This is a genomic window from Ornithinimicrobium jinqii (assembly GCF_045032595.1).
GTDB lineage: Bacteria > Actinomycetota > Actinomycetes > Actinomycetales > Dermatophilaceae > Ornithinicoccus.
The window spans coordinates 57,079-112,830 of the sequence record NZ_JBJFZS010000009.1 but is presented as its reverse complement, the minus strand read 5'-3'; the positions used below and the strand labels follow the sequence as shown (position 1 = coordinate 112,830).

Genomic DNA, 55,752 nt, shown 5'->3' with positions numbered 1-55,752 from the left:
CCCCCGACACGGCCGTCGCCACCTCGGCGGGCTCGCCGTCCACGGTGACCTCGGCGTGCCGTGCCCAGCCGGCGCCCTCGGCGACCTGCAGGGTGGCACCCGGGGGGATGTCGTCCACGACGCCCTCCGAGACACCGTGGGGACCGTCGACCACGAGCCGGGACAGGGTGACCCCGTCGGCGTCGACGACCCGGACGCGCGCGGGCCGGTCGTCGACCAGGCGCCACAGCACCTCGTCCTGCGGGCTGCTCACCCGTGTGAGCCCGGGGAGGGCGTCGATCTGCCCGACGAGCGGGTGGGAGTCGTCCGTCCCGACCAGCACGTAGCCGACCCCGAGGGCCAGGAGTCCCTCGACCGCCGCCGTCGGGCTGCCGCTGCCGGCCATCGCCTCGACCGTGCGCACGACCTGTCCGGCGTCCGGCGCACCCACGGCCAGGTCCCGGGCACGGTCGCGCAGGACGCGGGCCGGCTCGGGCTCGGGCCCGAGCAGGTCCGCCGTCACCTGCGCCGGTGCGGTGGCACCACCGTCCTCGCCGACGGCACCGGGGACCAGCACCAGGGTGCGCAGCGCCGACGGTCCGCGCGACTGCTCCGCCGCCACCGCCGGCAGCGGGTCCTCCGACGGACGCAGGGATCCGTCGACCGGCCCGACGATCCCGGCCCACACCACCGAGGCCAGCCCCGCCCCGACGACGAGCACCGTGACGGCGCCCGCCGCGCCCCTCCGCCACGGGGGGGCGACCGTGGCCCCGCCGTCGGCGTCGGAGCCGCGGGGGGCTCGTCGACCGGCGAGCAGTGCGTCCAGGAGCATCCCGGCGGCCAGCAGCATCCCGGCGGCGCACAGCGAGAGGAGCGTCCCCGCCCACACGGTGACCATCTGGCCCTGCTCGACGTGACCGGTGGGCAGCACGCCCAGCGCGACACGGGGAGCGACGAGCGCGAGGGTGAGGGTGAGGACCGAGCCCGTCACCAGCACCGCGGCCCGGCGCCCGGGCCGCCCCCGGAGCGCGAGCGCCCCCAGGGCCGCAACCCACAACGGCACGGCGAGCCACAGCCCGACCGCGTCCGTCCCGGAGACGGCCACCGGGGCGCCCGCGTGCAGGAGGAGGGTCTGCCAGCCTGGGGCGACCGTCGGGAAGACGGCGGTCCCGACCGTCCCGCCGGCGCCGCCGAGCACCCGCACGGGGTCGGCCCAGGCGGCCGGCAGCCAGGGCAGGAGCAGGAGCCACGGCAGCGCCGCCAGCACCGCCCCTCGCCACCGGACCCCCCGCCCGGCGACCAGGAGCAGCAGCCCACCCACGGTGCCGGGCACCAGGACGAGCGGCACCCACTGCGCCGACACGGCGACCCCCAGTGCCGTCGCGAAGGTTGCGGCGGTGCGCCGGGTCCCACCGCCGCGCGAGGCCGCGACGGCATACCCCGCGAGCAGCAGGGGTGCCAGCACGTGGACGACGACCGGCCCGACCCGGCCGTCGGCGACGGCCGCCGTGAGCGGCGTCAGCCCGGTCCAGCCCAGCGCGAGCCCGGCCCGCAGCCACCGGCGTCGGGTGCTGCGCCGCAGTGCCAGGTATGCCGTGAGCGCGGCGGCGGGTGCGGCGAGGAAGAGCATCCAGGCGATCGTCACGCCGGCGGCGGCGTCGTCGGCGCCCGGCAGGGCCTCGACGGCGCGGGTCAGGCCGGAGAGCGGGACCAGCCAGGGCTCCGCGGGCTGCTCGTGCCCGAGGCCCCCGCCCCGCCAGCCGTCGAGCGCTGACCGCCACAGCCCGTCGGCGCCCGCGGTCAGGGGTCCCAGCTCACCCCCGACCACGCCGTGACGACCGGGCGCGAGCGAGGTGAGCAGGCCCCGCCACTGCCACGCCGTGACGACCGAGGAGAGCAGGAGGGCGGTCGCCAGCGGCCAGCTCCACCGTCTGCGGCGCGAGCGTTCCTGCCCCCCGTCGGAGAACTCGTCGGAGACCGGTCCGGTCTCCGCACCGCCCCGCCGTCCGCCGGTAGCCGCCACGTGCGCCGCCCGGGACCGGGGGTCCAGGGCGTCGCCGATCGTGTCGAGCGTGCTGCGCCAGCCCGCCCCGGCCGGCACGAACAGCCCGCGCAGGTCGCCCGGGCGCACGGTCCGGCGTCGCCGGAAGCGCCACCGCGCGCGCCAGCCACGCGCCGGGCTGAGGACGGCGCGGACGTCGGCCCACTCGTCGGCGGCGTCGTGAGGCCGCTTGACCAGCAGCAGGAGGACGGCCGCGAGCGCGCTGGTGACGAGCACGCCGAGCGCGCGCAAGGGGGACGACCACGCGGACCCGCGGGCCAGGGCGAGCTGCCGCTGCCGCACGCGCGTGCGGCGCGGGTCCACCACGCCCAGCCCCGCCTCGCCCTGGCGCACGACCGCGTCCGGGGCCACGACGACGCGGTGGCCGGTCAGGTGGGTGCGCCAGCCCAGGTCCAGGCCCTCGACCCCGTCGGAGCCGAACGCCGGGTCGAGCCCGCCGACCTCCTCCAGGACGTCGCTGCGGACCAGCGCACCGGCCAGCGGGACGCCGAGCACGTCCTGACGCAGATCGAGCTGGCCCTGGTCGACGAGCGCGACGTGACGACCGTCGGCGGCCCGGCCACCGGTGGTGACGTGCTGCCCGACCCCGACGAGGAGGCGCGGATCGTCCCCGCGGACCAGCTTGGGGCCCACGACGCCGACGCGGCTGTTGCGCCGCACCGCCGACGCCAGCGCCTCGAGCGCGGTCGGCTCGGGCAGGGAGTCGGCGTGCAGCAGCCACAACCAGTGGGCGGCGTTGACCGGGAGCGCCCGCCGCGCGTCCTCCAGGACCTGCCAGGTGGCCGGGGACCCCGCAGGTCCGTCGTGCGGGCGCACCTCCGGGGCGGGGCGAACGAGGACGGGCACCCTGGCACGGGTGAGGGGGGGGTGCTCCCGCAGGCCCGCGAGGTCGTCGTCGGGGTCGAGGCCGGCGACGAGCACGCGCTGCGGCAGGCGGGTCTGGGCGGCGAGGGCGTCGAGGACGAGGTGGAGGGGCGGGCGGACCCCCGCGCGGTCGGCGGCGAGGACGACGACCGTCACGTCGTCGACCAGCGTCCGCGCGGCGCCACCGGCGCGGACGCCCGGTCCGGGCTCCGTGGAGATCATGCGGTCGGGGGCGCGGTCGGCAGGGACGGGGCCCGCCCGCTCAGACAGCGCGCTTCTTCAGCTTGCGGCGCTCGCGCTCGGAGAGGCCTCCCCAGATCCCGAAGCGCTCGTCGTTGGACAGGGCGTACTCCAGGCACTCCGAGCGCACCTCGCAGCCCACGCACACCTTCTTGGCATCGCGCGTGGAGCCGCCCTTCTCGGGGAAGAAGGCCTCCGGATCCGTCTGCGCGCACAGGGCACGCTCCTGCCAGGAGGCCTCCTCGACCTCGTCCACGCTGTTCAGCAACGACATGAGTTCTCGCTCGTGCATGGCTCCTCCTCGACCTTTCGCCTACACGTCCTGCCGCAGATCCGGAGCCGGGCTGCCACCCGACGTGACGATCACGACACCTGAATTACACGCGTGTCATCCCGCTTCGTCAACCCCAGATCTGCTAAAAGCCTCTGACCTCCCACAATGGGGGCATGCAGATCACCGCACTGTCCGGCGGCGTCGGCGGCGCCCGCTTCCTGCGGGGGCTTCTCCGCGCTCTCGACACCCACCGCGGGTCCCCCACCGACGACGAGGTCACCGTCACGGTGATCGGCAACACGGGGGACGACATCACGCTCTTCGGGCTGCGGGTGTGCCCCGACCTCGACTCGGTCCTCTACACCCTCGGCGGCGGCGTGGACGAGGACCAGGGCTGGGGACGGGACGGCGACACCCGCGCGGTGATGGAGGAGCTCGCCGCCCTCGGGGTCCAGCCGCAGTGGTTCGGCCTCGGGGACCGCGACCTGGGCACCCACGTCGCCCGCAGTCTCTGGCTGGGGCAGGGCGCGACCCTCTCGGAGGTGACCGCGCGGCTGGCCGCCCGGTGGGGCCTTCCCGAGCAGGGCGTGCGGCTGCTCCCGGTCACCGACGCCCCCATCGAGACACACGTGGTCGTCGACGACGGCGACGGCGACGGCGAGCGGGCCGTGCACTTCCAGGAGTGGTGGGTCCGGCTCGGGGCCGCCGTCGAGGCCCGCCGCTTCACGGTCGCCGGGCTGCAGTCTGCCGTCCCCGCCCCCGGTGTCCTCGAGGCGATCCGGGCCGCGGACGTCGTCCTCCTGCCGCCCAGCAACCCGGTGGTCTCGATCGGCATCGTCCTGGGCGTGCCCGGTGTGCGGGACGCCCTGCGCGGCACCCGGGCCCCCGTGGTGGGCGTGAGCCCCCTCATCGGCGGCCGCCCGGTGCGGGGCCACGCCGACGCCTGCCTGGCGCCGCTGGGTGTCGAGGTCTCCGCGGCGGGCGTCGCGGGCCTCTACGCCGACTTCCTCGACGGCTGGTTGGTGGACGAGGCGGACGTCGGCGCCGCCTACCCCTCGAGCACCACGGTCCGGGGCCTCGACCTGCTCATGCGCGACGTCGACGGCGCCGCGCGGATCGCCCGCGCAGCGCTCGACCTGGGCCTGGAGCTCGCCGGGGACCGCCCGTGAGCGACGCGGATCCTGGTGTACTGCAGCTGATCCCCCTGACCGGTGTCCCGGAGGTCCGCGAGGGCGCCGACCTGGCCGCCCTCCTGACCGCAGCCCTCGTGCCGCACGGCGGGCTGGCCGACGGTGACGTCCTCGTCGTCTCGAGCAAGGTCGTGTCCAAGGCGCTGGGGCTGCGCGAGGCCCCGGGCGCCGCCGACCCCGGCACGACCGGCGACCGGGAGGACGCCGTGCTCCGCCACAGCGTCCGCGTCGTCGCCGAGCGGCGCACGCCGCGCGGCACCACCCGCATCGTCGAGGCCGTCGCCGGACCCGTGATGGCGGCCGCCGGCATCGACGCCTCGAACACCGGCCCCGACGGCGGGATCCTGCTCCTGCCGCCCGACCCCGACCTCGCCGCGCTCCACCTGCACACCGCCCTGACGGCCCTGCTCCCGCACCGGCCGCGCTTCGGCGTGCTGCTGAGCGACACCGCCGGACGGCCGTGGCGGGACGGGCAGACGGACCTTGCGCTGGGCGCCCACGGCGTCCGCGTGCTCGACGACCTGCGCGGCGGCACCGACGCCGACGGCCGCCACCTGGCCGTCACCGCGCGCGCCGTCGGTGACGAGCTCGCCGCGGCCGCGGACCTCGTCAAGGGCAAGCAGGACGCCGTGCCCGCCGCGCTGGTGCGCGGCAGGGCCGACCTGGTCCTCGAGGGTGGGCCCGGCGCACGGGCGCTCGTGCGGACAGGTCCGGGAGACTGGTTCGCGCTCGGTCACCGTGAGGCGGTCCGGGCAGCGCTCGGCGCGGCGCCCGCGACGGCCGCGGCCGTCGACGTCGGTGTCCCGTCGGTCGTCCCCGAGGACGCCTCGGAGCGGGGGCGGCGCGCGGTCCGGCTGGCCCTCCTGGGCCACCCCGGCGCGGAGGTGGCAGGCAGCCCCACCCGGGGGTATGCCGTCTCCGCGGCCGACCCGGTCCTGGCCGGTCGGGTGGCGGCCCGGCTGGAGGTCGCCCTCCACGGGGAGGACCTCGTCGCCGACGTCGCGGTGGACCGGCCGAGCGCGGTGGACCGACCGACAGCCCGGGGCTGAGCGCTACCGTCCGCGGACGGGCAGGTGGGAGCGCGGCGCCATCCGCGGCCCGCGGCGGGGCCGCACCGCGCCCGAGAGCTCGAGCAGCCGCTGCACCCGGTAGCGCTGCCCCGCGTAGGGCCGCAGCAGCTCGACCAGCCCCTGGTCGTCGACCGGCCGACCGGTCAGCGCCCAGCCGATGTTGGCGGCCACGTGGTAGTCGCCGAAGCTGACCGCGTCGGCGTCGCCCAGCGCCCGGTGCGCCGTCTCGGCGGCCGTCCACACGCCGACCCCCGGGACGCTGACCAGCCTGCGGCGGGCGGCGGCGAGGTCGAGGTCCGGCAGGTCCGCGAGCCGGTCGGCCAGCCGCGCCACGCGCACGACCGTGTCCGAGCGCTGCGGGCCGACCCCTGCCCGCAGCCACTCCCAGGACGGGACCTGGCGCAGCGCCCCGGCGGTCGGCGGGACCCGCAGCCCGATGGCCGCCCCGGGGCCGGGTGCAGGCTCGCCGAAGCGGCGCACGACCCGCCGCCACCCGGAGAACGCCTCCTGGCCGGTGACCTTCTGCTCGAGAACCGCAGGCACGAGCGCCTCGAGGACCAGCCCGGTCCGGGGCACCCGCCAGCCGGGGAACCTCCGGGCTGCCAGCGCGACCCCGGGGTGGTGCGCCACGAACCCGGCTGCTCCGGTGTCCTGCTCGCCCAGCATCGTCGGCAGGTGCTCCAGCACCCAGGCCGCGCCCGGGCCCCATGCCTCTGCCAGCACGAGGCCGTCGGCGCGGTGGGTGACGGTCCGCAGGGTCGTGGGGCCGTCGGGCGTACCGATCCCGCGCCACAGCGCGCCGCCGGTCACCTGCCAGGCCGGGTCGCCGTGCCCGCGGCGCAGCGGTCCCCAGACGGCGGGCACGTCGACGGCCCACGAGGGGCGCCAGACCCGTCGGAGCGGGCGGCGGAGCGGGGCGGGGCGGCCGAGCACGGGGGTGGGTCCGGCGTCGGTGGCTGTCACGGCGCACAACTGTGCCTCGTGGGCGGCCGCCGCGCAACACGTGGGCCCGGGGTGGCCGGCAGGGGTTAGCGTTGTCCCGTGCAGTTCCCAGCCCAGGTGCTCCTCGACGCCACCCGACGCGACGCCACCCGTCCCGCCCTGACCTTCTACGACGACACCCCGGAGGGCCACGGCGAGCGCATCGAGATCTCGCGCCGGGTCCTGCGGACCTGGGTGGCCAAGGCCGCCAACGCCCTCCAGGAGGGCCTGGACGTCGCGCCCGGCTCCGTGGTCCTGGTGCAGCTGCCGAGCCCGCACTGGCGGCTCGCCTACTGGGCCCTCGCCGTGTGGTCCGTCGGCGCCACCCTGACGGTCGACACCCAGGAGGGTGCCGACGTGCTCGTCACCACCGATCCCGACAGCGACCTCGCCGAGGACTGCGACGAGGTCGTGGCCGTGGCCCTGGCCGGCCTGGCCCGCGGCTTCGGCGACGAGCTGCGCTCCGGGGTGATGGACGAGGCCGCGGAGCTGTCCAGCTACGCCGACGAGTTCATCCCCTGGGACGACGTCGAGCCGGACGACACGGCCCTGGTGCACGGGGGGGAGCGCGTCGCCTACGCCGACCTGCTCGGCGACGTCGGCACGGTGCCGGACGGCGCGCGCACGCTGATCACCACCACCGACCCGGGGCTGCTGGTCCGCCAGGTGCTCCAGGTGCTGGCGGCCGACGGGTCGGCGGTGCTGGTGCGCGGGTCCGCCCCCGGCCCCCACGACGCCCGGCTCGACTCCGAGGGCGTGGTCCACCGCTGCCCCGAGCAGCTCCGCGCCTGACCTGCAGCACCACCTCGGCCACCACCTGCAGCAGCCCGGGCCCGCCCCGGTACCCTCACCGGCATGGACAAAGTAGTCGCTTCAGCAGCCGAGGCAGTCGCGGGTCTCACCGACGGCATGACCGTGGCGGTCGGCGGGTTCGGGCTCTCCGGCATCCCCACGGTGCTCATCACCGAGGTGCTCGCCCAGGGCATCACCGACCTGCAGGTCGTCTCCAACAACTGCGGCGTCGACGGCGCGGGCCTGGGCCTGCTGCTGGCCGAGCGTCGGATCCGCCGCGTCATCGCCTCCTACGTGGGCGAGAACCGCGAGTTCGCCCGCCAGTACCTCGCGGGCGAGCTGGAGGTCGAGCTGACCCCCCAGGGCACGCTGGCCGAGAAGATGCGTGCCGCCGGTGCCGGCATCCCGGCGTTCTTCACGCCCACGGGGGTGGGGTCCCAGGTGTCCGAGGGGGGTATGCCGTGGCTCTACGACGCGGAGGGGAACGTGATCAAGCAGTCCCAGCCCAAGGAGAAGCGGGAGTTCACCGTCCGCGGCCAGACGCGCGAGTACGTCCTCGAGGACTCGATCTTCGCTGACTTCGCCCTGGTGCGGGCCGCCAAGGGCGACCGGCACGGCAACCTGGTCTTCAACCGCTCGGCCCGCAACTTCAACCCCCTGTGCGCGATGGCGGCCGGGGTCGCGGTGGCCGAGGTCGAGGAGCTGGTCGAGCCCGGCGACCTGGACCCGGACGAGATCCACCTGCCCGGCATCTACGTCCAGCGGGTGCTCGCCCTCACCCCCGAGCAGGCCGCCGACAAGGACATCGAGAAGCACACCACCCGACCCCGCCCGGTCGACCCGTCCACCCAGCAGACCGAGGAGGCCTGAGATGGCACTGTCCCGCGAGGAGATGGCGGCCCGTGCCGCCCGCGAGCTCAAGGACGGCGACTACGTCAACCTGGGCATCGGCATGCCGACGCTCGTCCCGAACTACGTGCCCGACGACGTCGAGCTGGTGCTGCAGTCCGAGAACGGCATCCTCGGCGTCGGCCCCTACCCCTACGAGGGCGAGGAGCACCCGGACCTGATCAACGCCGGCAAGGAGACCGTCACGCTGCGCCCCGGAGCGTCGATCTTCGACTCCGCCACCAGCTTCGGGATGATCCGCGGTGGCAAGGTCGACGCCGCCATCCTCGGCGCGATGCAGGTCTCCGAGGCGGGTGACATCGCCAACTGGATGATCCCGGGCAAGATGGTCAAGGGGATGGGCGGGGCGATGGACCTCGTCATGGGTGCCAAGAAGGTCATCGTCCTGATGGACCACGTCGCCAAGGACGGCACCCACAAGATCGTCCGCGAGTGCGACCTGCCGATCACCGGGCTGAAGGTGGTGCAGCGCATCATCACCGACCTCGCTGTCATCGACGTCACGCCCGACGGTCTGGTCCTGCGCGAGCTGGCCCCCGGCGTCACGGTCGAGGAGGTCACCGAGAAGACCGGGGCGGAGCTGACGGTCGCCCTCGACGAGCCCACCCCCGAGCCGAGCTCCCCGCTGGGGGGCTGAGGCTCAGCGCGGACGACCCGTCGACCGTGGGGCGCTGGTTCCGAGGAGGAACCCGGCGCCCCACGTCATGTGCATGACGGCCATCACCGCCGGTGTCCGGAGCAGCACGGCCGCGCGCTCGTCGCGGGCGGCCCACGCCCCACCGGCGGTGACAGCCACGGCATACCCGAGCGGCAGCGCCCACAGGGGGCGCCACACCAGGCCGGCCACCGTGCCGGCCGCCACCAGCGCCACCGCGACCGGCGGGGCGAGGTAGCGCCGGTTGAGGGTGCCGGGGTGGCGGCGGACCACCTCACGCCGCCACTGCCCGGTCGTGAAGAACTGCCGGGTGAGCTCGCCCCAGGTCTCGCGCGGGCGGTAGGTCACGGTGAGCTCCGGGGTGAACCAGACGGTCCCGCCCGCCTCGCGGATGCGGTGGTTGAGCTCCCAGTCCTGGGCGCGCACGAACGCGGGGTCGTAGCCGCCGACGCGCCGCAGCCACTCCCGGCGGAAGACCCCGAGGTAGACGGTGTCGGCGGGACCCGGTCTGCCGCCCACGTGGAAGCGCGCGGACCCGATGCCCAGGGGCGAGCGCATCGCGACGGCGACCGCCTGCTGCAGGTCGCCGGTGCCCTCGGCGAGCATGATGCCGCCCACGTTCGCGGCGCCGGTCTCCTCCAGGATCTCCACCGCGCGCCGCACGTAGCCCACGCTCAGCGCGCCGTGCCCGTCCATGCGCACCACGACGTCGTGGCTCGTGGCGCCGATGGCGGCGTTGAGACCGTCCGGCGTGCGGCCGGACGGGTTGTCGACGACGACCACGCGCGGGTCCGCCGCAGCGAGCTCGTCGGCCACCTCGCGCGTGCGGTCCCGGCTCGGGGCGACCGCGACGACCACCTCCAGCCCACCCGGGTAGTCCTGGGCGAGCACCGAGCCCACCGCCTCGGGCAGGTGGTGCTCCTCGTTGAGGACAGGCATGACGACCGACACCGGCGGGTATGCCGTGGGCGCGCTGGGAGTGCTCACCCCGGTGAGGGTACCCGCGGGTCGGTGCCGAATCGCCGGGGGCGCTGCCGTCCAGCGGACGGACAGGTGCCTGACCTACTCTTGGTCCCCGTGCCGAACCCTGAGGACGACTGGACGCGCCCGATGCCCCGGACCCCGCGCCCACGGCGCGACCCCGAGGATCGGCACGAGGGTGACCGGCGCCAGGACGACCGGCGCCAGGACGACTGGTCCGAGGACGACTGGCGCCAGGACGAGACAGAGCGCATCCCTGCCCCGCGCAGCAGCGACCGGGGAGACCGGGGTGCACCACCGCCTCGACCGCCTCGTCGGCGACGCCCCGCCTACGGCTTCCGGCGGTTCCTGGCCCTCGTCGCCTTCCTCCTCATCGCCTACGTCGTCGCCATGGTGGTCGTCGTCGCGATGGTGTGGGGCAGCATCGACCAGGTCGACGCCGCCCCGGACGTCCCCGACCGTCCCGGCGGGTCGGCCGGCGAGACCTACCTGCTGGTGGGCACCGACAGTCGCGAGGGCCTGACCGCGGAGCAGCGGGGCGACTTCGGCACCGGCTCCACCGAGGGCTCCCGGACCGACACCGTCATGATGCTGCACGTCCCGACGATGGGCGATCCGACGCTGGTCAGCCTTCCGCGCGACAGCTACCTGCCGATCCGTGACCAGGGCACCAACAAGCTGAACGCCTCCTACTCCCTCGGCGGGCCCGAGCTGCTGGTCGACACCGTGGAGCAGGCGACGGGGCTGCGGATCGGCGGCTACCTGGAGATCGGGTTCGGCGGTTTCGTCGGCGTCGTCGACGAGGTCGGTGGCGTCGAGATGTGCCTCGAGGCCCCGATCCAGGACGAGAAGGCCCACCTCGACCTGCCGGCGGGCTGCCAGGAGCTGACCGGCACCGAGGCGCTGGGCTACGTGCGGATGCGCTACAGCGACCCGCGCGGCGACATCGGACGCGTCGAGCGGCAGCGGGAGTTCCTCGCCGCGCTGGTCCAGAAGATGGCCTCCCCGGCCATCGTGCTCAACCCCTGGAGCCTGCACCAGGTCGGCACCGCCACGGGCGGCGCGCTGGCGATCGGCGAGGACACCTCGATGCTCGAGGGCGCCCGCATCGCGCTGGCCATGCGCGCGGTCGCCAACGGCAACGGCAACTCGCTCACGGTGCCGGTCGCGGACATGAACTACCAGACCGACGTCGGCAGCGCCGTACTCTGGGACGAGGTGGGCGCCGAGGAGCTGTTCGCGGCGCTGCGCCGTGGTGACGCCGTGACGATCGCGCCCTGACGGTCGTGCCGACCCGACCCTGCACCGGGAGGTGACCCCCGTGACCGACGAACCGGATCCAGACCTGGGCACGACCAGGCAGACCCCCGCCGGCCAGGACCCCGAGGTCGTGGCCGGCCGCTACCGGATCCTGCGCACGCTCGGGCGCGGCGGTGGCGGCATCGTCTGGTTGGCGCAGGACGAGCACCTCGGCCGGGAGGTGGCCCTCAAGCGCGTCTCGGGCGAGGCCGACCCCGAGGTCCTGGTCACCCGTGGCCTGCGGGAGGCGCGCACCAGTGCCACGCTCGCGCACGACCACGTGGTGCGGGTCTACGACGCCTTCGTCACCGACGGCGCACCCTGGATCGTCATGGAGTACGTCCCCGGCCCCTCGCTCGCCGGCCTGCTCGAGGGCGGTGCCACCCTGCCCGTGAACCAGGTGGCCACCATCGGCGCCCAGATGGCGACCGCGCTGGCCGCGGCGCACGGCGCCGGGATCCTGCACCGCGACGTCAAGCCGGCCAACGTGCTGCTGACCGACGCCTCGGGCACCCACGCCAAGCTCACCGACTTCGGCATCGCCCGCGCCGAGGAGGACCACCAGCTGACCCGCACCGGCATGGTGTCCGGGACCGCCGCGTACTTCTCGCCCGAGGTCGCCAGCGGCGAGGACCCGTCTCCCGCGTCCGACGTGTGGGCCCTCGGGGCCACCCTCTACGCCGCGGTCGAGGGGCGCCGCCCCTACCCGGACGCCGGCAACGCCGTCGCCCAGCTGCACGCGATCGTGCGCGACCAGCCGCGGGCGCCCCGCCAGGCCGGTGCGCTCACCCCGGTGCTGGCGGGCATGCTGGCGCCGGACCCCGCCCGACGCTGGTCCGCCGACCAGGCTGCCCAGGCGCTTCGCGGCGTCGCCTCGGGCGGTCCCCCGGCGGACCGGGCCGGACAGGGTGCCGGTGCAACCGCAACCGCAGCCGCCGCCGGGGCCGCGCTGGGATCCGCGCCGTGGGGGACCGACGCTCCGCCCACGCAGGCCCACCGACCGGTGGACAGCACCCGGGAGGTTCCCGTCGTCGGACCCGCCCACGCTCCCGCGGAGCGGCAGGCCGCACCGCCCGCGCGTGCCGCCGTGCCAGCTGCCTCCCCGACGCGGCCTCCACGCCGCAGGCGCTCCGGAGGACGGACGCTCGGTGCCTGGTTGCTGGGGGTCCCGCTCGCGGCGCTCCTGGCCTGGCTCGTGTGGTCGCTCGCCAGCACCCTCGACGGACCCGGCTCGGTCGACGACCCCGGCGCCTCGACGTCGGCGCCTGCCGACACGGCCCCGTTGAGTGCTGAGGAGGCCGGACAGGTCGCCCGGTCGTTCTACCTCGTCCTGGCCACGGACGGGCTGGAGGCCGCGAGGGCGATGCTGGGGCCGGACGTGCCGGTCGACCCGGGGATCGCGGACGGGCTGACCAGGGTCGAGTACGACAAGGTGACCACTGCACCAGCGGCCGACGGCTCGGTCGCCGTCGGCATCACGGTCCGCTACTTCTACGGCGAGACCGTCTACGAGCAGCGCGAGGACCTCGTGCTCAGCCGGGCCGAGCCGGGCGCGGCCCCGATCATCGTCAGCCGGTCGACGAGCGAACCGGTGGTGACCGGGCCCGGCCACGACGACTGACCGGCCTCAGTCGAGGGCGCTGCCGACCAGCAGCCCCGCCAGGTCGGGCAGGCCGGGGACGGTGTCCTCGTCCACGTTGGCCAGCAGCACCACGGTCGTGTCGTCCTCGGGGCGCAGGCGCGAGAGCGCGAGGACGCCGGGGTCGCCGCCGTCCTTGCCGAACACCCCGTCCTCACGGATCTCCACCCCGTAGCCGGGGGCCCACCGCTCCCCCTCGGCGGCCCGCCTGGTGAGCACGTCCTGGGGCGCCGCGCCACGCCATACCCCTCCGCGCTGCACGGCACGGAGGAAGCGCTCGACGTCCTCGGCGGTGACGACCGCGCCACCGTCGCCCCCGCCGACCGGGTGGACGGAGTAGATGTTGGTCCTCCACGGTCCTCCGGGGACGAGCGGCGCCAGGTAGCCGGTCGCGACGTCAGGGTGGACCTCGTCGAAGGCGGGGTAGCCGCTCGCCGTCATGCCGGCGGGCCCCAGCACGCGCGTGGTGATCGCCTCCGTGAACGGCAGGCCCGACACCTGCGCCAGGAGGATGCCGAGCAGCACGTATCCGGCGTTGCTGTAGTGGTAGGCGGTGCCCGGCGGGCACACGGGCGGCAGGTCGGCGAAGAGCGGGAGGAGGGCGGCGTAGTCGCGGACGCGGTAGTTGGGCACCCGGTCCCAGATGTCGCCGTAGTCCTCGCGGTAGCCCGGGAGGTCCTCGTCCTCCTCGAAGTAGTCGGCGATGCCGGAGGTGTGCGCGAGCAGGTGGTGGACCGTGACCGCCGGGCTCAGGGTGGAGGGCCGCTTCTCCGGCGGCAGGACGTCCACGACGGCGTCGTGCACGCCCACCTCGCCCCGCCCGGCGGCGTCGAGGACGCCGACCGCGGTGAACATCTTGCTCAGCGAGGCCGTGGCGAAGCGGGTTCCGGGGTGCACGGGTATGCCGTTCGCCCGGTCCGCCATCCCGTGGCAGGACTCGAGGAGCACCTCCTCGCCCCTTGTCACGCGGAGGATCCCGGAGAAGCCCTGCTCGGCCTCGAGCCGGGCCGCCTCGTCGAGCAGCGCCTCCCAGCGGTGGTCCGTCATGGGACCAGCATGGGGGGCCGCGGCCCTCGGCCGCGAGGGGTTTACCCCTTGAGCAGCTGGCGCGCCATGACGATGCGCTGCACCTGGTTGGTGCCCTCGTAGATCTGGGTGATCTTGGCGTCCCGCATCATCCGCTCCACGGGGAAGTCCTTGGTGTAGCCGTAGCCGCCGAGCAGCTGGACGGCGTCCGTGGTGACCTCCATCGCCACGTCGGAGGCGAAGCACTTGGCCGCGGCGCCGAAGAACGGCAGGTCGGCGTCGCCGCGCTCGGACTTGGCTGCGGCGACGTACACCAGCTGGCGGGCGGCCTCCAGCTTCATCGCCATGTCCGCGAGCATGAACTGCACGCCCTGGAACTCGGCGATCGCCCTGCCGAACTGCTTGCGCTCCTGCACGTAGCCCAGCGAGAAGTCGAGCGCGCCCTGGGCGATGCCGATGGCCTGCGCGCCGATCGTGACCCGGGTGTGATCCAGGGTGCGCAGCGCGATCTTGAGCCCCTCGCCGCGCTCACCCACCATCCGGTCGCCGGGGATGACGCAGTTGTCGAAGTGCAGCTCGCGGGTGGGGCTGCCCTTGATCCCCATCTTCTTCTCCGGGGCGCCGAAGGTGAAGCCCTCGTCGGACTTCTCCACCACGAAGGCGGTCACGTTGCGCCCTCGTGGCCCGTCGGGCTCGGTGACGGCCATCACCGTGTAGTACTCGCTCACGCCGGCGTTGGTGATCCACGACTTCTGGCCGTTGAGCAGGAAGGTGCCGTCGGGCTGCTCGATCGCCTTGCACGTCATGCCCGCGGTGTCGGAGCCGGCACCGGCCTCGGACAGGCCGTAGGAGAACATCGCCTCACCGCGCGCGACCGGCGGCAGGTAGCGTCGCTTGATGTCCTCGTTGGCCGCGACGAGGATCGGCATCGTGCCCAGCTTGTTGACCGCCGGGATGAGCGAGGAGCTGGCGCAGACCCGGGCGACCTCCTCGATGACGATGCAGGTGGCGAGCGCGTCGGCACCCACGCCGTCGTACTCCTCGGGGATGTGGGGGGCATGGAAGTCCGTCGCCTGCAGGGCGTCCAGGGCCTCCTGCGGGAAGCGGCTCTCCTCGTCGACGGCCGCTGCGTGCGGGGCGATCTTGTCCTCGCACACCTGGCGCACGGCCTCGCGCAGGCCCTCGTGATCCTCGCTGATCCGGAACAGGTCGAAGTCGCTCATGGGGCGAAGACTACTCGGCGGTCGGCGGCGTCAACCACGCGGCTGACGCACGCGTCACCCGGCCCTGCGGTGCTGCTCCAGGCTCGCCCTGGTCAGTCGACCAGTCCGTTCTCGTAGGCCCAGATGACGGCCTGGACCCGTCCCCGCAGGCCCAGCTTCATCAGCACCCGGCTCACGTGCGTCTTGACGGTGGTCTCCGAGACGAACAGCTCCCGGGCGATCTCGGCGTTGGACAGACCCGCTGCCACCCGACCCAGCACCTCCAGCTCGCGCCCCGTCAGGGCCTCCGTCCGGGGGTCCGGGGAGCGCACCGCGACCGTCGGACGGTCCAGGAAGGCACGGATCATCCGCCGGGTGACCGAGGGGGCGAGCATCGACTCGCCGCTGTGCACCGCGCGGATCCCGGCCACCAGCCTCTCCGGCAGCACGTCCTTGAGCACGAACCCGCTCGCGCCGGCCTGCAGGGCGCCGTAGACGTAGTCGTCCATGTCGAACGTGGTCAGCATCACGATCTTGGCGGTGCAACGAGGGTCGGCGGTGATGCGACGGGTCGCCTCGATGCCGTCCATGCCGGGCATCCGCACGTCCATGAGCACGACGTCGGGCCGGAGCGCAGCAGCCTGCTCGACCGCCGACCCCCCGTCCTCCGCCTCGCCGACGACCACGACGTCGGGCTCGATCTCCAGGATCATCCGGAACCCGGTGCGGACCAGCGCCTGGTCGTCGACGACGAGGACCCGTATCGGTGTGCGCGCAGCCCCGGTCATGCCTGCTCCACCGGAAGGGAGGCGACCAGCTCGAAGCCACGCCCAGCACGGGCGCGCGCCTCGAGGGATCCGCCGTAGACAGCGACGCGCTCTCTCAGTCCGTGCAGGCCCGTGCCCGAGCTCACGTCGGACAGCCTGGTCGGGGGGGCCTCGCCGTCGTCGCGGACAGCGAGCTCGAGACGGTCCTGGCGACGGTCGATGCTCACCTCTGCCTCGTGCGCGTTGGTGGCGTGACGCAGCGCGTTGGTCAGGCCCTCCTGGACGACCCGGTAGGCGGTGAGGTCCAGCCCCGGGGGCAGCCCTGCGGGGTCGCCGGTCACGAGGACCCGCACCGGCAGACCGGCCGCCCGAACCTGGGCCGCCAGCCGTTCCACCTGCGACAGGCCGGGCGGCGGCTGCAGCCCCGCGGACTCTCCCTCCTCCCGCAGGACGCTGACCATGCGGCGCATCTCGACCAGCGCCTGCCGCCCGACCGCCTCCACGGACTCGAGGGCCTCCCGCTCGACGACCTGGGAGGGCTCCAGCCGACGGCGCACGGCGGACGCCTGCACCGTCATGACCGAGACGCTGTGACCGACCGCGTCGTGCAGCTCGCGGGCGATCCGGGTGCGTTCCTCGGCCACGGCCTGGGTCGCCCGCTGCGCCGCGTTGACGCGACGCTGCTCCACGTTGAGCCGTGTGGCACGGACCAGTGCTCCGAGCAGCCAGGCGATGAGCGTGGGCGTGAACCACACCATCGCGATCATCCGCTCGGGGCCGGAGGAGCTCATCGGGTCCAGGACGGCCCACGCGGCCACCACCACCAGCGCCAGGGCCAGAGCAGCCCAGGACCGTCGCCACGGCAGCTCGTGGGCGGCCGTGTAGGTGACGATCACCGGAGCCAGAGCCACCGCGTTGCCCTCGGGAGAGCCAACGGCCGCGAACTCGAGGACGCTGACCAGCACCATGGCTGCCAGGACGGCCAGGGGCCGCCAGCGCCGTCCGACGAGCAGGGCGGCGGTGACGGCGTACAGCAGCGACTGCACCCACAGCGGACCCTGCCGGTGCGTGGCACCCAGAGCGGTCCAGGCCTCGAGCTGGCCGAGCACCCCGACCACCAGGGCGAGCGCGACGTCGAAGGCCCAGTTCCTGCGGGTCACAGGACGACGCTACGCCCGCCGGACCAGCTGGGCGTCCTCCCGGAGGAGGACACGGCAACCCTCCCCAGGTCGACCCCGATCTCCTGCCTGCGCCGGACGACGTGACGCCGTGCCGGTTCCTACCGTGGATGAGACGGCCGTCACCAGGACGGAGCCGAGGAGCGACGGCGGAGGACCGACCCATGAACCTGACCAGCACCACCACCGCCCGGTGGATCAGCATCGCAGCGTGGACCATGGCGGTCGTGGCGACCGTCGGCGGACAGCTCCACGCGGTCGCCCGCGGCCTGTCCCACCCGGGCGACTGGGAGGAGGGCTCGCTCACGCGGGCCTGGGCCAGGCCGACCTCGGAGGCGCTGCGACCGCTCTTCGACTGGAGCGACCCCTGGACCGTCTACCTCACCTACGGCAAGCTGTGGACGCCGGTCTGCATCGCCTTCACCCTGGCGGCCGTCCTGGTCTTCCAGAGCCGTCGGCCGCACGGCCTGGAGAAGGCGCTGTGGAGGGTGACGCTCGTCGGCTACGCCGCGATGACGGTCTCGGTGATCGGCGACTACTTCACGCCGCAGTGGATGGACGTGCTGTTCCTGGTCGGCGTCGTGGCAATGTTCGTGATCGGGCTCAGCGGCATCGCCCTGGGCGTGGTCCTCCTGCGCTCCGGCTTCCGACCACGGACCACGGCCGTGCTCGTGCTGGCCTTCCTGCCAGGGGTGTTCCTCATCACCCAGGTCACCTCACTGGGCAGCGCGCTGCTGCCGCTCGCGTGGGGCTGGGCGCTCGCCGCCCACCACGTCGCGACGGGCCGGACGGCCGCTCAGCCGGCGAGCTCGGGGATGACCTCGTCCTCGAAGAGCTCGATGCCGGAGGTGTCGAACGCCGCCTCGGCGAAGTAGGTGATCGCGTACGTCATCCCCGCGCCCTCCAGCCCGCGCAGGGTCTGCACGATCTGCTCGGGGGTCCCGACCGTGGGCTGGGTGCGCAGGCTCTCGACCTGGTGCTGGGCCTTGTCCTCGCCCACGCCGGCCTTGAGGAACATGTCCTTGACGAAGGCGAGCCGCTCCTGCACCTCAGCCTCGTCGCGACCGATCACGACGTTGTAGTTGGCGCTGCGCACGATCGAGCCGAAGTCCCGGCCGACGTCCTCGCAGTGGCCGCGCAGGATCTCCGACTTGCGCGCGAAGCCCTCGGGTGCGCCGTCGAAGTTGGTGTAGTCGGCATACTCGGCGGCGATGCGCAGGGTCTTCTTCTCCCCGCCCCCCGCCACCCACATCGGGATGCCGTTGAGCTCGGACCCGGGGAACACGGTGCCCTGCAGCGGCCGGGGCCAGCACATCGCCCCGTCGACCTGGTAGTGCTCCCCGTCGAGGGTGGCCGACCCGGTGGTCCACATCTGGCGGAAGACGTCCACGCCCTCGCGGAGCCGGGCCAGCCGCTCCCCGGCCGTCGGGAAGCCGTAGCCGTAGGCGAGCCACTCGTGCTCGTACCAGCCCGCGCCGATACCCATCTCGACCCGCCCGCCGCTCACGACGTCGACGGTGGCGGCGACCTTGGCGAGGTAGGCGGGGTTGCGGTAGCTCATGCAGGTGCACATCTGCCCGAGCCGCACGCGGCCGGTGACCGCGGCGAAGGCGGACATGAGTGACCACGCTTCGTGGCAGGACTCCTCACTGGGCTCCGGCACGGTGTGGAAGTGGTCGTAGACCCACAGCGACTCCCACCCCTCCTCGGCGTCGACCCGCTGGGCGAGGTCCCTCATCACCCCCCACTGCTGCTGGGGAGCGATCCCGACGAGGTCCATCCGCCAGCCCTGGGGCACGAAGATTCCGAAGCGCATGGGCCCCAACCTAACCCTCGGGACCGCTCGATGCTCGGTGGGAGCCTCCGGCCGTCGCTGCCGGGTGGGTCACCGGGGAGCAGCCAGCGCCGCGATGGATGTGCACGGGTGTCGTGTCACATTCGTTGCCCTGGGAACTCTTGTGACACAACAGAACTGCACATCGACCTGGTCGCTCTCCTCGGAGGGCGGGAGGAGGTCACGCCGAAGGAGTGCGGCGGCCGGAGGATGAGCCCGGCGGGGAGCCCCGGGTTCAGGAAAGCCGCCGGTCGCGCAGCTTCTGGCCCTTGGCGTGCGCCTGGTCCCGCAGGTCCTCGGCGAACCGGGCCAGCTGGTCGCGCCAGGCGGCGGCCCGCTCCCCCTCGCCGGCGGCCAGCATCCGCACGGCCAGCAGACCGGCGTTGCGGGCGCCCCCGACGGAGACGGTGGCCACCGGGATGCCCGCCGGCATCTGCACGATGGACAGCAGGGAGTCCATGCCGTCGAGGTGCTTCAGCGGCACGGGCACGCCGACGACCGGCAGCACCGTCACCGAGGCCAGCATGCCGGGCAGGTGGGCGGCCCCTCCGGCGCCGGCGACGATCACGCGCAGCCCACGCTCCGCGGCCCCCTGCCCGTAGGCGATCATCTCGGTCGGCATCCGGTGGGCGGAGACGACGTCTGCCTCGTAGGGCACGCCGAACTCCTCGAGCACGTGCGCGGCGGCCTCCATCACGGGCCAGTCGCTGTCGCTGCCCATCACCAGGCCGACCAGCGGGATCGTCGGGCTCTCGGTGCTCATGCGGTCACCACTCCTTGCAGGTAGTCGGCGGCGTGGCGGGCGCGCTCGCGCAGGGCGGTCAGGGAGTCGGTGCCGCCCTCGGCGCCGAAGACGGTCACGTGCCCGAGCTTGCGCCCGGGACGCACGCCCTTGCCGTAGAGGTGGATCTTCAGACCGGGGTCGCGGGCCATCAGGTGCCGGAACGTCGGGTAGAGGTCGGGGTGCTCGCCGCCGAGCACGTTCGCCATCACCGTCCACGGCCCGCGCGCCGACGGGTCGCCGAGCGGCAGGTCGAGCACCGCCCTCAGGTGCTGCTCGAACTGGGAGGTCACGGACCCGTCGATGGTCCAGTGCCCGCTGTTGTGCGGCCGCATCGCCAGCTCGTTGACGAGGTATGACGTGTGCTGGGTCTGCGGGTCGCGCACCTCGAACATCTCGACGGCGAGGACGCCGGTGACGCCCAGCTCGCCGGCGATCCGCAGGGCACCCTCGGTCGCCGCGGCGGCCAGCCCCGCCTCCAGGTCCGGGGCCGGTGCCAGCACCTCGGTGTTGATCCCGCCGCTCTGGACCGTCTCGACCAGCGGCCAGGCCGCGGCCTGCCCGGACGGGCTCCGGGCCACGAGGGCGGCCAGCTCGCGGGTGAAGTCGACCGCCTCCTCCAGCAGGATCCCGTCCGCGAGGGTGCCCGGCTCCCCCACCGCCGACAGCCAGTCGTCGAGCTCGGCCGCGCTGCGGCACACCCGCACGCCCTTGCCGTCGTAGCCGCCGCGCGGCGTCTTCGCGACCAGCGGCCAGCCGACCTCCGCCCCGAACTCCTCGACCTCCGCGCGCGTGCGGGCCTGGGCCCAGCGGGGGCAGGGGATGCCCATCTCGGCGAGCCGGTGGCGCATCGCGAGCTTGTCCTGGGCGTAGACCAGCGCCGCCGGCGAGGGGTGCAGGACGACGCCGTCCGCCTCCAGCGCCGCCAGCACCTCGACGGGCACGTGCTCGTGGTCGAAGGTGACGACGTCGCAGTGCCGGGCGAACTCGCGCACGTCCTCGAGGTCGGTGTGCCGGCCGACGGGGCTGTGCGGCACGACGAGGGCGGCGCTCGCGTCCTCGGCCTCGGCCAGCACGGAGAGCGTCAGCGACAGGGCGACGGCGGGCGGCTGGCACATGCGGGCGAGCTGGCCGCCGCCGACGATGCCGACGACGGGGAAGCCGCCCTCGGCGCGCAGGGGCGGGGGCACGGGCGAAGGATTCACGCCCCGACCCTATCCAGCCGCGCGCCGTACACTCCGGCAGGTGACGACGCGCCCCGCCCTCCTGCCGCGCCTGCGCGCGGCCTACGAGGCCCTGGTCCGCGAGGTCGCCAAGTTCGGGACCGTCGGCGCGCTGGCCTTCGTCCTCGACACGGTCCTCTACAACGTGCTGGTCTTCGGCGTCCCCGGGACGCTCGACGGGCCGATGGACGACAGCCCGCTGCTGGCCAAGGTCGCCTCGGTCAGCGTCGCCACCGTGTTCTCCTGGCTCGGCAACCGGCTGTGGACCTTCCGCCACCGTCGCAGTGCCGGGGTCGCGCACGAGTTCGTCCTGTTCGTGCTCTTCAACGCCGTGGGGCTGCTCATCGCGCTGTCGTGCCTGGCCTTCTCCCGCTACGTCCTGGGTCTGGACAGCCAGCTGGCCGACAACATCGCCGGCAACGGCGTCGGCCTCGTGCTCGGCACCCTGTTCCGGTTCTGGGCCTACCGCACCTTCGTCTTCCGCGGTGAGCTCGACCAGGAGCAGCTGGCGCTCAGGGCGTCTCGGCGAGCGCAAGGTAGAGCGCGAACACCGGTGGCCTGACCTGGGTCAGCTCGAGCCGGCCGCCCATCGACTCGGCCGTCTCGCGCGCCACCGCCAGCCCCAGACCGGTCCCCCGGCCCGTGGTCACCCCCCGGTCGAACAGGGTCCGCGCCAGGTCCTGCGGGACGCCGGGTCCCTGGTCCGAGACCGTGAACACCGCGGAGGGTCCCGACCGGCCCGCATGCACGCTGACCCGTCCCCGGCCGTGGAGCAGGGCGTTCTCGACCAGCGTGTTGAGCACCTGGGAGACGGCCGAGTCGCTCGCCTGCACGATCATGCCGCGCTCGGCGCTGAGCTCGATCGAGCGGCCGGCGTCGACGAACGCCGGTCCCCACTCCTCGTCCAGGCCCGCGAGCACGTTGTCCACGGCGCTGAGCGCTCCCCCGCTGGCGTGACCCGGCCGGGTGCGGCGCAGCAGCTCGTCGACGACACCAGTGAGCCGCTCGAGCTGCCCGATGGCGATGTCGGCCTCGGTGCGCGCCACGGCGACGTCGTCGGACTGGGCGACCTCCTCCAGCCGCAGCAGCAGCGCCGCCATCGGGGTGCGGAGCTGGTGCGAGGCGTCCGCGGCGAAGGACCGCTCGAAGACGAGCGCCCGGGCGAACGTGGTGTGGTGGCGGTCGATCTCGCGCGCCACGGCGTCGATCTCGGGGATCCCGGCCCGCCACGGCTCAGGCTGGACCAGCCGTCCCGGACGTGCCTCGGGGTCGAGGGCGAAGCCGCCGGAGGTCATCTCGTCGGTGCGGTGCGCGAGCAGGCGCAGCGGGGCCGCGACCGTCTCGGCGGCCCGGTCCGCCAGCGAGCGGGCGAGCGGCAGCGCCACGAGCACGATCGCGCCGAGGGTCAGCACGGCGGCCAGCAGGACGATCCACTCCGGCAGCGCCTCGTCGGCGCCCGTGCGGCTGTGCCGGATGCCCCGCAGCGCCCACAGCACCAGGCCTCCGACGACCACGGCGAGCCCCGACAGGATCATCGTGAGCCGGAACGCGGCCTCGCGGAAGACCGCGCGCACGTCAGTCCTGCGGGTCGTTCTGGAAGCGGAAGCCGACCCCCCGGACGGTGACGATGTAGTGGGGGTCCTGGGCGTCGTCGCCGATCTTGCGTCGCAGCACGGACACGTGCATGTCGAGGGTCTTGGTGGAGCCGTACCAGCTGTCCCACACCTCGCGCATGAGGACCTCGCGGGAGACGACCCGTCCCTCCTCGCGCATGAGGACCCGAAGCAGCTCGAACTCCTTGCTGGTCAGGCGCACCTCCTCGTCGTGCAGGAAGACGCGGCGGGCCCTGATGTCCATCCGCAGCGCCCCGCCGGTCCGCGCGGTCAGCTCCTCCGGGCCGCGGCGCAGCAGCGCCCGCACCCGGGCCAGGAGCTCACCCAGCCGGAACGGCTTGGCGACGTAGTCGTCGGCGCCGGCGTCCAGCCCGACCACGGTGTCGATCTCGCCGGTGCGGGCGGTGAGCATCAGCACCGGGACGGTCACCCCGGCGTCGCGCACCGAGCGGCAGACGTCCAGCCCGTCGAGCAGCGGCAGCCCGAGGTCGAGCACGAGCAGGTCCGGCCGGGGCTCGGCGATGGCGGCGCTGAGCGCGGCCCGGCCGTCCTCGGCGATCGTCACCTCATAACCCTCCCGGCGCAGCGCCCGGGACAGCGGCTCCGAGATCGTGGGGTCGTCCTCGGCGAGCAGCACTCTCGTGGTCACGTCGTCCCTTCCTCTGGCTCTGCTCGAGGGTATCCCGAGTTGCGCTCCGCTCAGCGACCCGGCCACTGCGGCGCGCGCTTCTCCGCGAACGCGGCCACGCCCTCCTTGCGGTCGCCGCTGAACGCGGTCGCCCGCCAGCACCCGTCCTCGATCTCCAGGCCGGCCGCGAGGTCCGTCCCCATCCCCAGCCGCATCGCCTTCTTGGCGTTGCGGACCGCGACCGGGGAGTTGGCGGCGATCTGGGCCGCCAGCTCCAGCGCCCGCCCGCGCGCCGTCCCCGCCGGCACCAGCTCGTCGACGACACCCAGGTCGCGTGCCTCCGCCGCGGGGAGCCGACGGGCGGTGAAGATCAGCGACGCCGCCCGCGACCACCCGACGCGGCGCGTCACCAGCTGCGTCCCCCCACCGCCCGGGATGACGCCGACCCCGACCTCGGGCAGGCCCAGCGTGGCCTGCTCACCGGCGACGACCAGGTCGCAGGACAGCGCGAGCTCCATACCTCCGCCGAGGGCGAAGCCCTCGACGGCCGCGACGGCGGGGACCGGCAGGTCGAGCACACCGCGGTAGGCCAGCTTGGACACCAGCCGGTGGTCCATCATCTGCGCGTCGGTGAACCCGTTCCGCTCCTTGAGGTCCGCGCCCACGCAGAAGGCTCGCTCGTGGGTGCTGGTCAGGACCACGGCGCGGACCGTGTCGTCGCCCGCCAGGGCAGCCGTGGTGGCGGTGATCTCGCGGGCCAGCTCGGTGTTGACCGCGTTCATCGCCGAGGGCCGGTCGAGGGCGATCTCGACCACATGGCCACCTTCGCCGTGGCGGGTCAGCTGCAGCATCGTCGGTGCGTCCGTCGTCGGTGCGTCCATGGCGGCAGGCTACTGCGGGCGCAGGTGCTCGACGTCCCCCGCGTGGTGCACCGTGCGCCCCTGCAGACCCTCGAGGACGAGAGCCCCCGACGGGTCGAGGCCGACGGCGCGCCCCTGGGTGGTGCCGCCGTCGGGGCGGTGCACGACCACGACGCTGCCGAGGGTGAGGGACTCCGCGAGGTATGCCGTGCGCACCGGGCCCGGGTCGCCCGCCCCGAGGGCGTCGTGGAAGGTGGCGAGGTGCGCGAGGACGGACGTGAGGAGGTCCTCGCGCGCCCCGTCCGGCAGCGGCGCACCGCCGCGCGCCAGGCGCCACGACGTCGCGGTGGGCACCGGCAGCTGCTCCAGGGTGTGGTCGACGTTGACGCCGATCCCGACGACGACCGCCCCCGTCGGCGCCACCTGCGCCAGCACCCCGGCGACCTTGCCCCAGCGCACGCCGCGGTGCTCGAGGACGGGCACCTGCGTCGGGTTGTCGTCGGGCCCGTCGTCCCTGCTGCGGTCGTCCCGCAGCGGCACCAGCACGTCGTTGGGCCACTTGACCCCGGCGTCCACCGGCCAGCGGCTGTCCCGCAGGGCCGCGACGACGGACAGGCCGGCCGCGAGCGGCACCCAGCCCACGACCTCGACCGGCACGGGCGGCAGCACCGCACTGATCGCCATACCCGTGCCCGGTGGGGACTCCCACCGGCGCTCCCGGCGGCCCTGCCCGGCCGACTGGTGGTCGGCCACGACCACGCGACCGGGCCGGGGGTCGGCGAGCGCCCGCGTGTTGGTCGAGGGGAGGGAGGGGTGCCACTCGGGCGTGGCCCAGCGCAACGTCGTCACGTCGGCAAGGCTAGGTTGTCCCCCATGACCGAGCGCCCCACCGCTGCCACCGACGACGGGGGCGGCACCGTCGCCCCCGACCGGCACACGACCGCAGGTCGGCTGGCCGACCACCGCATCCGCATGGAGCAGGCCGTCCACGCCGGATCGGCCAAGGCCGTCGAGAAGCGGCACGCCCAGGGCAAGAAGACCGCGCGCGAGCGCATCGAGGGTCTGCTCGACGAGGGTTCGTTCACCGAGCTGGACGCGCTCGCGAGGCACCGTTCGACGGCGTTCGGCCAGGAGAACAACCGGCCCTACGGCGACGGCGTCGTCACCGGCTACGGCACGGTCGAGGGGCGCCCGGTGGCGGTGTTCTCGCAGGACTTCACGGTCTTCGGCGGCTCCCTCGGCGAGGTGTTCGGAGAGAAGATCGTCAAGGTGATGGACCTTGCGATGAAGATCGGGTGCCCGGTGATCGGCATCAACGACTCCGGGGGAGCGCGGATCCAGGAGGGGGTCGTGGCGCTGGGTCTGTACGCGGAGATCTTCAAGCGCAACGTCCACGCCTCCGGCGTCGTGCCGCAGATCTCCCTGGTCATGGGGCCGTGCGCGGGCGGGGCGGTCTACTCCCCCGCCATCACGGACTTCGTCGTCATGGTCGACCAGACGTCGCACATGTTCATCACCGGCCCGGACGTCATCAAGACGGTCACCGGCGAGGACGTGACCTTCGAGGAGCTCGGCGGGGCACGGACCCACAACGCGACGTCCGGCGTGGCGCACTACATGGCCTCCGACGAGGACGACGCGCTGGACTACGTCCGCGAGCTGCTGGGCTACCTCCCGCAGAACAACCTCGAGGACCCCCCGGCCTTCGAAGTCGAGCCCGAGGACGAGGTGAACGACGCCGACCTGGCGCTCGACACCCTGATCCCGGACTCGCCCAACATGCCCTACGACATGCACGAGGTCATCCGCGCCGTCCTGGACGACGGGGAGTTCCTGGAGAGCCAGGAGCTGTTCGCGCCCAACATCGTGGTCGGGTTCGGCCGCGTCGAGGGCCGGTCGGTCGGTGTCGTCGCCAACCAGCCGATGCAGCTGGCCGGGACGCTCGACATCGACGCCTCCGAGAAGGCCGCCCGGTTCGTGCGCACCTGCGACGCGTTCAACGTCCCGATCCTGACCTTCGTCGACGTGCCCGGCTTCCTGCCCGGCACCGACCAGGAGTTCGGCGGCATCATCCGGCGCGGCGCCAAGCTGCTCTACGCCTACGCCGAGGCGACCGTGCCGCTGGTCACCGTCATCACCCGCAAGGCCTACGGCGGCGCCTACGACGTCATGGGCTCCAAGCACCTGGGCGCCGACGTCAACATCGCGTGGCCGACCGCCCAGATCGCCGTCATGGGGGCGCAGGGTGCGGCCAACATCCTCTACCGCAAGCAGCTCCGGGCCGTGGCCGCCGAGGGCGGCGACGTCGAGGCCGAGCGCGCCCGCCGCATCGCGGAGTACGAGGACACCCTCGCCAACCCCTACGTCGCCGCCGAGCGCGGGTACGTCGACGCCGTCGTCGAACCGTCGCAGACGCGGGTCCAGGTCGCGCGGGCGCTGCGCCACCTGCGGTCCAAGCGCTCCAACCGGGCGCCCCGCAAGCACGGGAACATCCCCCTGTGAGCACCGACGAGACGCCCGCCGCCCTGCCCGTCATCCGCGTGGAGCGGGGGCGACCGACCCCGGAGCAGCTCGCGGCGCTGACGGTCGTGCTGGCCGCGGCCGCGGCGGACCACGGCCCGGCGGACGGCTCGACGAGGCTGCCCCGGACGATGTGGACCGAGCGCAGCCGCTTCGCCCGCCCCCGCCCGGCCGTCGGCGCCGGCGGATGGCGCGCCTCGTCGCTGCCACGCTGATCCTGCCGGTGCTCCCCGGCGCGCGGGAGAACGGCATCGGCCATGCGGCGCGCGGGTACGGGCCTCCCGGCGGACCGTCGGGGCAGCTCAGGGGCGTGCCACCAGCCGCTGGACCATCCGCTCGTGGTACAAGGCCGGCAGGCACCCGGCCGCCACGACGCGCTTCGCCGCCTCGTTGTCCCCCATCGCCGCCGCGAACGCCGTCCGCATGTCCACGTCGTGCCCCGGCGGCTCCAGCACCTCGATCTCGTCGCCCGGCCGCACCGTCCCCGGTGCAGCGACGCGCAGGTAGACGCCGCACCGACCGCGTTCGGTGAAGCGGCGCACCCACGCCTTCTCCCGCAGGTGACCGCTGAACGTCGCGCACGGCGTCCGCGGGATGGACACCTCGACCACGACGTCCTCGCCCACGCGCAGCCGCTGGTTGATGAGCAGCCGTTCGAGCTCGATCCCCTCGGTCGTGAGGTTCTCGCCGAACATCCCGTCCGACAGACCCCGCTGCAGCTCCTCCTCCCAGCGGTCCAGCTCCTCGCGCGCGAAGGCGTAGACGGCCTTCTGGGCACCGCCGTGGTGCTGGCTGTCCCCCACCAGGTCACCCACCACGCCGGCGCCGTCCCCATACCTCGGCCCGGGGGTGAACAGCTCGACCCCGTCGACGGGGCGCTTGTCGATCCCTGTGGGTCGCTCACGGCGCCCGCCGGGGTCGGGCTTGGGGTGGGCCAGGTTGGTCGAGCGGACGCGCGCGGTCATGGACGACACGGTATGCCGTGCCCGCGCCGCTCAGTCGTCCCCGGCGCCCACGCCGCGCTGCCGCAGCACACCCAGGTCGTCCCGCGTGGCCCGACACAGGGACAGCGTGTCCGTCCCGCCGGCCCTGAGGGTAGGTTGGCGCACTGTGACCCAGCAGAACCGCACCCAGACCCAGATCGACCGCATCGCCGAGGGGCACCTGGACGCCGTGGTGGCCCAGAGCCCGATGGAGGCGACCTTCCTGGGCGTCCCGGGGCAGGAGGACCGGATCGACGACCTGTCGATCGAGGGCCTCCGCGCCCGCCGTGACCTCGACGCCGCGACCCTGGAGCTGCTGGACCGCGCCGCGCCCGGCGACGACGTGGACCGCGTCACGGCTGCCGCCCTCCGGGAGCGCCTGGGCGTCGAGCTCCAGGACCTGGACCTCGTGCTCGCCGGCCGCGCCCCCGTCGACCTCAACGTCATCGCCTCGGCCGTGCAGGTCGTCCGCGACATCTTCGACCTCATGGCCAAGGAGACGGCGGAGCAGTGGCGCACGATCACCGCCCGCCTCGACGCGGTGCCGACCGCGCTGGAGCAGTACGCCTCCTCGCTGCGCTGGTCCGCCGACCAGGGGCAGGTCCCGCCTCGCAGGCAGGTCGACAAGGTCGCCGAGCAGTGCCGCGACCAGGCCTCGGACGAGTCCAGCACCTTCGACGCGCTCCTCCAGGAGGCCGTGGACGCCGGGCAGTCCGAGGACGTCCGCGCCGACCTGACGGCTGCCGTCGCCTCGGCCAAGACCGGTTTCGGTGCGCTGGCCACCTTCCTCGAGGAGCTCTCCGCCCAGGCCCCGGAGTCGGACGCCTGCGGCCGCGAGATCTACCAGCTGCGCTCCCGCAGCTTCCTCGGCGCCACGATCGACCTCGAGGAGACCTACCGCTGGGGCCAGGAGGAGCTCGCCCGCATTACCCGGATGATGGAGGAGACGGCCGAGCAGATCCTCCCCGGGGCCACCGTCAAGGAGGCGGTCGCGATCCTCGACGAGGCCCCTGCCTACCAGCTGGAGGGCACCGACGCGCTGCGGGAGTGGATGCAGGTCAAGGCCGACGAGGCGGTGACCAACCTCGCCGACAGCCACTTCGACATCCCCGAGCCGGTGCGCACGATCGAGTGCATGATCGCCCCGAGCCAGACCGGCGGCATCTACTACACCGGACCGTCCGAGGACTTCTCCCGCCCCGGCCGCATGTGGTGGTCGGTGCCCAAGGGCGTGACCCGCTTCTCCACCTGGCGCGAGCTCACCACCGTCTACCACGAGGGCGTGCCGGGACACCACCTCCAGATCGGGCAGACCGTCTACCGCTCCGCCCACCTCAACCGCTGGCGCCGGATGGCGTCCTGGACGTCGGGCCACGGCGAGGGCTGGGCTCTCTACAGCGAGTGGCTGATGGCCGACCTGGGCTACATGGACGACCCGGGCGACCGGATGGGCCTGCTCGACGGTCAGTCCCTGCGGGCGGCTCGCGTCGTGATCGACATCGGCGTGCACTGTGGGTTCGAGGCCCCGGCGGAGGTCGGCGGCGGCGGGTGGACCTACGACAAGGCGTGGGAGTTCCTCAACAACCACGTCAACATGGACGAGGGTTTCGTGCGCTTCGAGCTCGACCGCTACCTCGGCTGGCCCGGCCAGGCTCCGTCCTACAAGATCGGCGAGCGGCTGTGGCTGGAGCTGCGCGAGGAGTGCCGGCGCCGCGAGGGCGAGGACTTCGACCTCAGGGCCTTCCACCGTCGCGCCCTGGACATCGGAGGCGTCGGCCTGGACACCCTCCGCGCCGCCGTCCTCGACGAGCTGTGACCCGCGTCCCGCTCGTCCTCGCCTCGGCGTCGCCGGCCCGCTACCGCACGCTCCGGCGCGCGGCCGTGGACCCGGAGGTGATCGTCTCCGGCGTGGACGAGGACGCCGCGCTCGAGGAGGCCGAGGCCAGGTATGGCGTGCTGGCCCCCGAGGACGTCGCGCTCACCCTCGCGCGGGTCAAGTGCGAGGCGGTCGTCGCCAGCGAGGACCCCGACGCGCTCGTGCTCGGCTGCGACTCGGTGCTCGAGCTGGACGGGCGGGTCTACGGCAAGCCCGCCGATGCTGAGGTAGCCACCCAGCGCTGGCGGCTCATGCGCGGGAGCTCCGGCACGCTGCACACCGGGCACTGGGTGGTGGACAACCGCGACCACGGGACCGGCGCCACCCTCGGGGCCACGGCCTCGACCGTGGTGCACTTCGCGGAGCTCTCGGACGCGGAGATCGGCGCCTACGTCGCCACCGGGGAGCCCCTCCACGTCGCGGGCGCGTTCACGGTCGACGGTCTGGGTGGCCCGTACGTCACCGCGGTCGAGGGCGACTACCACTCGGTGGTCGGCGTCAGCCTGCCGCTGCTGCGCGAGCTGCTGGCCGAGCTCGGCGTAGCCTGGCACGAACTTCGTTCCTGACGAGGAGGTACCGGTGTCGGGCGTGCGCAGGGTCGCGGTCGTCGGGGCGGGGATGGTCGGTCTGGCGACGGCCTGGTTCCTGCAGGAGCGCGGGGTCGAGGTGACGCTCCTCGACCGCCGGGGCGTGGCGGCCGGGGCGTCGCGGGGCAACGCCGGATGGCTGACGCCGGCGATCGCGACTCCGCTGCCCGAGCCTGCGGTCCTGCGCTACGGGGTGCGCGCCGTGGTGAGCGCGAGCTCGCCCGTCTACGTCCCGCCCAGCGCCGACCCGCGCCTCGCTCGGTTCCTCGCCGGCTTCGTCCGGCACAGCACCCACGGTCGCTGGCACACCGCGATGCAGGCCCTGCTGCCGCTCAACGAGCGGTCCCTGGGAGCCTTCGCGCACCTCACCGAGCACGGGGTGGGGGCACCCACCTACCCGGCGGCTCCGGTCCTCGCCGCCTACCGCGACGCCGCGGCCGTCGCCGGGCTCACCGAGGAGTTCCGCCGCATCGAGGCCGCAGGCGGAAACGTCGACCACGAGCTGATCCCGGGGGACGAGGCACGGCGGCTCGAACCGGCACTCTCCGGGACCGTGCGGGCCGCGGTCCTCATCCACGGACAGCGCTACCTGCGACCCACCGAGTACCTCACGGCGCTGGCCGCCGCCGTCGAGGATCGTGGGGCGGAGCTCCTCACCGGCCACGAGGTCCTCGGAACGACCGACCTGGGCAGCCACGGCGTGCGCGTGGAGACCACCGGCGCGGGCACGGGCGTGCACGACGCGGTCGTGGTGGCCACGGGCGCCTGGCTGTGCGACCTGGTCTCCCAGCACGGTGTGCGGCACGTCGTGCAGGCGGGACGGGGGTACTCCTTCAGCGTGGAGGCCGAGCACATGCCCGGGGGTCCGGTCTACCTCCCCGAGGCGCGGGTCGCGCTCACGCCGCTGGGCGACCGGCTGCGGGTCGCGGGGATGATGGAGCTCCGGCGTCCGGACGCCGCGTTCGACCCGCGGCGCATCACCGCGATCGTGGACTCCGTCCGACCCCTGGTGCGGGGTGTCGACCTCGAGGACCGGCAGGACGAGTGGGTCGGGTCGCGGCCGGTCACCGCCGACGGTCTGCCGCTGGTCGGCCGCACGGGCTCGCCGCGCGTCTTCGCGGCCGGCGGCCACGGGATGTGGGGCATGACGCTCGGCCCGATCACCGGCCAGCTGCTCGCCGAGCAGGTCGTCACCGGCGCGGTGCCGGCCGCGCTGGCGCCCTTCGACCCGCTGCGGCGGTTCGGCCGGGCGCCGGCTCGCCGGCGTCCGCGGCCCCGCTGAGCCACGGCCTCAGGCGTCGTAGTCGATCTCCACGGTCTCGCTCACCGGGTGCGACTGGCACATGAGCCGGTAGCCGCGCTCGACCTCGTCCGGCTCCAGCGCGTAGTTGCGGTCCATCCGCACCTCACCGCTGACGACCTTGGCCCGGCACGTGCCGCAGACACCGCCGGTGCACGAGAAGGGCGCGTCGGGGCGCTCGCGCAGGGTCGCGTCGAGGATGCTCTCGGCCCGGCTCGGCATCGGCACGGTCGTGGTCCGGGCATCGAGCGTGACGGTGACGACCGCCTCGGGCCGGGCGCCGGTGTCCACCTCCACCGCGAGCGGCGGTGGGGCGATGCCGCCGCTGTCGTCGACGTGGAAGAACTCGTGGTGGACGTGCGCGGGCTCGACCCCGCGCTCGCCGAGCACCTGCCGGACGGTCTCGACCATCCCGAAGGGCCCGCAGAGGTACCACTCGTCGACCTCGTCCTCGGGGACGAAGGTCGCGAGGAACTCCTCGATCTTGTCGCGGTCGATGCGCCCGGTGAGCAGCTCGAGGTCCTGCCGCTCGCGGGAGAGGACGGTAAAGAGGCTGATCCGCCCCGGGAAGCGGTTCTTCAGGTCCATCAGCTCCTCGAGGAACATGATGGAGTCGGTGCGCCGGTTGCCGAAGATCAGCGTCACCCGTGACCCCGGCTCCTCCTCCAGCACGGTGGTCAGCAACGACAGCACGGGCGTGATGCCCGAGCCGGCCGCGACCCCGACGTGGTGCTTGCGAGCGGTCGGGTCGGTCGGGCAGACGAACGACCCGAGCGGGCTCATCACCTGCAGCACGTCACCGGGGGCGACCGCGCTGTTGAGCCAGGTCGACATGAGACCGCCGGGAACCCTCGCCGAGGCGACCCGGACCTCGCCGCGACGCTGCGACTCCGCGCGGGACAGGCAGCACGAGTAGGACCGTCGCGCGTCCTCGCCGTCGATGGTCGCCCGCACGGTCAGGTGCTGCCCGGGCTCGAACGCGAACTCCTCCCGCAGCTCCTCGGGCACGGTGAAGGAGACGGCGACGGCGTCGTCGGTCAGCCGGTCGACCCGGCTGACGGTGAGGTCGTGGAAGGTGGCGCGCCGACGGGTCGGCGGCTGGATCGGTGTCACATCGCTCCTCGGGGTCTGGGGCGGAGCCCCAGCTACGGGGGTCCACGGGGGCGGGGCCCCCGTGCGTCTAGATCGTCTTGAACTCGTCGAAGGGCTCGCGGCAGGACAGGCACCGGCGCAGCGCCTTGCAGGCGGTGGAGCCGAAGCGCGCGATCTCCTCGGTGTCGGGCGAGCCGCACAGGGGGCAGGTCACCTGCCGCTTCTGCAGGGTGAGGCCCACTGCCCCCGGCCCTGAGGTATGCGGTCTCTCCCCCGTCGGGGGCGCGATCCCGAAGCGCCGCAACGCGTCCCGTCCCCGCTGACTCATCCAGTCGGTGGTCCAGGCAGGGGCCAGCTGGGTGACGACCTCGACCGGGACCCCGGCCCGGCGCCCCACGGCGAGCACCGCGTCGGCCATCGCCTGCATGGCGGGGCACCCGGAGTAGGTCGGGGTGATCGTCACCCGAAGGCCCCCGCCGGCGCGCGCGACGTCCCGGACGACGCCCAGGTCGTCGATGGTGATGACGGGGATCTCGGGGTCGGGGACGGCGCGCAGGCGTCGTTCCACCTCGGCGAGAAGGTCGTCGGTGCCGGGAGCACCGGGGGCGCGCGTCTCCATACCCGGGCCTCCGCCGCTCACCAGGTGGCGCCGGGGTGGCTGCGCGCGATGTGCTGCATCTCCGCGAGCAGGAAGCCCATCGCCTCGGAGTGGATGCCCTCGCGGCCCCCGCGGGCGTGCCAGCGGGGCGGGTCGGGCATGCTCAGGGTCGCCTGCTGCAGCACCTCGCCGACGTAGGCGTTGACGCGTTCCGCCAGGCTCGACGGGAGCACCCCCACGCCTTCCGACGCCGCCCAACGGGCGGCCTCGTGGTCCTCGCCGAGCTCGGCGACGTAGGGCTGGACGGCGGCCAGGCCGGCCCGCATGCGCGCGTGGCTCCCCGGCGTCCCGTCGCCCAGGCGCAGCACCCACTGCGTGGCGTGGTCGCGGTGGTAGACGACCTCCTTGACCGCCTTGCCCGCGACGCCGGCCAGGGTCGTGTCGGCCGAGTCGACGAGCCCCGTCCAGAGCTCCACCTGGTAGCTCGAGAACCACAGCAGCCGCGCCATCTCCTGCGCGAAGTCGCCGCGCGGCTGCTCCACCAGCTGCACGCTGCGGAACTCGCGCTCGTCCCGCAGCATCGCCAGCGTGTCCTCGTCGCGTCCGTGGCCCTCGACCTCGCCGGCCCGGGTCAGCAGCGAGCGCGCCTGTCCCAGCAGGTCGAGCCCGATGTTGCCCAGGGCCATGTCCTCCTCGATCTGGGGGGCGCGGGTGAGCCACTCCCCGAGGCGCTGCGCGTAGACGAGGGCGTCGTCGCCGAGGCCGAGCAGGTAGGCAGTGTGCTGCCCTGTCACAGGTACTCCACGTCCTCGGGCACGTCGTAGAACGTCGGGTGGCGGTAGACCTTGTCCGCGGCCGGGTCGAAGAAGCTGTCGCGCTCCTCCGGGCTGGAGGCGGTGATGTCGTCGGAGGCGACGACCCACAGGGAGACGCCCTCCTGCCGGCGCGTGTAGAGGTCGCGGGCGTTGCGCAGCGCCATCTGGGCATCGGGGGCGTGGAGCGACCCGACGTGGACGTGCGAGAGCCCGCGACGGGCGCGGACGAAGACCTCCCACAGCGGCTCGGTGACGCTCACGCGACCGCCCCCTCCCCGGCGCGCGCGGCCTGCTTCTCCGCATACGCGGCAGCGGCCTCGCGCACCCAGGCACCCTCCTCGTGGGCGGCCACCCGGTGCGACAGACGCTGGGCGTTGCAGGGGCCGTCGCCCTTGAGCACCCGCCAGAACTCGTCCCAGTCGATCGCGCCGAAGCGCCAGTGGCCGCTCTCCTCGTCCCAGCGCAGGTCGGGGTCGGGCAGGGTGAGGCCGAGCTTGTGCGCCTGCGGCACGGTCATGTCGACGAACTTCTGCCGCAGGTCGTCGTTGGTGAAGCGCTTGATGCCCCACGCCATCGACTGCGCGGTGTGTCCTTCCTTGGCCTGCTCCCCGGAGTCGGGCGGCCCGAACATCATCAGCGCCGGCCACCACCAGCGGTCGGCGGAGTCCTGGAGCATCGCCCGCTGCTCGTCCGTGCCCTTCGACAGGGTCCACAGGATCTCGAAGCCCTGCCGCTGGTGGAAGGACTCCTCCTTGCACACCCGGATCATCGCCCGCGCGTAGGGGCCGTAGGAGCAGCGGCACAGCGGCACCTGGTTCATGATCGCGGCACCGTCGACCAGCCAGCCGATCGCGCCCACGTCGGCCCAGGTCAGGGTCGGGTAGTTGAAGATCGAGGAGTACTTCTGCTTCCCCGAGTGCAGCTTGTCGAGCAGGTCGGAGCGGTCGACGCCGAGCGTCTCGGCAGCGGAGTAGAGGTAGAGGCCGTGGCCCGCCTCGTCCTGCACCTTGGCCATCAGGATCGCCTTGCGGCGCAGGCTCGGGGCGCGCGAGATCCAGTTGCCCTCCGGCTGCATGCCGATGATCTCGGAGTGCGCGTGCTGGGCGATCTGGCGGATCAGCGTCTGCCGGTAGGCGTCCGGCATCGCGTCGCGCGGCTCGATGCGCTGGTCCTCGGCGACGAGGCCGTTGAAGTACTCCTCCAGGACCTCGGCGTAGTCGTCCGTCTCCGCGGCGTTCAGGGGTGCGTCCGCGTCGTCGCGAGGCCCGAAGTCGTTGCCGTACATGCTCCCAGTGTGCCATGCGTCACCCAGCACCTGTGGCACGCTTTCGTCGTCGGCCGCTCGATCTGTCACATCGTCGGGGCGCTCGCGACGGCCGTGCGAGACTGGGCCGGTCATGGGCACCCACGACCACACACACGACCAGCACGGGCACGGGCACGAGCACGGCACGGCCCCCCTCGCCGACGCGGCAGTCCGCACCGGCCGACCCTCCGACGCACCCGCCGTCGGCCTGGTCCAGGCCAGCGTCTGGCAGCACGAACTCGCCGGCGTCCTGTCGGCAGAGGTGCTCGAGGCCCTCACCGGACCACGTTTCGCCAGCGTCTGGCGCCGCTCGCTCGAGCAGCCGCCGAGCCCCCGGCACCGGCTGCTCGTCGCCACCGCGGGGCCCCAGGTCGTCGGGTATGTCGCGCTCGGCCCCTCCGACGATGAGCCGGGACTGCCCCCGGGCACGACCGGGGCGATCTACGACGGGGGCGTGCACCCCGACGCGCGCCGCGCCGGCCACGGCTCCCGCCTGCTCAACGCAGCCGTCGACACGCTCCGCGCCGCCACCGAGCAGGGGAACCTCTCGGCCGTGGCGCTGTGGGTGCTCGCCGAGGCCGGGGACACGCGGGGGTTCCTGCAGTCCGCGGGGTTCAGCCCGGACGGAGCCTGGCGCGACCGGGTCGTCGACGACGACGGCCGCAGCGCGCGCGAGGTCCGCCTCGTGGCCGAGCTGTGACCAGCGCCCCCTCCCCCGCCAGCGGCACCCCATACCTCGCCGGGGGTCTGGTGGACGCACCCTGGTGGCGCACGCCCGCCGGGCGGGAGGGGCTGGCCGTCGGCACGGTCGGGCTGTACGGCGTCAGCGCCGGCGCGCTGGGGGTGGCGGCCGGGCTGTCCGTGTGGCAGACCGTCCTGACCTCGCTGCTCATCTTCAGCGGTGGCTCGCAGTTCGCGCTCTACGGCGTGATCGGCGCAGGAGGCGGTGCGCTGGCAGCGGTGGCCACCTCGACGCTCCTCGGTCTGCGCAACGGGTTCTACGGTCTCGAGCTGTCCCGCCTCCTCGCGCCCGGCCGGCGCCTCCTGCCGGTCGCCGCCCACCTGACCATCGACGAGTCGACGGCGGTGGCGCTCGCGCAGGACACTCCGCACGAGTCGCGGGTCGGGTTCTGGACGACGGGGATCGCGCTCTTCGTGGTGTGGCAGACCACGACACTGCTCGGGGCGCTGGCCGGCGAGGCGATGGGTGACCCGCGCGCCTACGGGCTGGACGCCGCGGCTGCTGCCGCGTTCGTCGCGCTGGTGTGGCCCCGGCTCACCGGGCACGGTGCCGACCGACGCAGCGGCGCCCGTGCCACGGCAGCCCTGGCGATGGTGCTCACGCTGGTCTCGGCGCCCTTCGTGCCGACCGGGGTCGAGGTGCTCATCGGGGCCCTCGCGGCGCTGGTCGTGGGTCTGCGCGGACGCCGCGGCGGAGAACGCCCTGCGACGGCACCCGGGGAGGCGGTCGCATGACGCTGTGGACCGCCGTCCTCGCCGCCGGGGCACTGGCCTACCTGATCAAGCTCGGCGGCTACCTCGTGCCCGAGCGCATCCTCGAGGTGCCGTGGGTCGAGCGCGTCGTCCCGTTGCTCACCGTGGCGCTGCTGTCCTCGCTGGTCGTCACGCAGGGTTTCCTCACCGACGGGATGCCGACGGTCGACGCCCGGGGAGCCGGGATCGCCGTGGCCGTGGGCCTCCTGCTGCTGCGCGCACCGTTCCTCGTCGTCGTCGCGCTGGCCGCGCTCACCGCCGCCCTGGTCCGTCTGTGGTCATGACCGAGCCGCTGCCCGGCGCCGCCCGCATCGTCGCCGTCGACCTGGCGCGGATGCTCGCGCTGCTCGGAATGTTCGCCGCCCACCTGCTGTCGCCCCTGGACGAGACGCGACCCGGAGGCGTCGACCCCGTCTTCGAGCTGGTGGCGGGCCGTTCGTCGGCCCTCTTCGCCGTCCTGGCCGGCGTGAGCATCGCGCTGACGACACGCTCGGCCCGGGAGGACCCCGGTCGGCACCGGCTGCGTCTGATCGTTCGCGCCACGCTGGTCGCCCTGCTCGGGCTCGTCCTCGGTCTGCTGAACTCGGGCGTCGCGGTGATCCTCACCTTCTACGGTGTGCTCTTCCTCTGCGCGCTGCCCGTCCTCACCTGGCGGGCCCGGCCGTTGGCCCTCCTGGCCCTGGCCTGGGGCCTGGCGTCCCCGGTGCTCAGCCTCGCCGTGCGCGACGAGCTCGGCCCGCCCGCCTACGTGGTGCCCTCGCTCCTGTCGCTCACCGAGCCGGGGGTCCTGCTGCGCGAGCTGCTGCTCACCGGCTACTACCCCGTGCTCACCTGGGCGACCTACCTCTTCGCCGGTATGGCGATCGGCCGGCTCGACCTGCGCGCCCGGGCGTGGGGACCCCGGCTGGCCCTGGGCGGGGCCTTCCTCGCGGTCCTGGGGCTGGCCGTCTCGGCCTGGGTCACCCGCACCGACGCCGTGCGGTCTCGACTGACGGAGACCCTGACCTCGCCGACCACGCCGTGGGCCGACGTGGCCCGCGAGCTGCGCACCGGCCTGTACGGCACCCACCCCACCGGCTCGTGGTGGTGGCTGGGCGTGTGGTCGCCGCATTCGGGCAGCATCGTCGACCTCGCGCACACCACCGGCACGGCGATGCTCGTGCTCGGGCTGGCCCTCGTCGTGGTCCGTGGCGTGCGGGGCGTCCCGTGGTCCGTCGTCGCCGGCGCCGGAGCGATGACACTGACGCTCTACGTCACGCACGTCGTCGTGCTCGCCTCCGCCCTGGGCGTGCGCGGCGGGCTGGCGCTCGTGGTGCACAGCACCGCAGCCGTGGGGATCGGGGCGCTCTTCGCAGCCGGACGGGTCAAGGGACCGATGGAGTCCGGCGTGACGTCGGCGACCCGCCTCGTGCCGGTCCGGGAGCGCCGCGAGCCGTAGCGGCGCCCGTCGGCCCTGCTGGCGGGCCACCCCTGCGGAGCGTCCAGGCTGCTGCGGTGGATCTGGGGCCGTCTGGACCGCCTAGACGCCCCGCACTGCCACTTTTCGTTCATGTTTTGTTCATCTCTTTGTCACCCGCACGCGGGCTCTCACCTGGGTCGACACGCCAGCCGTTCACCTGAACTCCACTTGAGGGGCGAAACGGTGTACGGTAGATGAACAGAAGGTAAACGAGAACTGGCCAGCGATGGCCTCAGGAGGTGGACACCATGACAACGGTGCGAGAGATCCGCACGAACACCCGACCGGCCGTCATGACGTGGGTCCCCGTGACCGACCCGCACGGGGCTGTGCGGATGGAGATGCGCTGGCACGTCGGGGAGCGGCCGGCGCGCGCGCACCGCGCGGCCGCCTGACGACCCGGACAGGCGCGATCGCCACGCGTACACCACCGCGAGGGCAGGTCGTCCGCGCGTAGACTTGGGGCCGTGGTGGATCCTGTCGGGACGCCGTCAGCGGACGACCTCGCCCGGTGGCACCGCACGTTCGCGCCACGGTTCTTTAACCGCGCCTGGGAGCTCATGGACCACGACTCGGACCGCGGGCCCCTGGACGACGACGCCCTCGACGAGCTGCTGACCTCAGCCTTCGCGCAGCGGGCCCACTGGTATGAGGTGGGTGACGCCCGCGAGCGTGCCGTCGCCGACTGGCAGGTCTCCCGGGCGGCCTCCGTCGCTGGTCATCCCGATCTGGCCCGGCGCTTCGGTGCGCGGGCGCTGCGGCAGGCGAGCGGTCTCGGACCGTTCCTGCTCGGGTGCGGGCACGAGGCTCTCGCTCGGGCCGCAGCCGGTGCAGGCGATCGGAAGGCGGTCGTCCTCCACCTGCGGCAGGCCAGGGAGCTGTGCGCCCAGGTCGAGGACGACGAGGAACGCCAGGTCCTCACCGCGGACCTCGACAGTCTTGACCGGCCGACCGGCTGACCGGTCGACGAGCCGACCGGCTGACCGGCCGACGAGCCGACCGGCTGACCGGCCGGCCATGGCCAAGAATGTGGACCGAACGCGAGAGGGCGGGCCCGGAGACTCCGGGCCCGCCCTCTGCTGTGCTCAGCGGTCAGTCGTCGCTGTCGGTGCCCTCGGCGGGGGCGTCCGAGGACTCGGTGCCCGCACCGGTGCCGCCACGGCCACGGCCGCCACGGCGACGGCGCTGACGACGCGGACGGTCCTCGCCCTCGACGCCCTGGTCGTCGGCGTCGTGGTTGTCGCCACCCTGCTCGGCGTCGTCCTCGACCTCGGTGACCGGGGCCGCGGTGTCGACACCGGGCAGCTGCGGCGCCTCGGCCGCTGCGGCGCTCGCCTCAGAGGTCTCGACCGGAGCGGTCTGGGCCGCGGGGGCGAAGTCCTGAGCCGCGGGGGCGTCCTGCGAGGCGTCCGACCCGGAGTCGGCCGCCTCGACCGCACCGAGCGACAGCTTGCCGCGCGGGTCGATCTCCTTGAGCTCCACCTGGACCTTCTGGCCCACGGAGAGCACGTCCTCGACGGCGTCGATGCGACGGCCGCCGACGAGCTTGCGGATCTCGGAGATGTGCAGCAGGCCGTCCTTGCCCGGGAGCAGGGAGATGAACGCGCCGAAGGTCGTGGTCTTGACCACGGTGCCCATGAAGCGCTCACCGATCTCCGGCATCTGCGGGTTGGCGATCGCGTTGACGGCCGCGCGGGCCGCCTCGGCCGAGGGGCCGTCGGTCGCGCCGATGTAGACGGTGCCGTCGTCCTCGATCGAGATGTCGGCGCCGGTGTCCTCCTGGATCTGGTTGATCATCTTGCCCTTCGGGCCGATGACCTCGCCGATCTTGTCGATCGGCACCTTCACCGTGATGACGCGCGGGGCGTAGGGGCTCATCTCGTCGGGGACGTCGATGGCCTCGTTCATCACGTCGAGGATGTGCAGACGCGCCTCGCGGGCCTGGGTCAGCGCAGAACCGAGGACGTCGGCGGGGATGCCGTCGAGCTTGGTGTCCAGCTGGATCGCGGTGACGAACTCCTTGGTGCCGGCGACCTTGAAGTCCATGTCGCCGAAGGCGTCCTCGGCGCCGAGGATGTCGGTCAGCGCCGCGTAGTGCATCGACGTGCCGCCGTTCTCGTCCTGCAGCTCGGCGGACACCAGACCCATCGCGATGCCCGCGACCGGGGCGCGCAGCGGCACTCCGGCGTTGAGCAGCGACATCGTGGAGGCACACACCGAGCCCATCGAGGTCGAGCCGTTGGAGCTCAGGGCCTCGGACACCTGACGGATGGCGTAGGGGAACTCCTCGCGGGTCGGCAGGACCGGCATGAGCGCACGCTCGGCGAGCGCACCGTGGCCGATCTCGCGCCGCTTCGGGGAGCCCACGCGGCCGGTCTCGCCGGTGCTGTAGGGCGGGAAGTTGTAGTTGTGCATGTAGCGCTTGCGGCTCACCGGCGACAGGGTGTCGATCTGCTGCTCCATCCGGAGCATGTTCAGCGTGGTGACACCCATGATCTGGGTCTCGCCGCGCTCGAAGATCGCCGAGCCGTGGGCGCGGGGGATGACCTCGACCTCGGCGCTGAGCGCACGGATGTCGCGCAGGCCACGCCCGTCGATGCGGACCTCGTCGCGCAGGATGCGCTCGCGGATCAGCCTCTTCTGGACGGCGCGGTAGGCGGCGCTCAGCTCCTTGTCGCGACCGGCGAACGGCGCGTCGGAGACGCTGTCCGCGGAGGTGGCGTCGCCGCCCTCACCGAGGAGCGTGCCCTTCATCGCCGCCTTGATCTCGTCGATCCGGCCCTCGCGCTCCTGCTTGCCCGCGATCTGCAGGGCTGCGGCGAGGTCGGCCGCGGTGGCCTCCTCGACGGCGGCGTAGGCGTCGTCCTCGTAGTCGAGGAAGCGCGGGAAGTCCTGGACGTCCTTGGCGGCGCCGGCGGCAAGCTGGGCCTGCGCCCCGCAGAGGGCCTTGATGAACTTCTTGGACTCCTCCAGACCCTGGGCGACGATCTCCTCGGTCGGGGCCTGCTTGCCCTCGTCCTTGACGAGGGTCCAGGTGGCGTCCGTGGACTCCGCCTCGACCATCATGATCGCGACGTCGTCGCCGTCGGTCCCGCTGACGACCCGCCCGGCGACGACCATGTCGAAGGTCGACCGCGCGGCGTCGGAGAAGTTGGGGAAGGCGACCCACTGGCCGTCGATGAGCGAGACACGGGTCGCGCCGATCGGGCCGCTGAACGGCAGGCCGGAGATCTGCGTGGAAGCGCTGGCTGCGTTGATCGCCAGCACGTCGTACTGGTGGTCGGGGTTGAGCGACAGGACGGTGATGACGACCTGGACCTCGTTGCGCAGGCCCTTGGCGAAGGTCGGGCGCAGCGGGCGGTCGATGAGGCGGCAGGTGAGGATCGCGTCGGTCGACGGCCGACCCTCACGCCGGAAGAAGCTGCCGGGGATCTTGCCCGCGGCGTACATGCGCTCCTCGACGTCCACCGTGAGCGGGAAGAAGTCGAAGTGCTCCTTGGGGTGCTTGCCCGCGGTCGTGGTCGACAGCAGCATGGTGTCGTCGTCGAGGTAGGCGGTGACGGAGCCGCCGGCCTGCTTGGCCAGGCGTCCGGTCTCGAACCGGACGGTGCGGGTGCCGAAGCTGCCGTTGTCGATGGTGGCTTCGGCGAAGGTGATCTCTGGACCCTCCATGGGTCCTCCTTTTCATGTTCTCTCTCAGGCCCGGGGCATCGTCGTTGTGCCCGGCTGTTCCTTCTGGTGGGGAGGCGTCGCGCGTCCCCGGGCAAGGCTAGAACAGCCCGCCCATACGCAGGAGGAGCGGTCCCCGATCGTTCGGGAACCGCTCCCCTGCGAAGTTCAGCGGCGCAGGCCGAGGCGCTTGATCAGCGACCGGTAGCGCTCGATGTCGGTCGTCTCCAGGTAGCGCAGGAGACGCTTGCGCTTGCCGACGAGAAGCAGCAGACCACGACGCGAGTGGTGGTCGTGCTTGTGCTCACGGGAGTGCTCGGTGAGGTCCTTGATGCGCTGCGTGAGCATCGCGACCTGCACCTCGGGAGAGCCGGTGTCGCCCTCGGTCAGACCGTAGTCCTTGATGATCTCCTGCTTCACCGTGGTGTCCAGCGGCATGGGCGACTCCTTCGACTCGTTGCGCGGCGCAACCTGGGCATGTCCACCAGGGCACTATGGATCCGCGGCCGTTCAGACGGCATCGACCAGACTAGCAGCGAGGCGCCCCGCCCTCCCAATCCGCGCGGGCACCCCATACCGTGCGGGGGTCGCGGTGGAGGTGGGAGGCTGCGGGTATGACGCTGCACCCCTTCCCCCAGGACTGGCACCGCGCCCTGTGCATCGTGGCGCACCCCGACGACCTCGAGTACGGCACCGCCGCCGCGGTGGCCGCCTGGACGGCTGCGGGCAAGGACGTGAGCTACCTGCTCGCCACCCGCGGCGAGGCCGGCATCGACACGATGCACCCCGACGAGGCCGCCACCGTCCGGGAGCAGGAGGAGCGCGACGGTGCTCGTGAGGTCGGGGTCGAGGTCGTCGAGTTCCTCGAGGGGTTCCACGACGGCGTGCTCGAGGGCGGGCTCGAGCTGCGGCGAGCGCTGGCCCGCGAGATCCGCCGGCTCCGGCCGGACGTGGTCGTCACCCAGACCTACGCGGACCGGTTCGCCGGGGGCATGGTCAACCAGGCCGACCACCGGGTCGTGGGGCTGGAGGTCCTGGACGCGGTCGCCGCGGCGGGCAACCGGTGGATCTTCCCCGAGCTCGCCGAGGAGGGGCTGGCACCCTGGCCGGGCGTGCGGTGGCTGGGCTGGGTCGGTGCGGGGGCGACCCACGAGCTCGACGTGACCGAGCACTTCGAGGCGGCCGTGCGGTCGCTGGAGGCGCACCGGCAGTACAACGCGGCGCTGCCGGACGACTTCCCCTCCCCGCGGCAGCTGCTCACGCGGATCCTCGGGGACCCCGACAGCGCGGGCCAGGACGGGCGCCCGACCCGGTTCCGCTGGACGGTGGACCTCGTCGCACGCTGAGAGGGACCGGGCCCTCAGGTGCGCCGCTGGCAGCCGCCGCACCAGAAGAGGTTGCGTCCGGCGACGACCTTGGAGCGCACCGTGGAGCCGCAGCGCAGGCACGGCATGCCGGTGCGCTTGTAGACCGCGAACTCGCGCGGGACGACCGGGGACTCCCCTCGCTCCAGGGCCGCGGCGGTGTCCTCGAGTACGTCGTCGAGGGTGATGATCGTGCCGGTCCGCACTCCCCACGGCATGAGTCGGACGAGGTCGTCCCAGACCAGCTGCCAGGAGGCGCGCTTGAGGGAGCGCCCGGGCTTGAGCGGGTGGAGCCGATGGCGCCACAGGACCTCGCAGCGATAGATGTTGCCGACACCGGCGAGCACCGTCTGGTCCATCAGCAGCTCCGCGAGCGTCCTGCCGGAGCGCGAGATCGTGCGGTAGGACGTGTCGGGGTCCTGCGCCGGCTGCAGCGGGTCGGGTCCCTGCCGCGCGACGAGGCGAGCCACCTCCTCCTGGTCCACCACCGTGCAGGCCATCGGGCCGCGCAGGTCGGCGACGTGCCGCTCGTCGGCGATCCTCAGGCGCACGGCACCGACGACGGGCGGCTCGTCGTGCGCCGGGTCGACCGGCAGCACGAACCACTTCCCGATGAGCCCCAGGTGGACGTAGAGGGTCCGCTCGTCGGCGAAGTCGACGAACAGCAGCTTGCCGTGCGCCCACGAGCGCTCCAGGACCGTGCCGTCGAGCAGGGCGGCACCGTCGACGAAACGGCCCTGAGGGCTGGTGACGTCGGGCGTGGTGTCGGCGAACGCGGTATGGAGTGCACCCGCGAGGCGGTGCAGCGTGTGTCCCTCTGGCATGCGGACATGGTGCCGCACGCGGGACGGTCAGCTGTCGGTGGCCACGATCTCGCCGGTGACGGCGTCGACCATGATCTCCAGGTCGTCGTCCTGGTCGGTGTCGACGTCGACCTTCCACACGACCTCCCCGTCCTCGGTCTCGAGCTCGGCCTCGTCGAGCTGACCCCCGACGTCCTGGACCGCGGTGGCGACCGCCTCGGCCATCGTCACCTCGACGGTGTCGAGCGCGGTCGCGTCCTCGTCGTCGAGGTCCTCCTCCTCGGTGCCCTGGACGGTCGCCCCGTCGGGGGAGACGGTGACCTCGACGCTGCGGTCGCCGACGCGGAGGTCGACCTCCCAGGTGCCGTCGTCGTCCGAGTCGTCGATCTCGTAGGCCTCCCCGCCGGTCTCCCCCTCGGCGGTCCCGATGGCCGCCAGGGCCGACGCGGTCGCGTCGGCGGCCGGACCGTCGTCGCTGGTCTCGTCGTCGTCGCTGGTCTCGTCGTCGTCGCTGCTCGTGTCGTCGTCCTCGCTGCTCGTGTCGTCCCCCTCATCCGTCGGGGCGGGGGCCGGGGCCGACGAGGTCTCGTCGGTCGAGGTCGGTGTGGTCGTGGCGTCGCTGCACGCGGTCAGTCCGGTCGCGAGAGCGAGGGCCAGGGCTGCGGTGGTGGTGCGCCTGATCAACATGTGACCCAGCATGCCAAGCCCGTATGAGAGCTCGATGAAACCGGTCAGCCGGTGTTGCGCAGTCCCGCCGCCACCCCGTTGACGGTGGCCAGCAGGGCCCGCTGCAGCTGCGCGGTCGACTCGTCCGTGGGCCGCTCGTCCGCGTCGCCGCCCGTCTCGTCGCCGTCCACCTCGCGCAGCCGGCGCAGCAGCTCGACCTGCAGGTAGGAGATCGGGTCGAGGTAGTTGTCGCGCACGGCCAGCGTCCGCTTGAGCACCGGCTGGTCGTCGAGCAGGTCGTCCTCGCCGGTCAGCGCCTTGAGCTCGACCACCGTGAGCTCGAACTCCGCCCGGATGGTCTCGAACACGTGCCTCAGCTCCGTCGGCACCAGCGTCTCGACGTAGTGCGCGGCGATGTCGAGGTCCGTCTTGGCGACCGTCATCTCCACGTTCGAGACGACCGCGGCGAAGAAGTTCCAGCGCTCCAGCATCTCCCGGAGCTCGTCGCCGTGGCCGGCCTCGCGGGCGGCCCGCAGACCCGACCCGAAGCCGAACCAGCCGGGGACGATCTGGCGGGTCTGCGTCCAGCCGAAGACCCAGGGGATCGCGCGCAGCCCCTCCAGGCCCTGGCCGGTGTCGGGGCGCTTGCTGGGGCGCGAGCCGATGTTGAGCCCGCCCAGCTGGTCGACCGGGGTCGCCGAGACGAAGTAGGCGGGCAGGTCGGGGTCCTCGATGAGCCGCCGGTATGCCGTGTACGCCGCGTCGGAGGTCAGGTCCATGATCCCGCCGAACCGTTCGCGCTCCTCGGCGGTCGTCCGCGGGTCGCGGTGCAGGGCCGAGGCGCGCATGACGGCGGCGAGCGCGAGCTCGAGGTTCTCCTTGGCCAGGGAGGGCAGGGAGTACTTGTCGGAGATGACCTCGCCCTGCTCGGTGAACTTGATCTCGCCCTCGAGGACGCCGTTGGGCTGGGCCAGGATCGCGTCGTAGGTGGGGCCGCCCCCGCGCCCGACGGAACCGCCGCGACCGTGGAAGAGCCGCAGCCGCACGCCGTGCCGGGCGGCGACGTCGCGCAGCGCCCGCTGGGCCTGGTGGATGCTCCACTGGCTGGTCAGCACGCCCGCCTGCTTGTTGGAGTCGGAGTAGCCGAGCATCACCTCCTGCACGTCTCCGCGCAGCCGCACCAGCTGCCGGTAGGACGGGACGGAGAGCAGGGTGTCCACCAGGTCGGCCGCCCCCCGCAGCTCGTCGATGGTCTCCAGCAGCGGCGCGAAGCCGATCCGGGCGAAGGCGCCCTCGCCCTCGGGGCCTCCGTGCAGGTCGACCAGCCCGGCCTCGCGGGCGAGGACCGCGGCGGCGAGGACGTCGTCGGGCCCCTGGGTCATCGAGACGATGTAGGTCTCCACGACCTCCTCGCCGTAGGTCGCCACGGCGTGCCGGATCTCGTCGAAGACGGCCAGCGTCCGGCCGCGGGGCGCCGCGGGGGTCAGCAGCGGTCGGCGGGAGCCGAGCTCCTCCCCCAGCAGCGTGGTGCGCGCGGGGCGGTCGAGAGCGGCATACCCCCGGCCCTGGGTGGTGCCGGTGGCCTCGAGCGCCTCCGCGAGGGCCTCGTGGTGCTTCTCGGCGTGCTCGCGCACGTCGAGGGTGGCCAGGTGCAGGCCGGTGCCGGCGAGCGTCTGGGTGACGCGGGCCAGGCGCCCGTCCGCGACCAGCTGGCCTCCGTGGTGACGCAGGGAGGAGGCGACGACCTGCAGGTCGTCGAGGATCTCGCTGGTCTCGCGGTAGTCGCGGCCCGGCTCGTGGGCGGTCCCGGCCTCGACCCGGCGGCGGGTGTTGAGCAGCTTGGCGCGCACGCAGGTGAGCTTGAGGCGGTAGGGCTCGTGGGCGTTCAGCTCGAGGACGCGGGGGTCGAGACCCGGCAGCGCGGCGAGGTCGCGGTCCAGCGACTCCTGCAGCTCGTCGTCCACCGGGACCACCTCGGTCGAGGAGGAGACCTGGGAGATGAGCAGGTCGACCAGCTGGAGGGCCACCCCGATCGCGTGCCGCCCCTGCAGCCGCAGGATCTCGCGGGTGACCTGCGGCGTGACGAAGGGGTTGCCGTCGCGGTCGCCACCGATCCAGCTGCCGAAGCGCAGCGGTGGCCGGGTGACGTCGACCTGCACGCCGTGCTCGGCGAGCAGGCCCCCGAGGTCGCCGAGCAGCTCGGGCATGGTGGTGGAGAGGACCTCGTCGAGGTAGTACATGGCGTTGCGCGCCTCGTCCATCGGCGTCGGCCGGTTCTGGCGCAGCTCGTCGGTCTGCCAGATGAGGTCGACGAGCTCGGCCAGGTCGCGGTCCTGACGGGCGCGGGCCAGGCTCTCGGGCGGGGTCGGCGTGGCCAGCACGTCGGAGAGGTGGCGGATCTTGGTCAGCACGCTGCGCCGTGACGCCTCGGTGGGGTGCGCGGTGAAGACGGGTCGCACGTCGAGCTCGGCGACGGTGTCGGCCAGCAGCCGGGGACCGCCTGCGGCCACGATGTCGCGCACGGCCGAGACCAGCCAGCCCTGCGACTCCTCGCGGGCGGCGAGGGTGCGCACGCGGTGCACCTGCTCGGCCGCGTTGGCCAGGTGGAAGTAGGCGGAGAACGCGCGGACCAACGAGGTGGCACGGTCGAGCGGGAGGTCCGCGAGAACCCGTCGCACCTCCTCGGCCGCGCCCTCGTCGCCGGCCTTGCTGGCCTTGGTGGTCAGGCGGACGCGCTCCACGGCGTCGAGCAGCTCCTGGCCGTGGTGGCGCACCAACGACCGTCCGAGCAACGTGGAGACGCGGCGCACGTCGGCGCGCAGCTCGGGGCTGATGGGGTCCTGGTGGTCGGGCTGCTCGCTCACGGTGACCGACCCTATCGGTCCGGGGCTGACGTCACGTCGTGCGGCGAGGGACCTCAGCCGCTCGCCGTCTGCGTCGCCCCGGCGCCGAGCCAGCGGCGGACCGGGCAGGCGGGCACGGCATACCAGCAGACGACGGCCGCCAGGGCGAGCAGGCCGGCCACCCCGGCGAGTGCCAGTCCGTAGGGGTGCGGCAGCTCCTGGGCGAGCACGAAGACGCCCATCACCAGCACGAAGACCCCGAAGCCGGTGCGCAGCACCCGTTCGGGGATGACCCCTGCGAGCCGGGAGCCGAGCAGGGAGCCCACCACCGCCGCGGCGGTCACGGCCAGCACCAGGCCCCAGTCGAGCTGCACGGTGGTGAGGTAGCCGGCGAGCCCGGCGAACGACTTCATCGCGATCACGAGCAGCGAGGTGCCGACCGCGACGGACATCGGCAGGCCCCCGAGCAGCACGAGCGCCGGCACGACGAGGAACCCGCCGCCGGCGCCGACGATGCCGGTCACCAGCCCGACGACCAGACCCTCCGCGACCACCTTGAGCACCGGCAGGTCGCCGGGCTTGGGCTCGGTCTGCGGACCGCGGCGACCGCGGATCATCGCCAGTGCCGTGGCCAGCATCATCAGGCCGAAGGCGATCATCAGCAGCCGACCCGGCAGCCGACCGCCGAGCAGTCCGCCGGCGAAGGCACCCACCATGCCTGCCGCGCCGAACACCAGCCCCGTGCGCCACCGCACCCGGCCCTGCCGGGCGTGCGAGACCACGCTCACGGCGGAGGTCACCCCCACGACGAAGAGCGAGGCTGCGATCGCCTCCTTGGCGTCCAGCCCGGCGACGTACGCCAGGATCGGGACGGTCAGGATCGACCCGCCGCCGCCGAGCAGCCCGAGGGACAGCCCGATCGCGACGGACAGCACGAGCGTGAGCGCGAGGGTGGTGGTCATGCGGTCCTCCTGGTGTCGGTGCTGGCGGGCATCAGTGCTGGGGAAGCTGGCCGATGGCCTCGTGAGCCTGCAGGTCCTGCGCGCTCCGGTTCCACGGCATCCTGGCCAGGGCCGCACCCATCGCGCACGTGTTGGTGGCGGCCGAGAAGGTCAGCCCGGCGCCGACGGCACCGGCGATCAGGCGCATCTTGGGAGAGACGAGGGAGCCGGCGACGACACTGGTGGTGACGAGGGCGCCGGCGGCCATCCGCACCTGACGGTCCATCGCCCAGCGCTGCTGGCCGCGGACGACCGCTCCCCCGGCGGCGGCGAAGGCGGGGGCACCGCCGTCGAGGACCACGGCGGAGTCCATGCCGACCTCGTGCATCCGCTGACGGGCCTGCTCGGCGCGCACGCCGGAGTGGCAGACGAGCACGACCCGGCGACCGACGCGGTCGGTGACGGCGTGGGTGTGCTCGGCGAGCAGCGGCAGCGGGACGTTGTAGGAGCCGCGGATGTGCAGCGACTCGAACTCGGCGGCGGACCGGACGTCGATGACCACGACGTCGTCGTGGCGCTCGATCCACGCCCGGAGGGTGTCGGCGTCGATCACTGCGGGGGCGGTGCTGGTGGTCGTGTCGGTCACGAAGATCCTTGCGTCAGCGCCGGCAGGGCCGGCGGGAGGGGTCGGTGAGGCGCTCGACCGGCAGCTGGGCCGGGCGCGCCGGACCCGGCCGGCTGTGGGGAGCCGGCCGGGTCGAGGGGCTGGGGTGCGGTCGGGTCAGCGCCCGGCCGGGGTCAGCAGGGCCTGCTGGTCCAGCCATGCCTGGTAGCTGCCCTTGAGCTCGACGACGTCGTAGCCGGCCCGGCGCAGGGCGGAGGCGGCGACGCTGTTGCGCAGGCCGGACTGGCAGAAGGTCACGATCGTGCCCTCGCGCGGCAGCCGGTCCTGGTGCCACAGCACCTTGCCGGCCGACAGCTGCTCGGCACCCGGGATGGTGCCGGCGAGGAACTCGGTGCGGTTGCGCACGTCCAGCAGCAGCGCCGGGTCGAGGTCGTCCAGCTCCGCCGCGGTGACGGTGGACGGCACCTGCACGGGCAGGCCCTCGAGGGTGGTGGTGTAGCCCTGGACGGCGTCCACGCCGACCCGCACGAGGTGGTCCCACATCTGCTGCGCGGCAGCCTGGTCGGGGGCCAGCAGCACGAGCGGGCGGTTGTCCTGCTCGGGGTCGTAGGCCCAGCCGCCGTAGGTGGCGGCCTTGTCCGGCACGGGGATGGACAGCGCGCCAGCGACCGTGCCCGCGTGGACCTCGTCCACCGGACGGGTGTCGACGACGGTGACGCGGTCGGCCTCGACGTCGGCGAGGAGCTGCGCGAGCGGGACCTCCTGCAGCGGGGGGCGCTCGCCCATCACGGCCGGGCCCAGGCGGTTCTGGCGCTTCATCCGGCCGAAGTAGGCGTGGGCGTCGGGCTGACCGTCGAGGAGCTCGGCGACGAAGCCCTCCTCGTCGCCGGCCGCCAGGTAGGGGGCCCACCAGGCGTAGAGCCGCTCGTAGCCGACCGTGGTCGACGGGAGGGCACCGAGAGCTTTGCCGCACGCCGAGCCGGAGCCGTGCGCCGGGTGCACCTGCACGTGGTCGGGCAGGGTGAGGAACTTCTCCTGCAGCGAGCGGAACAGCTGACGGGCACCGCCGAAGCGGGTGTCGACGCCACCGGCCGCCTCGTCGAGCAGGTCGGGCCGACCCAGGTCGCCGGAGAAGACGAAGTCGCCGGAGAGCAGGTAGCCCGGGCCGTCGGCGAACGCGCCGTCGGTGACCAGGAACGACAGGTGCTCGGGCGTGTGGCCGGGGGTGTGCAGGGCCTGGATCGTGATGTTGCCGAGGGTGATCGTGTCGGCGTCGACGAGGCGCGTGCCCTCGAAGCCGTACTGCCAGTCCTCGCCGCCCTCGCCCGAGACGTAGATCTGGGCGCCGGTCGCCGCCGCGAGCTCGCGGGTGCCGGAGAGGTAGTCGGCGTGGATGTGGGTCTCGGTGACGGCCACGATCTTCATGCCCTGGCGCGCGGCCAGGTCGAGGTAGGGCTGGATGTCGCGGCGGGCGTCGACGACGATCGCCTCGTTGCGGGCCTGGCAGCCGATGACGTAGCTGGCCTGGGCGAGGTCCTCGTCGTAGAAGCGCTCGAGCAGCATGCAGGATCTCCTTGCCATAGACGGGTGGGGGTGTCGTTCGTCCTCAACTATACCCCCTAGGGTATGCGCGGCCCAAGTCGAGCGGGCGGGTCAGGGCGTGTCCCGCGCGCGCAGCGCCTCCCAGATGGCCCGGGCCGCAGGGGCTGCCGCCTCGCTGCCGAGCCCACCCTGCTCGACCACCACGACCACGACATACGCCGGGTCCGTGGTCGGCCCGTAGGAGGCGTACCACGACGTCGCCTCCCGGCCGAAGGACTCCGCCGAGCCGGTCTTGCCCGCGATCGGGTAGGTCGAGTGCGGCCACCCGCTGAACGCCGCCGCCGCGGTGCCGCGCACGTTGACCCCCTCCAGGCCTCCGCGCACGACGTCGAGGACCTCGGCGGTCAGCGAGACGCTGCCGAGCGACACCGGCTCCAGCTCCTCGACGACCGACCCGTCGCCACGCTGCACCGCGGCGCCGAGCTGGGGCTGCCAGAGCCGACCGCCGTTGGCGACCGCCGCGTAGACGACCGCCATCTGCAGCGGCGTGGCGGCCACGTCGCCCTGCCCGATGGAGACGTTGACGGCGTCGCCGGGTCGCCACTGCCAGCCGTCGACGCAGTTCTCCCGCGCCAGCTGCTCGAGGAACTCGCGCCGCTCCTCGTCCGGCACCTCGGGGTAGCCGTCCTCGGCGCGCGCGCACGACTCGTCGCGGGTCGCCTCCCAGTAGTCGCGCTTCCACTCCCGCGAGGGCACGAGTCCGCCGACCTCCCCCGGCAGGTCGACGCCGGTCGGGCGGCCGAGCCCGAAGCGGCGGGCGACGGCCACGAAGCGGTCCCCCTCGTCGGAGTCCTGCCCGAGGCCGCCGAGGTCCTGCCAGTGGTCGTAGGCCCAGCGGTAGAAGGTCGTGTCGCAGGAGACCTCGAGGACCTGCCGCAGGTCCAGCTGGCCGTAGGCCTCCGACTCGTAGTTGGTGAAGCGCTGCCCGGCGATCGTCACCGCGCCCGGGCAGGCGTACTCGGCCCTGGGGTCGATGCCGGTCTGCAGGGCGGCGGGCAGCGAGACCACCTTGTAGGTGGACGCGGGTGGGAAGGTCTCGGCCACCAGCCGGTTGACAAGCGGTTCTCCCCCCTCGGGGTCGAGGAGGCGGTCGTAGTCGACCTGGCTCACCCCCGACGTCCAGATGCCGGGGTCGTACGTCGGCCAGCTCGCGGCGGCCACGACGGCGCCGGAGTCGGGGCGCAGCACGACGGCGGCGGCCGACTCCGCGGGGGCCCCGTCGTTGCGGGCCCGGGCCACCGTGTCGGCCAGCGCCCGCTCCGTCGCCGCCTGGACGCGAGGGTCGAGGTGGGTGAGCAGATCGTGCCCGGGGACGGGGTCGGTGCGCCCCCGCTGCCCGGTGACCACGCCGCGCGGGTCGACGGTCACGGTGGTGGTGCCGGGTGTGCCCCGTAGCTGCTCGTCGTAGACCTGCTCCAGACCGGCCCGGCCCAGGCGGTCCTCGGGGCCGATGCGACCCTCGGACGCGTCGACCTCCTCCTGCGTGGGTCGACCCAGGTAGCCCAGGAGGTGGGCGGCGTTGACGTCGGCCGAGGAGGGATGGTCGCGGACCGCCTGGGTGGTGACCTCGACTCCGGGGAAGGCCTCCGGACGCTCGAGCACGGCGAGCGCAGCCACGGGGTCGACGTCGTAGGCGAGCGGCACCGGCTCGTAGGGCGACCCGGAGAAGCAGGCGGGGACCGGCGGTGCGTCCGGGGTGCCGCACAGCCGCGTCCTGCCCCACAGCTCCTCGACGGGCAGGTCGAGGGCGGTCGCCAGGCTCTCGACCAGCGCCCGCCCCTCGTCGTCGGACTCCAGGATCGTCTCGGTGTCCACCGTCACGACGGTGGAGGGCACGTTGCGGACCAGGGGCGTGCGGTCCGCGGCGAGCACCCGGCCGCGCAGGGCGGGGGTGGAGAGCTCCCGGGTGGCGACCTCCTCCGCGGCGGCCGCCAGCTCCTCGTGGTCGACGAGCTGCAGCTGGGCGAGCCGCCCGACGAGCGTGGCCATGAGGACCACGGCGACGAGGACCACGGCCCACAGGGGGCGGGTCGCGATCCTTCGCCGGGCGCGAGGAGGAGTCACCTGCGGCCTGGGCACCCGCACCTGCGGACGGCGACGGGGGACCGGCGACGGCCCGGGCATCAGGCCCACCGCCGTCGGGCCAGGGCGCGCTCGGCGGCCAGGACCACAGGCAGCACCACCACCGACACCAGGAGCGTGGCCGTCCAGGTGAGCAGCAGGTCCCGCGGCAGCGCACCGCCGAAGCCCGCGGCGGCGGCCGTGCCACGGACCACCAGGACCAGGGCGGCACCGCCGAGCGCGACCGCCCACGGCAGGAGCGGCGACCCTGTCAGGCGCCCCCGGGTGAGCCCGAGCAGCCAGCCGACCGCGCCGTAGGCGAGGGCTCCGGCCCCCAACGGCTCGGCGCCCGGCGGGACGACGTCGAGCAACCACCCGCCAGCCAGACCGACGAGCAGCCCCGCGGTCGGGCCCCTGGTCACCGCGACGCCGGCGACGACGAGGACCACCAGGTCCGGGCGCGCCCACGCCGTCGGCCAGGCGCTGGGCAGCAGGACGGCCAGCGCGAGCAGCAGCAGCCGGACCAGGACGGCGAGCACCCGGGTCACCGCTGCCGCCCCTCGACGAAGACCACGGCGACCAGGTCCAGGACGTCGGTGTCGACGTGCGGGGTGACCACCGCGGTGCGGCCCAGCTGGCCACGGTCGGGGTCCACGGCGGTGACGGTGCCGAGCGGGACGCGGGCGACGTAGGGGCGGTCGTCCGGGCTGCCCAGGGTCGTCACCTCGTCGCCGACGCCGATCGGGCTGTCCCCCAGCGCCGTCAGGGTCAGCTCCCCGTGCGCGCGCGGGGGGAGCCCCGGCGCGCCGCCCGCCCGGACGCTGCCCAGCGCACCCTCGGTCCCGTAGCGCACCCCGACCACGACGTCGGCGTCGCCGAGCAGAAGGACGTCGGCGCTGCGGGGCGCGACCCGCAGCACCCGGCCCACCAGCCCCTCGGCGCTCACCACGGTCTGGTCGAGGGCCACCCCGTCCTGCGCCCCGACGTCGACGGTCACCGTCCGACCGCCGACCGGCGAGGTCGCCGGGGCGAAGGCCACGACCCGGGCCGGAAGGAGACGGTGGTCGCCCCAGGTCGTCGACCGGTCCAGGGTCCGGAGCTGCTCGTGGCGGCGCGCCTGCTCCTCCAGGCGGGTCACCTCCCCCGCCAGCGCGTCCCGCTCGCGCGTCAGCTCGGCGACCCGCGCGTCGTCCCCGCCGGCCAGCACGGCCTGGACGGGGGCGACGACGGTGGCGACCGCGTCGCGCACAGGGTCCGACAGCTCACCCGGTCGGGCCAGGTCGACGACGAGCGCGCCTGCGGTGAGCGCGGTGAGCACCGCGGCGGTGAGGGGCAGGGTGCGCGGGCGCGACGGCATACGAGGCCTAGGACCGCGGGGTGCTGACCAGCACCCGCCGGAGAGCGGAGAAGTCGTCGACGCAGGCGCCGGCGCCACGGACGACGGCGTGGCGGGGGTCGTCGGCGAGGCGGACCGGGACGCCCAGCTCGTGGCGCAGTCGTTCGGTCCACCCGCGCAGGAGCGCCCCTCCCCCGGTCAGCACGACGCCCGCGTCGAGAAGGTCTCCCGCGAGCTCGGGCGGGCACACGTCGAGAACCAGGCGGACGGTCTCGACGACCTGTGCGGTGACCGGTTCGATCATCCGGCGCACCTCCTCGCTGCCCAGCTCGATCGTGCGGGGCAGCCCGGTCGGCAGGTCGCGTCCACGGACCCGGGTGGTGAGCTCGGTGGCCAGCGGCCACACGGACCCGACCCGCACCTTGATGTCCTCGGCGGACCGCTCGCCGAGCAGCAGGCCGTGCTGGTCCTTGACCGCCTGGACGATCGCCTCGTCGACCTCGACGCCGCCGGTCCGCACGCTGCGGGCGTTGACGACGCCGCCGAGCGAGATGACGGCGACGTCGGTCGTGCCGCCGCCCATGTCCACGACCATCGACGCGGTCGCCGACTCCACGGGCAGCCCCGCACCGATGGCGGCGGCCATCGCCTCCTCGAGGACGTGCACCCCCCGCGCGCCGCAGCGGAGGGTGGCGTCCTCCAGCGCGCGGCGCTCCACGGCGGTGACGGCGCTGGGCACGCAGACGACGGCCCTCGGGCGCACCAGCCGGGAGACGCCCACCGTGGACAGGAAGTGGCGCAGCATCTGCTCGGTGACCTCGGAGTCGGTGATGACGCCGTCGGAGAGGGGCCGGAGGGTGAGGACCCGCTCGGGGGTGCGGCCGAGCATCTCGAGGGCCGCGTTGCCCGCGGCGACCAACCGTCCGGTGCCGGCGTCGACCGCGACCAGGGTCGGCTCGTCGAGGACGACCCCGCGTCCGCGGACGTGCACCTGGGTCGTGGCGGTGCCCAGGTCGATCGCGAGGTCACGGCCGAGCGGGGCCCACCCTCCCCGGCGTCCTCGCCCACCCTTCGCCGTCGTCACCCCGTGATCGTAGACAACGGTGGCGGTCGTCCCGACCTAGGGCAGGACCCGGACCGGACCGGCGACGGGCACCTGCGAGACCTTGGGCTCCAGGGTGCGGCAGGTCAGCTGCACCGGCGCCCGGCCGTGCTCGCGCACGTCCACCTCGACCGCGCGGCCGTCGGCGAGGTCGAGGGTCACCCGGTGGGCGGCGAGCTCGTCGGGTCCTGGCACCAGCGGCACCCTCCCGCGCGGGCTGACCGCTCCCCAGGGCAGGGGCCCGAGCTGCTCGTGCACCGCGACGACGGCCGCCTGGACGGGACGCGGGTGACCGGTGACGCCGCGCAGGTGCGCCGTGTCGGGCGCACCGGCCCGGTGGGCGCGCACGACCCCCGGAGCGGTGTCCACGTCGAGGCTGCCGTAGGTCGCCCCGTCCGGGAGCAGCACCACGTTGGCGGCAAAGCGGTCGCCGCCCGTGTGCGTGCACTCCCACGTCTCCTCCGGCCACTCCTGCGCCAGCCGCACGGCGACCGGCCGGCCCCGGACGGCGCAGCAGACGTCCTTGGTGCCGTGGGTGCAGACGAGGACGAGACGCTCGTCGTGGCCGGTGGACGAGGCGGGGCCGGGTGCGCCGTCCGCCGTGTCGGCACGGTCGACCTCGTCGCGCAGCTCCTCGAGCCGCTCGACGGCGCCGAGCAGCTC

Annotated in this window: 55 protein-coding genes (2 of these 55 cut by a window edge); 21 read left to right on the top strand and 34 right to left on the bottom strand. The window is 73.7% G+C overall.

Annotated elements, in window-relative coordinates; genetic code table 11:
• Together ACI3ET_RS03975 and ACI3ET_RS03970 are read right to left on the bottom strand one after the other, a co-directional pair.
• Positions 1–3,127, bottom strand: the 5' portion of a protein-coding gene (locus tag ACI3ET_RS03975) for a glycosyltransferase family 2 protein (protein ID WP_405031660.1). Its footprint begins 167 nt before the window's first position; the window shows 3,127 of its 3,294 coding nt (coding positions 1–3,127); it begins with the start codon at positions 3,125–3,127; its stop codon lies beyond the left edge, outside the window.
• Between the two features lie 40 nt (positions 3,128–3,167).
• Positions 3,168–3,437 carry a WhiB family transcriptional regulator gene (locus ACI3ET_RS03970; RefSeq protein WP_405031659.1) on the bottom strand — a complete coding sequence of 90 codons (270 nt, stop codon included), beginning with the start codon at positions 3,435–3,437 and terminating at the stop codon, positions 3,168–3,170.
• 155 nt (positions 3,438–3,592) lie between these two features.
• On the opposite strand from ACI3ET_RS03970, the gene cofD reads away from it, so the two are divergent.
• Together cofD and cofE are read left to right on the top strand one after the other, a co-directional pair.
• Positions 3,593–4,588 carry a 2-phospho-L-lactate transferase gene (cofD, locus tag ACI3ET_RS03965; RefSeq protein ID WP_405031658.1) on the top strand — a complete coding sequence of 332 codons (996 nt, stop codon included), beginning with the start codon at positions 3,593–3,595 and terminating at the stop codon, positions 4,586–4,588.
• Positions 4,585–5,658 (top strand): coenzyme F420-0:L-glutamate ligase, encoded by a 1,074-nt coding sequence (cofE, locus tag ACI3ET_RS03960; protein WP_405031657.1) that lies wholly within the window; start codon positions 4,585–4,587, stop codon positions 5,656–5,658. The genes cofD and cofE overlap by 4 nt, the downstream gene beginning before the upstream one ends.
• Positions 5,659–5,661: 3 nt before the next feature.
• Here the strand turns inward: cofE and ACI3ET_RS03955 are convergent, their stop codons facing one another.
• A complete protein-coding gene (locus ACI3ET_RS03955; RefSeq protein ID WP_405031656.1) occupies positions 5,662–6,642 on the bottom strand; it encodes a DNA-3-methyladenine glycosylase family protein in 981 nt (326 codons plus the stop codon).
• A 78-nt stretch (positions 6,643–6,720) separates the two neighbouring features.
• Here ACI3ET_RS03955 and ACI3ET_RS03950 point away from each other — a divergent pair, with 78 nt between their 5' ends.
• The 3 genes from ACI3ET_RS03950 to ACI3ET_RS03940 all read left to right on the top strand — a co-directional run bounded on the left by ACI3ET_RS03950 (position 6,721) and on the right by ACI3ET_RS03940 (position 8,998).
• Entirely contained in the window at positions 6,721–7,452 is a 732-nt protein-coding gene (locus ACI3ET_RS03950) for a TIGR03089 family protein (RefSeq protein ID WP_405031655.1), read from the top strand.
• A gap of 63 nt (positions 7,453–7,515) precedes the next feature.
• Entirely contained in the window at positions 7,516–8,322 is an 807-nt protein-coding gene (locus ACI3ET_RS03945) for a CoA transferase subunit A (RefSeq protein WP_405031654.1), read from the top strand.
• Position 8,323: 1 nt separating this feature from the next.
• Positions 8,324–8,998 (top strand): CoA transferase subunit B, encoded by a 675-nt coding sequence (locus ACI3ET_RS03940; protein ID WP_405031653.1) that lies wholly within the window; start codon positions 8,324–8,326, stop codon positions 8,996–8,998.
• Between the two features lie 3 nt (positions 8,999–9,001).
• Here ACI3ET_RS03940 and ACI3ET_RS03935 read toward each other — a convergent pair whose 3' ends face one another.
• A complete protein-coding gene (locus ACI3ET_RS03935) occupies positions 9,002–10,003 on the bottom strand; it encodes a glycosyltransferase family 2 protein (protein ID WP_405031652.1) in 1,002 nt (333 codons plus the stop codon).
• A gap of 90 nt (positions 10,004–10,093) precedes the next feature.
• Between ACI3ET_RS03935 and ACI3ET_RS03930 the strand changes: the two genes are divergently transcribed.
• Entirely contained in the window at positions 10,094–11,278 is a 1,185-nt protein-coding gene (locus ACI3ET_RS03930; protein ID WP_405031651.1) for an LCP family protein, read from the top strand.
• 40 nt (positions 11,279–11,318) lie between these two features.
• Positions 11,319–12,917, top strand: a complete 1,599-nt coding sequence (locus ACI3ET_RS03925; protein ID WP_405031650.1) for a serine/threonine-protein kinase — start codon at positions 11,319–11,321, stop codon at positions 12,915–12,917.
• A 6-nt stretch (positions 12,918–12,923) separates the two neighbouring features.
• Here ACI3ET_RS03925 and ACI3ET_RS03920 read toward each other — a convergent pair whose 3' ends face one another.
• The 4 genes from ACI3ET_RS03920 to ACI3ET_RS03905 form a co-directional block, all read right to left on the bottom strand.
• The gene (locus ACI3ET_RS03920) at positions 12,924–13,982 is read right to left on the bottom strand and encodes a serine hydrolase domain-containing protein (protein ID WP_405031649.1); all 1,059 of its coding nucleotides are present in this window, start codon (positions 13,980–13,982) and stop codon (positions 12,924–12,926) included.
• A gap of 41 nt (positions 13,983–14,023) precedes the next feature.
• A complete protein-coding gene (locus tag ACI3ET_RS03915; protein WP_405031648.1) occupies positions 14,024–15,184 on the bottom strand; it encodes an acyl-CoA dehydrogenase family protein in 1,161 nt (386 codons plus the stop codon).
• A gap of 92 nt (positions 15,185–15,276) precedes the next feature.
• Complete coding sequence (locus ACI3ET_RS03910) at positions 15,277–15,951, bottom strand: response regulator (RefSeq protein WP_405031647.1); 675 nt, start codon at positions 15,949–15,951, stop codon at positions 15,277–15,279.
• A complete protein-coding gene (locus tag ACI3ET_RS03905; RefSeq protein WP_405031646.1) occupies positions 15,948–17,090 on the bottom strand; it encodes a sensor histidine kinase in 1,143 nt (380 codons plus the stop codon). The genes ACI3ET_RS03910 and ACI3ET_RS03905 overlap by 4 nt, the downstream gene beginning before the upstream one ends.
• A 182-nt stretch (positions 17,091–17,272) precedes the next feature.
• Between ACI3ET_RS03905 and ACI3ET_RS03900 the strand changes: the two genes are divergently transcribed.
• Positions 17,273–17,983 (top strand): hypothetical protein, encoded by a 711-nt coding sequence (locus ACI3ET_RS03900; protein ID WP_405031645.1) that lies wholly within the window; start codon positions 17,273–17,275, stop codon positions 17,981–17,983.
• Here the strand turns inward: ACI3ET_RS03900 and ACI3ET_RS03895 are convergent.
• The 3 genes from ACI3ET_RS03895 to ACI3ET_RS03885 all read right to left on the bottom strand — a co-directional run bounded on the left by ACI3ET_RS03895 (position 17,905) and on the right by ACI3ET_RS03885 (position 20,913).
• Positions 17,905–18,924 carry an LLM class F420-dependent oxidoreductase gene (locus ACI3ET_RS03895; protein ID WP_405031644.1) on the bottom strand — a complete coding sequence of 340 codons (1,020 nt, stop codon included), beginning with the start codon at positions 18,922–18,924 and terminating at the stop codon, positions 17,905–17,907. The genes ACI3ET_RS03900 and ACI3ET_RS03895 overlap by 79 nt on opposite strands.
• A gap of 253 nt (positions 18,925–19,177) precedes the next feature.
• Complete coding sequence (purE, locus tag ACI3ET_RS03890) at positions 19,178–19,705, bottom strand: 5-(carboxyamino)imidazole ribonucleotide mutase (RefSeq protein ID WP_405031643.1); 528 nt, start codon at positions 19,703–19,705, stop codon at positions 19,178–19,180.
• Positions 19,702–20,913, bottom strand: a complete 1,212-nt coding sequence (locus ACI3ET_RS03885) for a 5-(carboxyamino)imidazole ribonucleotide synthase (protein WP_405031642.1) — start codon at positions 20,911–20,913, stop codon at positions 19,702–19,704. The genes purE and ACI3ET_RS03885 overlap by 4 nt, the downstream gene beginning before the upstream one ends.
• Positions 20,914–20,968: 55 nt before the next feature.
• On the opposite strand from ACI3ET_RS03885, the gene ACI3ET_RS03880 reads away from it, so the two are divergent.
• Positions 20,969–21,508 carry a GtrA family protein gene (locus tag ACI3ET_RS03880; protein ID WP_405031641.1) on the top strand — a complete coding sequence of 180 codons (540 nt, stop codon included), beginning with the start codon at positions 20,969–20,971 and terminating at the stop codon, positions 21,506–21,508.
• Here ACI3ET_RS03880 and ACI3ET_RS03875 read toward each other — a convergent pair.
• From ACI3ET_RS03875 to ACI3ET_RS03860, 4 genes are read right to left on the bottom strand one after another with little or no spacing between them, the layout of a single operon-like run.
• Positions 21,459–22,520 (bottom strand): sensor histidine kinase, encoded by a 1,062-nt coding sequence (locus ACI3ET_RS03875; RefSeq protein WP_405031640.1) that lies wholly within the window; start codon positions 22,518–22,520, stop codon positions 21,459–21,461. The two genes, ACI3ET_RS03880 and ACI3ET_RS03875, sit on opposite strands and share 50 nt — an antisense overlap.
• Position 22,521: 1 nt before the next feature.
• Positions 22,522–23,208 carry a response regulator transcription factor gene (locus tag ACI3ET_RS03870; RefSeq protein WP_405031639.1) on the bottom strand — a complete coding sequence of 229 codons (687 nt, stop codon included), beginning with the start codon at positions 23,206–23,208 and terminating at the stop codon, positions 22,522–22,524.
• A gap of 50 nt (positions 23,209–23,258) precedes the next feature.
• Entirely contained in the window at positions 23,259–24,068 is an 810-nt protein-coding gene (locus tag ACI3ET_RS03865) for an enoyl-CoA hydratase/isomerase family protein (RefSeq protein WP_405031638.1), read from the bottom strand.
• A 9-nt stretch (positions 24,069–24,077) separates the two neighbouring features.
• Complete coding sequence (locus ACI3ET_RS03860) at positions 24,078–24,896, bottom strand: biotin--[acetyl-CoA-carboxylase] ligase (protein WP_405031637.1); 819 nt, start codon at positions 24,894–24,896, stop codon at positions 24,078–24,080.
• 24 nt (positions 24,897–24,920) lie between these two features.
• On the opposite strand from ACI3ET_RS03860, the gene ACI3ET_RS03855 reads away from it, so the two are divergent.
• Both ACI3ET_RS03855 and ACI3ET_RS03850 read left to right on the top strand, forming a co-directional pair.
• Positions 24,921–26,549, top strand: a complete 1,629-nt coding sequence (locus ACI3ET_RS03855) for an acyl-CoA carboxylase subunit beta (RefSeq protein ID WP_405031636.1) — start codon at positions 24,921–24,923, stop codon at positions 26,547–26,549.
• Positions 26,546–26,782, top strand: coding sequence for an acyl-CoA carboxylase epsilon subunit (locus ACI3ET_RS03850; protein WP_405031635.1), 237 nt, complete (start codon positions 26,546–26,548; stop codon positions 26,780–26,782). Before ACI3ET_RS03855 ends, ACI3ET_RS03850 begins: the two co-directional genes overlap by 4 nt.
• Before the next feature lie 87 nt (positions 26,783–26,869).
• On the opposite strand, the gene ACI3ET_RS03845 is transcribed toward ACI3ET_RS03850, so the two are convergent.
• A complete protein-coding gene (locus ACI3ET_RS03845; RefSeq protein WP_405031634.1) occupies positions 26,870–27,532 on the bottom strand; it encodes an MOSC domain-containing protein in 663 nt (220 codons plus the stop codon).
• A 145-nt stretch (positions 27,533–27,677) separates the two neighbouring features.
• Between ACI3ET_RS03845 and ACI3ET_RS03840 the strand changes: the two genes are divergently transcribed.
• From ACI3ET_RS03840 to ACI3ET_RS03830, 3 genes are read left to right on the top strand one after another with little or no spacing between them, the layout of a single operon-like run.
• Entirely contained in the window at positions 27,678–29,366 is a 1,689-nt protein-coding gene (locus tag ACI3ET_RS03840) for a DUF885 domain-containing protein (protein WP_405031633.1), read from the top strand.
• The gene (locus ACI3ET_RS03835; protein WP_405031632.1) at positions 29,363–29,992 is read left to right on the top strand and encodes a Maf family protein; all 630 of its coding nucleotides are present in this window, start codon (positions 29,363–29,365) and stop codon (positions 29,990–29,992) included. The genes ACI3ET_RS03840 and ACI3ET_RS03835 overlap by 4 nt, the downstream gene beginning before the upstream one ends.
• Positions 29,993–30,014: 22 nt before the next feature.
• Positions 30,015–31,295: an NAD(P)/FAD-dependent oxidoreductase gene (locus ACI3ET_RS03830; protein ID WP_405031631.1), complete on the top strand. Its 1,281-nt coding sequence runs from the start codon at positions 30,015–30,017 to the stop codon at positions 31,293–31,295.
• Between the two features lie 9 nt (positions 31,296–31,304).
• Here ACI3ET_RS03830 and paaE read toward each other — a convergent pair whose 3' ends face one another.
• The 5 genes from paaE to paaA form a co-directional block, all read right to left on the bottom strand.
• Positions 31,305–32,426, bottom strand: coding sequence for a 1,2-phenylacetyl-CoA epoxidase subunit PaaE (paaE, locus tag ACI3ET_RS03825; RefSeq protein WP_405031630.1), 1,122 nt, complete (start codon positions 32,424–32,426; stop codon positions 31,305–31,307).
• Positions 32,427–32,493: 67 nt separating this feature from the next.
• The gene (gene paaD, locus ACI3ET_RS03820; protein WP_405031629.1) at positions 32,494–33,024 is read right to left on the bottom strand and encodes a 1,2-phenylacetyl-CoA epoxidase subunit PaaD; all 531 of its coding nucleotides are present in this window, start codon (positions 33,022–33,024) and stop codon (positions 32,494–32,496) included.
• A 17-nt stretch (positions 33,025–33,041) separates the two neighbouring features.
• Positions 33,042–33,797 carry a 1,2-phenylacetyl-CoA epoxidase subunit PaaC gene (gene paaC, locus ACI3ET_RS03815; RefSeq protein WP_405031628.1) on the bottom strand — a complete coding sequence of 252 codons (756 nt, stop codon included), beginning with the start codon at positions 33,795–33,797 and terminating at the stop codon, positions 33,042–33,044.
• Positions 33,794–34,078, bottom strand: coding sequence for a 1,2-phenylacetyl-CoA epoxidase subunit PaaB (gene paaB / locus ACI3ET_RS03810; RefSeq protein ID WP_405031627.1), 285 nt, complete (start codon positions 34,076–34,078; stop codon positions 33,794–33,796). Before paaB ends, paaC begins: the two co-directional genes overlap by 4 nt.
• Entirely contained in the window at positions 34,075–35,103 is a 1,029-nt protein-coding gene (paaA, locus tag ACI3ET_RS03805; RefSeq protein ID WP_405031626.1) for a 1,2-phenylacetyl-CoA epoxidase subunit PaaA, read from the bottom strand. The genes paaB and paaA overlap by 4 nt, the downstream gene beginning before the upstream one ends.
• 112 nt (positions 35,104–35,215) lie before the next feature.
• Between paaA and ACI3ET_RS03800 the strand changes: the two genes are divergently transcribed.
• The 6 genes from ACI3ET_RS03800 to ACI3ET_RS03775 all read left to right on the top strand — a co-directional run bounded on the left by ACI3ET_RS03800 (position 35,216) and on the right by ACI3ET_RS03775 (position 39,036).
• Complete coding sequence (locus tag ACI3ET_RS03800) at positions 35,216–35,824, top strand: GNAT family N-acetyltransferase (RefSeq protein ID WP_405031625.1); 609 nt, start codon at positions 35,216–35,218, stop codon at positions 35,822–35,824.
• On the top strand, positions 35,821–36,600 hold the full coding sequence (locus ACI3ET_RS03795; protein WP_405031624.1) for an AzlC family ABC transporter permease: 780 nt from the start codon (positions 35,821–35,823) through the stop codon (positions 36,598–36,600). The genes ACI3ET_RS03800 and ACI3ET_RS03795 overlap by 4 nt, the downstream gene beginning before the upstream one ends.
• On the top strand, positions 36,597–36,902 hold the full coding sequence (locus ACI3ET_RS03790) for an AzlD domain-containing protein (protein ID WP_405031623.1): 306 nt from the start codon (positions 36,597–36,599) through the stop codon (positions 36,900–36,902). Before ACI3ET_RS03795 ends, ACI3ET_RS03790 begins: the two co-directional genes overlap by 4 nt.
• Positions 36,899–38,056 (top strand): heparan-alpha-glucosaminide N-acetyltransferase domain-containing protein, encoded by a 1,158-nt coding sequence (locus tag ACI3ET_RS03785; protein ID WP_405031622.1) that lies wholly within the window; start codon positions 36,899–36,901, stop codon positions 38,054–38,056. The genes ACI3ET_RS03790 and ACI3ET_RS03785 overlap by 4 nt, the downstream gene beginning before the upstream one ends.
• 269 nt (positions 38,057–38,325) lie before the next feature.
• Positions 38,326–38,472 carry a hypothetical protein gene (locus tag ACI3ET_RS03780; RefSeq protein WP_405031621.1) on the top strand — a complete coding sequence of 49 codons (147 nt, stop codon included), beginning with the start codon at positions 38,326–38,328 and terminating at the stop codon, positions 38,470–38,472.
• A gap of 72 nt (positions 38,473–38,544) precedes the next feature.
• Positions 38,545–39,036: a hypothetical protein gene (locus ACI3ET_RS03775; RefSeq protein WP_405031620.1), complete on the top strand. Its 492-nt coding sequence runs from the start codon at positions 38,545–38,547 to the stop codon at positions 39,034–39,036.
• Positions 39,037–39,169: 133 nt separating this feature from the next.
• Here the strand turns inward: ACI3ET_RS03775 and ACI3ET_RS03770 are convergent, their stop codons facing one another.
• Positions 39,170–41,749 carry a polyribonucleotide nucleotidyltransferase gene (locus tag ACI3ET_RS03770; RefSeq protein ID WP_405031619.1) on the bottom strand — a complete coding sequence of 860 codons (2,580 nt, stop codon included), beginning with the start codon at positions 41,747–41,749 and terminating at the stop codon, positions 39,170–39,172.
• 165 nt (positions 41,750–41,914) lie between these two features.
• The gene (gene rpsO / locus ACI3ET_RS03765) at positions 41,915–42,184 is read right to left on the bottom strand and encodes a 30S ribosomal protein S15 (RefSeq protein WP_405031618.1); all 270 of its coding nucleotides are present in this window, start codon (positions 42,182–42,184) and stop codon (positions 41,915–41,917) included.
• Positions 42,185–42,360: 176 nt separating this feature from the next.
• Here rpsO and ACI3ET_RS03760 point away from each other — a divergent pair, with 176 nt between their 5' ends.
• Positions 42,361–43,092 carry a PIG-L deacetylase family protein gene (locus ACI3ET_RS03760; protein ID WP_405031617.1) on the top strand — a complete coding sequence of 244 codons (732 nt, stop codon included), beginning with the start codon at positions 42,361–42,363 and terminating at the stop codon, positions 43,090–43,092.
• A 14-nt stretch (positions 43,093–43,106) separates the two neighbouring features.
• Here ACI3ET_RS03760 and ACI3ET_RS03755 read toward each other — a convergent pair whose 3' ends face one another.
• The 11 genes from ACI3ET_RS03755 to ACI3ET_RS03705 form a co-directional block, all read right to left on the bottom strand.
• Positions 43,107–43,934 (bottom strand): Fpg/Nei family DNA glycosylase, encoded by an 828-nt coding sequence (locus ACI3ET_RS03755; protein WP_405031616.1) that lies wholly within the window; start codon positions 43,932–43,934, stop codon positions 43,107–43,109.
• A gap of 27 nt (positions 43,935–43,961) precedes the next feature.
• A complete protein-coding gene (locus ACI3ET_RS03750) occupies positions 43,962–44,600 on the bottom strand; it encodes a PepSY domain-containing protein (RefSeq protein WP_405031615.1) in 639 nt (212 codons plus the stop codon).
• A 44-nt stretch (positions 44,601–44,644) separates the two neighbouring features.
• Positions 44,645–47,443, bottom strand: a complete 2,799-nt coding sequence (gene ppc, locus ACI3ET_RS03745) for a phosphoenolpyruvate carboxylase (RefSeq protein ID WP_405031614.1) — start codon at positions 47,441–47,443, stop codon at positions 44,645–44,647.
• Between the two features lie 53 nt (positions 47,444–47,496).
• On the bottom strand, positions 47,497–48,384 hold the full coding sequence (locus ACI3ET_RS03740; RefSeq protein WP_405031613.1) for a sulfite exporter TauE/SafE family protein: 888 nt from the start codon (positions 48,382–48,384) through the stop codon (positions 47,497–47,499).
• A 31-nt stretch (positions 48,385–48,415) separates the two neighbouring features.
• Positions 48,416–49,009 carry a rhodanese-like domain-containing protein gene (locus tag ACI3ET_RS03735; RefSeq protein ID WP_405031612.1) on the bottom strand — a complete coding sequence of 198 codons (594 nt, stop codon included), beginning with the start codon at positions 49,007–49,009 and terminating at the stop codon, positions 48,416–48,418.
• Positions 49,010–49,144: 135 nt separating this feature from the next.
• Positions 49,145–50,551 (bottom strand): MBL fold metallo-hydrolase, encoded by a 1,407-nt coding sequence (locus tag ACI3ET_RS03730; protein WP_405031611.1) that lies wholly within the window; start codon positions 50,549–50,551, stop codon positions 49,145–49,147.
• A gap of 90 nt (positions 50,552–50,641) precedes the next feature.
• Complete coding sequence (gene mrdA, locus ACI3ET_RS03725; RefSeq protein WP_405031610.1) at positions 50,642–52,714, bottom strand: penicillin-binding protein 2; 2,073 nt, start codon at positions 52,712–52,714, stop codon at positions 50,642–50,644.
• Positions 52,714–53,190, bottom strand: coding sequence for a rod shape-determining protein MreD (mreD, locus tag ACI3ET_RS03720; protein WP_405031609.1), 477 nt, complete (start codon positions 53,188–53,190; stop codon positions 52,714–52,716). The genes mrdA and mreD overlap by 1 nt, the downstream gene beginning before the upstream one ends.
• Positions 53,191–53,195: 5 nt before the next feature.
• Positions 53,196–54,008: a rod shape-determining protein MreC gene (gene mreC, locus ACI3ET_RS03715; protein ID WP_405031608.1), complete on the bottom strand. Its 813-nt coding sequence runs from the start codon at positions 54,006–54,008 to the stop codon at positions 53,196–53,198.
• Between the two features lie 7 nt (positions 54,009–54,015).
• Positions 54,016–55,071 (bottom strand): rod shape-determining protein, encoded by a 1,056-nt coding sequence (gene mreB, locus ACI3ET_RS03710; protein WP_405031607.1) that lies wholly within the window; start codon positions 55,069–55,071, stop codon positions 54,016–54,018.
• A gap of 36 nt (positions 55,072–55,107) precedes the next feature.
• On the bottom strand, positions 55,108–55,752 hold the 3' portion of the coding sequence (locus ACI3ET_RS03705; protein WP_405031606.1) for a sucrase ferredoxin. The gene runs 324 nt beyond the window's last position; 645 of the gene's 969 nt are visible here — the last part of the coding sequence; the start codon falls outside the window, past its right edge; the stop codon is at positions 55,108–55,110.

Bases quoted from the DNA above. Each gene is read 5' to 3' on its own strand.
- ACI3ET_RS03970 (WP_405031659.1), bottom strand. From the start codon at position 3,437: ATGCACGAGCGAGAACTCATGTCGTTGCTGAACAGCGTGGACGAGGTC.
- cofD (WP_405031658.1), top strand. From the start codon at position 3,593: ATGCAGATCACCGCACTGTCCGGCGGCGTCGGCGGCGCCCGCTTCCTG.
- ACI3ET_RS03945 (WP_405031654.1), top strand. From the start codon at position 7,516: ATGGACAAAGTAGTCGCTTCAGCAGCCGAGGCAGTCGCGGGTCTCACC.
- ACI3ET_RS03940 (WP_405031653.1), top strand. From the start codon at position 8,324: ATGGCACTGTCCCGCGAGGAGATGGCGGCCCGTGCCGCCCGCGAGCTC.
- ACI3ET_RS03920 (WP_405031649.1), bottom strand. From the start codon at position 13,982: ATGACGGACCACCGCTGGGAGGCGCTGCTCGACGAGGCGGCCCGGCTC.
- ACI3ET_RS03915 (WP_405031648.1), bottom strand. From the start codon at position 15,184: ATGAGCGACTTCGACCTGTTCCGGATCAGCGAGGATCACGAGGGCCTG.
- ACI3ET_RS03910 (WP_405031647.1), bottom strand. From the start codon at position 15,951: ATGACCGGGGCTGCGCGCACACCGATACGGGTCCTCGTCGTCGACGAC.
- ACI3ET_RS03900 (WP_405031645.1), top strand. From the start codon at position 17,273: ATGAACCTGACCAGCACCACCACCGCCCGGTGGATCAGCATCGCAGCG.
- ACI3ET_RS03895 (WP_405031644.1), bottom strand. From the start codon at position 18,924: ATGCGCTTCGGAATCTTCGTGCCCCAGGGCTGGCGGATGGACCTCGTC.
- purE (WP_405031643.1), bottom strand. From the start codon at position 19,705: ATGAGCACCGAGAGCCCGACGATCCCGCTGGTCGGCCTGGTGATGGGC.
- ACI3ET_RS03865 (WP_405031638.1), bottom strand. From the start codon at position 24,068: ATGGACGCACCGACGACGGACGCACCGACGATGCTGCAGCTGACCCGC.
- ACI3ET_RS03855 (WP_405031636.1), top strand. From the start codon at position 24,921: ATGACCGAGCGCCCCACCGCTGCCACCGACGACGGGGGCGGCACCGTC.
- ACI3ET_RS03845 (WP_405031634.1), bottom strand. From the start codon at position 27,532: ATGACCGCGCGCGTCCGCTCGACCAACCTGGCCCACCCCAAGCCCGAC.
- paaD (WP_405031629.1), bottom strand. From the start codon at position 33,024: ATGGAGACGCGCGCCCCCGGTGCTCCCGGCACCGACGACCTTCTCGCC.
- paaA (WP_405031626.1), bottom strand. From the start codon at position 35,103: ATGTACGGCAACGACTTCGGGCCTCGCGACGACGCGGACGCACCCCTG.
- ACI3ET_RS03800 (WP_405031625.1), top strand. From the start codon at position 35,216: ATGGGCACCCACGACCACACACACGACCAGCACGGGCACGGGCACGAG.
- ACI3ET_RS03790 (WP_405031623.1), top strand. From the start codon at position 36,597: ATGACGCTGTGGACCGCCGTCCTCGCCGCCGGGGCACTGGCCTACCTG.
- ACI3ET_RS03785 (WP_405031622.1), top strand. From the start codon at position 36,899: ATGACCGAGCCGCTGCCCGGCGCCGCCCGCATCGTCGCCGTCGACCTG.
- ACI3ET_RS03780 (WP_405031621.1), top strand. From the start codon at position 38,326: ATGACAACGGTGCGAGAGATCCGCACGAACACCCGACCGGCCGTCATG.
- ACI3ET_RS03770 (WP_405031619.1), bottom strand. From the start codon at position 41,749: ATGGAGGGTCCAGAGATCACCTTCGCCGAAGCCACCATCGACAACGGC.
- rpsO (WP_405031618.1), bottom strand. From the start codon at position 42,184: ATGCCGCTGGACACCACGGTGAAGCAGGAGATCATCAAGGACTACGGT.
- ACI3ET_RS03760 (WP_405031617.1), top strand. From the start codon at position 42,361: ATGACGCTGCACCCCTTCCCCCAGGACTGGCACCGCGCCCTGTGCATC.
- ACI3ET_RS03755 (WP_405031616.1), bottom strand. From the start codon at position 43,934: ATGCCAGAGGGACACACGCTGCACCGCCTCGCGGGTGCACTCCATACC.
- ACI3ET_RS03750 (WP_405031615.1), bottom strand. From the start codon at position 44,600: ATGTTGATCAGGCGCACCACCACCGCAGCCCTGGCCCTCGCTCTCGCG.
- ACI3ET_RS03740 (WP_405031613.1), bottom strand. From the start codon at position 48,384: ATGACCACCACCCTCGCGCTCACGCTCGTGCTGTCCGTCGCGATCGGG.
- ACI3ET_RS03730 (WP_405031611.1), bottom strand. From the start codon at position 50,551: ATGCTGCTCGAGCGCTTCTACGACGAGGACCTCGCCCAGGCCAGCTAC.
- mrdA (WP_405031610.1), bottom strand. From the start codon at position 52,714: ATGCCCGGGCCGTCGCCGGTCCCCCGTCGCCGTCCGCAGGTGCGGGTG.
- mreC (WP_405031608.1), bottom strand. From the start codon at position 54,008: ATGCCGTCGCGCCCGCGCACCCTGCCCCTCACCGCCGCGGTGCTCACC.